Source organism: Thioclava sp. DLFJ4-1 (genome assembly GCF_002020145.1).
Taxonomy (GTDB): domain Bacteria; phylum Pseudomonadota; class Alphaproteobacteria; order Rhodobacterales; family Rhodobacteraceae; genus Thioclava; species Thioclava sediminum.
Map to the genome: position 1 here is coordinate 1 of NZ_MPZT01000003.1, position 56,653 is coordinate 56,653.

Below are 56,653 nucleotides of genomic sequence, written 5' to 3' on the forward strand. Positions count from 1 at the left end.
CGGGATGGAGCAGCCCGGTAGCTCGTCAGGCTCATAACCTGAAGGTCGTAGGTTCAAATCCTACTCCCGCAACCAAATCTTCTAAACCATATCAAACGCCTAGCCTCGCCCCCGCGAGGCTTTTTGCGTTTTAGATGGCCTAGGTAGGCTTTACCTCTTTTGTCCTGACTGCAGTTTGCGCGTAAGCGTTGCATCTGACCCTCGGTTTACGCGTCTGTCCTTTCACGGGCAGGCAGGCTATCTTGGCGCTACGCGCCAAGACGGAACATTGGCAATTATTGCCTTTTGACCTTATTGAGCTTGCACACTCATGTCGCGAAGACGAAAGGCTGCCTTTCTCGAAGCTCCGCCCTCAGACGCCAAATCGCCTGGATTCAATGAAGAAGGGTGGGAAGCAGCCCGACGCTGTGCGGCATTGTGACTGCCGCGAAAACGTCAATGCGGGCGTTCGCAAACGACAGCGTGACCTGCATGTTCCCGATAGAGCTTCTCTTTCTATGGGGTGAGCAGGTAGGTTTTCTTTTGGTAACTGAAATTCTTTGCGAAATGCGCTTTCGCCGTAACGTCAATGGCTACGCCAGGCGATTCCATGAAAGAGGGCGAGAGCTCCAATGTTCATGAATAGCTTGCGTGAAGTCAGGCCTAACGAGTTTGGCACGGGCAGAACTTAAGGCGTCGCCTTCACTCCTGATGATTATCCCTTCCATTGAGCCTGCCCTGACCTGACTCTCCTCATTGAGCAGCAGGTCCGTTAACTGACCAAGCGTGAACCGTCCCCGAGCAATTTCGGGCACCGTGCTGAGACCACCAGACCGCGCGATCGCGTTCCTTTGCGCCGTGCTCAAGAACTGTTTTTTACTGCGGCAATAAACGTCGAATAGCAAAAACCAGTCTGGCAAGCGATCGTAAAGCAGTGAATGTTTCGCCGCACACCATTCTCCGAATAATATTTTCTCTGAGGAAAGAACGCTGCTCAAGCCTTCTTCCCGCTCACCAAGCCAGGACGCGATTCGGGTAAACTGCCCTCGATAGGGCGGTGAAAGGTAGGAGCCCCGATTCTGCAGCCAAATCTCGCCGTCCTCTCCACGCGAGATTCCAAGGTTAGCCCCATCAATCTTCTCTTCGACAATCACTTCGCCCGACAGAAGTTCCCCAACCTGGTTTTGTGAGAGTACTTTATCCCCTCGAGGATTGCCCGAACCGAGCCAAACGAGGTGAGGAGTGTGTGGAAATCGAAAGAATTCGTTCATTTTGGCAAACTTGGCTGGCTATTATTCGGAAATTTTTTAGCATAAAATTGACGCGCTTCACTCGGGCACAAAAAGTCAACTGCAATACCGTGCTCCGCAAGCTTTTCCCACCAGTCCAGCCATTTGCAGTCTGCAGCCTGTAAAATAGGAGGCTTCTGAGGATGTGCATTAGAAACGGCTGCAAACTTTCGATCAGGAGGGTCAAAGTGCGCTTCGAGTTCCTCGCTTGGAAACTCAGAATATCTGTTTTCTTCAATCTCAGTAATTGTCACTTGCTCAACATGAGCGGGGTTCCTTTGATTTTGAAGAAGCCATTTCAGGAACACATCACCTATCCCTTTCGGTTGGTTCGGGCGTGTTTTTTTCTGATATTCAAGAATAATGTGAAAGCAATCGTCAATCACAGTGATGCCCCGTTTCTTTTGGTTTAAGAGGCGCTCAATGCACATTGCCTTGCAAGCGTCCGAAACATCTTGGTGGCTTCCGTTAGCCACCAAGAGCACGTTGGTATCTATGACTACTCGAACCATTCTCCGACCTATTCCATTTTTTTGGCAGATCGCCGATTAATTGCCGCTAGTGTTCGCGCAGTTATGTCCTCCATTTCATCTCCGAAGAAATTTTCTGGCCAGTTCAAGATTTCGCCATTCTCATCGAGCTCAAGCGCCTCAAGTTGAGCTGTGCCTTTTTTGTTGTTAACAAAATATACTGCAACATCCTCTTTACTAATAACTCCCTCAGCAACCCGCCTTTGCAAGCGGTTGAGAAGATGTTCGGAATGGGTTTCGATGATGAGTTGCGTCTCGCGTGGCTTACTATCTTCGTAAGATTGAATTGCACTGATAAACGCATCGGCTAATACGGATTGCGCCTTGGGGTGAAGATGGATTTCCGGTTGCTCCATCCACACAGTGGATCCCGCCGGGCAATAGAAAGCCTGCACCAACGCTGGAAGAACCTGCGAAACACCGAAGCCTACATCAGTGAGCTTGACTTCAGGCGCCTTTGCCTGCGTCTTCACTAAAACCTCATACTCCTTGCGGCCTTTCGCGACAGCCTTCACGCGAAACTTAGAAATGATCCCAAGGTCAACGAGCCAAGCTGCAATGAACTCGTCGAAACGCCGCTTGCCACGCCCGCGGCTACGATTGAGACTGCGGTCCTCGGCAGAAGCTGAAAGGAGCGCGGCAATCGCACTTTCGCCCTCTTGCCCCACATCGGGCGGACTATCGCCTGACCACTGGTAGACTCGCCGAGGTGGGCTTCTCAAAGGGCCGAGATAGTATAAATCGTCCAAGACACGTTCGGTCTCAAGCGCAAATTCAGCTAAGAAATCAGCATTCTGGTATCGCAGAAGCGTTCGATCAGCGAAACGATAGAATTTCTCAGGTGGCTCTGCTGGCCATTTTCGACCTTGAGCGTGGATAAGCCGCAACGGTGTGGCATCAAGATATCCACCGCTGCCTTTGCGCCCGTGTTCGATCTCTAGAACCTCTTTTTCTCCATCGAAGAGTGTGTATTGGATCTCATCCGTAATTGGCTGCCCCGACTTGTCGGCCCGTAGCTTCGAATGGAGAGACAACTGATCACCGGAGTATCCTTCTGACGAGGCTAGGGAATTCTCAATCTCCAATCGGCGAGGAAGCCGCCACTTCAGGGCAAACTCAAGTGCCGCCTCCAGATCGTGACCATACAGGCAGTCTGTGAAGGTCCCTAGATCGATCAGTGAGTTCTCGTCGCCGAGATGAAGTGCGCGTTTTCGGTCGGAAAGTTGCACCGTTTGCTTCAAGGCGAGAAGGAGATGGCCGAGGCTCGATTTGCCGGAGCTGTTGCCGCCGAACACGACAGTGAGCGGCGCGAGACGTATTGAACCAGTGTCTTGCCACGCCTTGAAGTTTTTCACCTGCAGTTCAACTAGCATCGCGTGTCTCCCCCAAAATCTTTTTTGTAATAACGCGGTTTGGGCCGTTCCCGTCAATCGGGTTCGATGCTCGCCTTTGCGCAAGATCTCTCCATATGTCGAGGCGGCCGGAATCCAACCAAGTATTCTTGGCCACGCCGACGGCGAATAGTCCAGGTTTCCCCGCGATCGAAATGGACAAGCTTACTTCCTTGGCAGCGGTCGTCCGGAACTGTTTGCTAGCATCAGCCTCAGAGGGGGCAATATCACCCCTAGATTTGCCGTTCAAAGACTGCTTGGGCCGAATGCCCGTGGCTGAGCAGGCGCACACCTGAAGGGCAAGCCGCGTTAAGAGCTGCTCTATTTTCCTCCTGGGGGGCCTGACGCTTCCGCGTATCTGCCAGCCGGACAGAGCCAGGGAAGAAGCTTGTGATATTCGGTCAGTGGAAGCTTTGCGGCGATTTTGTCGAATACCCATTTGAAGTAAGCATACGGCTCGACGCCGTTTAACTTGCAGGTGCCAATCAGGCTGGCCATCATCATCCAGACCTCGCCGCCAAACTCAGACCCGGCGAACAAGGCATTCTTGCGGAGCAGCGCTAGTGGTCGGATGGTATTCTCGACGGGGTTGTTGTCCATTTCGACCCGTCCATCCCCGAGGAAAACACGAAGCCCTTCACCCAGTTTCATCGTGTAGTTGATCGCTTCGCCTAGTGGCGATTTCTTTAGGATTCGGCCTTGCAGCGTCTCTATATCACGAAACAGTTCATCGATGATTGGGGCGCTTAGGCGACCACGCTCAACCTGTCGAACGCGTGGCGACTGACCCTTCAGCTGCCTTTCGATCTCGAAAAGTCGGTCAATGGTCTGAACTATTCCTTCTGCTTCGGTTGACCCAGCTCCCTTCCAGGCAGCGAAGAATTTTCGACGCACATGCGCCCAGCAATAAGCAAGGGTAACCGGTCCGCCTCCTCTGTCTGAAGCCGTCAGGCGATTGTATCCTGCATAACCGTCGACTTGCAGGATGCCTGTGAAATTCTCCAAGAATGTTTCGGCGTGATGCCCCGCCCGCGAGTCTGCGAACTTGAAGGCGATGGCGGGGGGAAGGTTGCCGCGCCATCGCCGATCATCACGGCACATGGCCCAAGCAAAACAGGTTTTTGTCTTCCCTAGCCCAGCCAGTTGCATTGGAATCGTCGTCTCATCCATGAACAGCTTCGAGCCGGATTTCAGATCGGCGATTAGCGCTTCGTAAATCGGCTGAAGCACTTGGCCAGCCCGTTCTGCCATTCGCCAGAGTGTCGAGCGGTTGATGCGCACGCCGCTCCGTCCAAAAATCTGCTCCAGCCTGAAAAGCGGCAAGAAGTCAGCATACTTGGAAACCAGAATCGCAATAGTCAAACTGTCATCGAAGCCGGTGTAGTCGAAAGCGCGCTCTGGCACCTTTGCCTGAACGAAGCCATTACACTTGCGACAAACGTGTTTGGGATAGCGCTCTTCGATCACATATGTTTCAGCGGGCTTGTAAGCGAGCTTCTGAATGATCTGCTCGCCCATTTGATAGGTGCCGCATCCGCAAGAGCAAAACTGTTCTGGAGCCGGCTCTATGACAACAATCTCTCGGCGTAAGTGGCTCGGATGCGAAATCTTCTGGCGCCCTCTCATTCCGCGAGGCTTCTTATCTGGCGGTGCGGCCCCGTTACCCCTGTTCGCATCTCTTGGATTAGAACTATGAACCTGATCGTCGTCCGCCGCCTTGTCGCTGCTTTCCGAAGAGCCCTGCTGACCACTTCCTTTCTCGGAGCTCTGACCAAATATCGTTCTCTGGAATTCCTTAATCTGCGCCTCTTTTCGTTTGACAGCAGCACGAAGGGTCTTGATCTGCGCAAGTGCGGTTGAGATCCGCGCTTCCATCACGATCATGGCGTCATCGCGCTCTCGGTCCGCGCTGCAGATTTCCTCTGCGACGTCTCGAACGAAATTGTCTTCGTGGCCGGCGAGCTGAGTGCAGGCCCTTTGTATTGCTTCCATTCACTTCATCCCGTCGGCCTGGTGCGGTCCGGCGTTTGCAGGGCAAGACGAAGCAGTCATGCCCGCCCAGATGCGAGCATGCCGCTTGACTTTTGATATCTATGCTGGGATGGAGAGGAGATCGCGCCACGCGATTTTTCGAGGCCCTTGGGATTGCCGTCCCGGGGCCTCAACCCTTCCAGAGCCAATTTTCTGCTAGCTCATAATGCGCTCCCTTTTCTCTCTTCAGGGTAGCGCTCGGGAAACAGCTCAGGTGCAGTGGTTTCGAGAGCGTCCGCCAATTTCGCCTCAATGCGAGCGGATCGACTCCTGCCAAGCGATACCGAGCTCACTGCGGAAAGACCAACGCCAGCGCGTCGAGCGATTTCTGCGAGGGAGAGGCCACGCCGATCCAACTCGTATTTGATCCGAGAGTGTCGCTCTCGATTGATCTGAAAATCGTTGCGCACCATGCACATCACTCCGCGAATCAGTGCCTAACGGCATGGCGGAACAAAGGGATCGAGTCAACCCCTGCATCTGTCACAAAGACAAACGCCTAAGAATCATCGGCGCTGTCGGGGTGATAGAAGATGTTTTTCGCACGGTCAAACGTTTTTCGCACGGCCGGTCTCACTCAATCGTCCTTGAGAAATTTACTTTTTTGCCCATGCCTCTATTTCTGGCGAGCGAGCCCCCCTGATAAGTAACAGATATTGCTACGCTTAGTTAGGAGACTGGCTTCGCGGGGCATGAGAAAAATTGGCGTTAGTAGCGGGTTCCCAAATGCGCGGAGAGGCGCGAGGTAGCTTTTTCGCACATAGTGGCAGCTGCCTTCTTGGCGCCGCTTTTCGCATTTGATCTCGTTGGAGTAGCGTTGTGATCTTGCTCCCACCCCAAGCCGTCGATGGTTGCAACTCATAAATGATAGTCGTTTTCTGAGAAAATCGGCACTGCTTTCTAAGCAGCAAGGATGCCAGGAATTACATGCTCGAAATACGACTGCCCCGCTCTCCGATCACGAATCTCGCCAAATGCAACTTGGGCCTTGGACGCAACAGAATGCGAGTTCTGCCCATAACCTTTCGCGCCCACAGCGGCAAAGAGAGAGGCGTGTAGATCAAGTTAACAATAGCTTCCACGGCACTCGCAACTCTGCTTGAGAGTCTGCAGCGCAACCTTGTTGGAAGTCTCGACAAAATGAGTGAGGAACATGCTCTTCTCCGCACCCATAGACCACGGAGATGGCGAAAGTTCGGTTTCCAGAAACATCCGCAAAGCCCTCCTAAGGCAAGCTTTGTCATGCTGGTGATGTCTATTATTTAACAGATTTCGTGCTGGCTGGGATTGCGCCCTTTTGGCGAGCTCTTGTGGCGCGAAGGTTGGGGTCCTCTGCTCAACGCTGCGAGCAATCAGAACCGTCCTGATGCACCAGAGCACGCGTTTCGCGAGTAATGCAGAGTTCAGTTCGTCCCCAAAAAAGACTAGATACCAACCGAGGTCCGACGCTCTGTTGATTTCATCCTCATAGCTTTCACGAAATTCGAATGAGCGTTTAAGGCGCGCTAAGTAATTTTCTGGGTCCACCAATGCTTTCGCTTCCTGCGCAATGTGGCAGGCGAAAAGGTTGCCAGTCTGCGCATCCCGTTCGAGTTGGCGCCACGGATAAACAAACAAGGAAAGATGCCCCGCCGACACATAGCGCGTTTCCTCATCGAGGTTAATCATCAGTAGGTCAGTGTCGGAACCTGTCTCGTGATCGCCTCGGGCGAGACTTCCGAACAGAAGGGTAGCCGCTATCGTCATGATAGACTGCGCCGTTTGGATCGAGCAGACGGCGATCGATTTTTCGTTATCAAAATCAGAGCTCCTGCATCTTCCGCGCAAGCGCTTCTATCGACATCTGTCGAGACAAGGATCGAGCTTGGGTCACTTCGTCTCGATTTTGCAGCACAATCTGCTGCTTTTCAGGCTTGAGGATACCTGGCTCCACGTCGAGGTTATACTCGCTCATAAGGTAGAAGCTGAGGCTTAAGCGACAGGGGCGCAACAAGCGACCGTCCGTCATGCCATGCTCGGCCGCCACAGCAGCTTGGCGTGCATGCGAGAGCTCTGGGTTGGGGCGGATATCAAGGTTGATCTGATGGTTCCACTCGAAATCCAAGGCCGCGTCGATAGTCGCGGGACGATGATCGCCGACGGCCACAATGCGGTTCAGATTGTAATCACGAAAGTCGTTATGATCTTTCGACCAAGAGCGAACATACCAGCGGCCAGCGCTGTGGGCGAGAGCATGGGGAGCAATCGTTCGCGACGGCTGCGTTGAGCCGGTCAGCGAAGAATAACTGATGTCGATCTCCTGTCGTTTGCCAATCGCATCCAGCACGCGCAGTAGAATCTTCGAGTTGGTCGGTCGCCGACCTAGCGTGACGAGTTCCACTGGCGGAATCGCGTCGAACCAAGTGTCCTCAGGGCGCATCCACTTGTTCTCAATAGCGACTAACTGCAACAGGTAGCGCTCGATTGTCTCGCCGATGAATGCGGGAGTGAAGTCGTGCGTTCGAATGTAGGCCTTCTCTCCACGATCATAGAAAAGATTGGCTGGCGCGATCTTTTCATACTGTCCGATGTCGGATGACGCTTGCTGAGCCGATATCGCGAAGGTTGCAGATAGATCGCTGCGATTGAGGCGCCCATCCCAGAACAGCCGAAAGTCAATAAATTCAAGGCGTCGCCGGACACCCCACCGGAGACGCTCACCAATTTCTTCCATGACGCACCTATCTATTATCTTGCCCCTAACCCGACCATAGCATCAAGTTACTTGACGCGATAGCTCTATGCCCTGATATTTATTAGATGTAGGATGCGAAAATGGCAACCGAGTCGCTATAGAGGAAATGCTACGCGGATGATTGAAGACCCGGAGAAATCGACGGCTTCTGAGCAGCCATACCGTGTGCTCAGCCTGGACGGCGGTGGGATGCGGGGCATCTATACGGCGGCGTTTCTAGCGCGTCTGACCGATCAATTTGCTCGAATTCGTGGAAAGCCAGCGCTCGATTTGGGGCGCGGTTTCGACCTTATCACAGGGACCAGCACTGGCGCGATCGTCGGTTGTGCGCTCGCCGTCGGACGTCCGATGTCGGAAGTGGTGGCACTTTATCGAGAGCATGGCCCCAAGATTTTCCCGCATCGGATAAAGGGTAAGCGCAGCGCCATCTACCGCGCCGGCAGAGGTAGTCATTTCGTGCGCGAGGGCGATAAGGCACTTCGCGATGCCCTGCACGGTGTGCTCGACGACGTGAGCATGCTTGACGTGTTTGTCGGGCGAGGCATCTCGCTCGCGATTCCAACAGTGCTCATGAGCGAGCATCGAGCCTGGGTTTTTAAGAAGACACCGAAAAGCGGGGTGCGCGACGATCAATATTCGCTGGTCGACGTTTGCATGGCTACCAGCGCGGCGCCCATCTACCGCTCTTTGGCTGCTATCGATGACCCAAACTCACCGGGCGGCCCTAAGCAGGTGTTCGCAGACGGAGGTCTTTGGGCAAATAATCCAATCATGGTGGGCCTCGTCGATGCGCTAACTGTGGCACCGCGCGACCGCCCGATCGAGATTTATTCGCTGGGGACATGTCCGCGCCCGGATGGGGATCACCTTGACGCCGATAGCGCACACCGTTCCATGCTCGACTGGTCGTTCGGCGCTGACGTGGCGCCACTCAGCATTTCGGCACAAGAGTTCGCTTTCGACCACATGGCGCGGCTTTTGTGCAATGCGATCAGTGACTGCGGTCGTTCAATTCGGCGCGTTCGCTTCCCCAACAAGCCGGTGCCGGCGAGCATGATGCCATACCTCGCCCTAGACGACACTCGGCTGGAGGCGATGGATCGACTGGTCGCTCAGGCGCACACCGACGCAGACCTTACCAAGAGCGCTTGCGACGATTCCAGCAATGACGATGGACGCATGATTTGCCGCCTTATGCACGACCTGCCGGCGATGCCCGCAACCGGCGCCGTCTGGAGCCCCCCTTCCAAAGACAACAAGCGAGGATAAGCGATGTTCGACTGTTCCAAAGATGTGCGTGCGTATCACGACCAAGACGTGACACTGCCCAAGGCCGAACAGGATGCGATGCGCGACCGACGCGATTCCAACCGGAAGCGGCTGCAGAATGGTTTGGAGAAGGCTGGCAAGCCTAAACCGACCGAGTTCTTCAAACAGGGCAGTTATGCCATGAAGACAATGTGTCGCGATCCCGACAACGATTACGACATCGACGACGGCGTGTATTTCCATAAGGAGGATTTGGTCGGCGATCGTGGCGCAGAGATGACGTCCCTGCAAGCGCGCTGGATGGTGCGCGATGCTGTCGACGATGGCAAATTTAAGAGAGCGCCCGAGGTGCGTTCGAACTGCGTCCGCATCTTTTACGAGAAGGGCTACCATGTCGACCTGCCCGTCTACCGTCGTGTCGTCACTGAAACTATTTTCGGCGAAGACGTGCATTTCGAACTGGCTGCGAGCAGCGGCTGGAAGAGGTCCGACGCTCGCGATGTGTCTGGTTGGTATGAAGATCAACGAGCAGCATCGATCGATGGCATCCAGCTACGTCGCATCAATCGCTACCTAAAGAAATATGCTCGCAGCCGCTTCTCTTGGCGGGGCTCGATCCTTAGCGGCTTCGGCATCTCAGCTCTGACAACTGAGAAGTTCAGGGCCAATGCTCGGGAGGATCAGGCGCTCTACGACACGATCGTCGCGATCCGCGATCGCCTAGACTGGGACTTAGAAATCGCCCATCCCGTAACTCCAGGTGATTACATCACCAGCGGGTCCGACGATTCTAAGTCGCGCTATTTCCGCGAGAAGCTTACGAGTGCGATAGAAACACTTGAACCGCTGTTTGACGATGATTGCACGCGCGAGAAAGCACTTAAGTGCTGGGACAAGGTTTTTGCCACGACCTTCTTCAGCGAGCGCCTTGAAGAAGAGCGGCGTGCTTCCGTAGCCCCCGGCGCAGCGATTGGCTCCGGCGCTCTGATGAGTGCGACGGCTGCAGCGGCGGATGCAGTAAGCAGCGCTGGCGGTGGTCGACATGCCTAGGAGCGGGCTCTCGCTCGGTTGGCGAAAAGCAGCGCTCCTGCTCGAGGCGACCCTCCGCGAGCGGGCGGGGCAAGCACCCGAGCGCTTGGACCGCGCAACGATCGCAAGCGATTATCCGGGTCGCGACTGGATCGTTGCGGCTTGGCGGATCAAAGTGGAGTTTTCCGACGGCGTTACCCGCCGATTCGATCTTGTTGCTGGTGCGAAGTTTCCGACGACGCCGGTAAGAACTGCGCTTGTAGACCATCCTGAGCCAATGACTTGGCCGCATGTCGAGAGCGACGGGATCTTGTGCCTGTTGCCCAATATGGCTGAGTGCGACCCAGACGATCCGTCTGAGGTCGCCATGGATCTATTAAACCGTTCTGTAAGGTTGGTAACGGAGCTTCTGGACGGCAGTATCATCGAGCGCGACTTTCGCGAGGAATTTGTTACTTATTGGGGTTACCAGGCGCACTCGCAGGGGAAAAATCTATTCAGCCTCGTAGCGCCCACCCCGCCCTCGCGGGTAGTGCGCGTTTGGCGCGGAAAAGGTATTGAAGTAGTAGCAGAAAATCAGGAAGCCATCGCGAAATGGGTATCTCGTCGCTTTGGAGGCAAGGTTGCGGTGAATGCCGACGCGGCGGCGTTCCTGTGGTTAGATGCCCCGCTTCTTCCTGCTGAATACCCCGAAACGGCCGCAGATTTGTATCTATTGTCGCAGCGACTTGGCGATGACTCAAAGGCGGCTCTGGAGCAGGCCGCAAGTGTCGAACCCGACGAAATCCTCGCGTTGCTCGGCGCAATTGGACGCGGGGGGGCCGCATCTGTGGGGGTGAGGGTGCTGAACCCCAAGCGACTAAAGGGGCGGCCACGCGCTCCCGAAGCTCCCCTCTCCGTGGGCTTCCGGCCTGGCCACACCCCACGGCCGCTATTTCTCGACCGTTTTTTTGGGAGGAATTCTGTCATCAGGACCCTTGTGCAGCGCGCCGATGCTGAATGGGTGCATGGGCGCTGTCGGGATTCGCGCACGCACCACCTACTCGGCGCGTCTGTTGCGGTCATTGGTTGTGGTTCGGTTGGCGCACCGGTCGCCTGCGCGCTGGCGCAGGCAGGGGTAGGCCGTATCATTCTAGTCGATCCAGAGACCTTAACTTGGCCCAACGTGGGGCGTCATCCACTCGGCGCGACTGCAGTAGGGCGCCAAAAGGCCGAAGCCTTGGCCGAACGGCTTCGAGCTGACTTTCCACATCTCAGCGTCGGCCACCTCGCTTGCGACGTTCACCACCTAATCGAACACAGGAGCGATCTGCTCGCTTCAGTTGAGGTGATTGTCTCAGCGACTGGAAGTTGGGCTGCCGAAAGTGCGCTCAACCGGTGGCATATCCAGCAAGGGCGTCGTCAGCCAATTGTCTACGGGTGGACTGAGGCACATGCCTGTGCCGGCCATGCGGTTGCGATCGGCGAAAAGCAGGGTTGCCTGCAATGTCACATCGGACGCACCGGTGCTCCGGAATTCACTGCTGTGACGTGGCTTAATGGTGGCGACGTCGCTCAGGAAGAACCCGCTTGCGGGGCACACTATCAACCCTATGGACCGATAGAACTCGCCTATGTGACCGCTATGGTCGCGGAAGTCGCAGTAGACTGCCTCCTTAAGCCACCTTTGAATTCTTTTAGTCGCGTATTTGTGGCGTCACGCCGCCGCATCAAGGCACTCGGTGGACGACTGTCCGAGGGCTTGTCCGCCGCATTTGGAGAAAACGAAGAGGGGGCTCGGACATTCGATCTACCGTGGCATTCCGCTAGCTGCGCCGCTTGCCGGCTGCCACATCCCGACAGAGCCCCGTAATTCGATGGAATCTACCGAGCGGTCCGCATCGCTGCCGGCTTTCCGCGATTGCACTGCTACGTCGATCCGAGGCAAATTTCTTTCATCCTAGGTCAATGCAACGGGGGACGGTTTTCGCTCGCCACTAGACCATCGATTAATTTGATCACGGCGCGCAAATCCAACCTGTGTCCCGTTCTCGCAAGTTTGTCTGCCAGCACTTCGACAGTATCAGCTGGTAATCCACGCGCAGCGCCTTCCCGTCGCGCGAAATATGCGAGATGCGCGCCCGAGAGCGGAGGGATGTCGACGACGCGACACCGGCTCAGGAGCGGCGCAGGCACAGTGCGGCGGTTGTTCGAGGTCAGGATCCAAGTGATCCAGCGCATATCAAAACGCACCCGGAAATAGGGGCAGCTCCAGGTTCGAGCGCTTAGGGGCTCAAGCAGCGGCAAGAGCGCATTACTCAGCGCAAAGCTCAATCCCTTCTCTGACCGCACATCGCCCACCTTATCCACCTCGTCGATAACGACAAACGGATTGCCCACGCGCTCGCGGAGAATGAGCTCCAGTGGCCGGCCGGGATTTGCCGTCGACCAGCCTTTTTGACTTCCAGCTACAGAAAACCCCGCGGGTTCACTCGCTGCATCGATCAATTCCGATGGAGTGCCGACAAGCGTGGCCAGCCGTCGCGCCCAGTGGCTCTTGCCTATCCCAGGGGGGCCGTCGAGCAGGATGGGCGGCAAGCTCAAGGCCGGCTTACCTTCACGGACGCTTTCACGCATGGCGTTCCAGGCGATCTCAGTCGCCCGGGACATCCAGGGCATCTCCTCGTGCAAGCGAGCCGCGATTTCGTCCGCGTGATGTTCGTTTCGGAGCTGCGTGAGCGTGACCCCATCTTGAAGGGATGAGAGCCGTTTTCGGTCTTCGTTACCGAGATGGCTCAGGCCAGACGCCAGTTCACGCAGCTGCACCAACCGCAGGGCGCGACGGACAATTTTTGCCCGATCCATACGGTTTGGGCCGGTCCGGTCCATGATATCGCGCCATTCCTCTCCCTTCTCTAGCGTAGAGAACCAAGCCTCGTCGACCCCAAGGGCCCGCCGCCGAAGCTGCGCGTGCGTCTTTGAAAGGCGGGCTTCGATGTCTTGTGCAGTCTGCTTTGGAAAGAACTTCACGTCAGCGATCTGAAACCTCGAAGGTGTTTGACCTAGGCCTAAAATCTTGCGGTCAATAATCGTGCTATTCATGCGTTTGCCTTTGTCCCCGCGGATGTGAGGCACCTGTCGGGTTGGAAGGTGGTCTTTGCGGCTTCAGATAACGGGGCGTCGTCACGTTGCGCCAATCGATCCCCTCGAACAGCGCTTCGAATTGGGCCTTCGTGAGAGTGAGTGTCCCATCCACGAGTTTCGGCCAGTAAAAACCTTTGCCTTCGATGCGCTTGTAGATGAGAACGAGGCCGGTTCCGTCCCACATGACAATCTTGATCTTGTCTCGGCCCTTCGAGCGAAAGACGAAGAAGGCACCTGAGAAGGGATCGAGATCAAAATTTTCCGAAACGTAGTTCACAAGCCCATCAATCCCCTTTCGGAAGTCGACTGGTTGCATTGCTAGGTAAATCTTGAAGCTGCTCGACGGAACGATCATTTCGTAGCACCCGCCGCCCGAAGGAGTTTCAACAGGCTGGCTTCATCAATAGAGAGCGGGAATTCAATAGAGACCCCACCCGTGATGATACGAGCTTGCTGAGTATTCGGCAAAACTGAAGCTTCTGATGCGCTCGCGGCGTTGAACTTCACCTCAGCAAAGGCAGGGCCATTGGAGAGGACCATGTCGCCACGAGTGCGCCGCGCGGCGACATGCCACTTTCGAACTAGGCATTCGTGCGCGCCGAGTTCGGCGGCAAGCTCTCCGGGCGAAGTGCCTTCTTCGTCGATGCGCCTTACGGCTTCCTTCTTGAGCTTGGCTGGCCAGATATTCTTGCCTGAAGGCGAGGTTGTGATTTCAAAACCCCAGATTTTTCGTGCGGCCATCTCTAACCTCCCGTTTCGTTCGGGAGCTGGAATACCATAGCGCTCTAAAGGGGGTCAGTGGTCGTAGGCGGGGTCAGATGCAACGCTTACGTTTGCGCAATGCGACCCAGGCCCCCAGATTATGGGAGACCGAGGCGCACTGCTCGCCTGCAACCACGATCAAATAGCGCGCATCAGCCGCAGGGCATCGTAGATTGCCGCGTGGGTGTTGCGTGCAGCCACCGCATCGCCGATGCGGAAGAGTTGATAGGCGCCGCTCGGATTTCGCGTGATCGTTTGCGGCTGGCCGGCGATCAGGGCTTCGTAATCGACTTCGCCCTGATTGCTCGCGTCTTCGCGCAGGTCGAAATAGATGTCGTCGAGCGGGCGGGTGCCGTGATTGACGACAACCTGATCGACCTGCCGCTCTCGGGTGAAGGTGCCATAATCGCTGCCGACGCTCGCGACCAAGCCGTTGCCGTCCTTCGCCACGCCCGTCAGTTTCCAGAGAACGGTGAAGGTCACGTCGCGGGCCTGCAATTCGCGCAAGGACGGGGTCAGGGACATCGCCATGACCTCGGAGGAGAAATTGCGGTCGCGCGTCATGACCTCGACCTTGGCGCCACTGGCGGCGAGGGTCTCGGCGGCCTGCAGGGCGGCGTAGTCCCCAGCGTCGTCATAGATCAGCACGTTGCTGCCGGGGCGGGCGTCGCCCGACAGGATGTCCCAGGACGAGACGACGAGATCGTCGCCTGCATCCAACACCTCGGTATGCGGCAGGCCGCCGGTCGCGATCACGACGACATCGGGTTGTTCTGCGCGGATGGTGTCCGCGTCGGCATAGCTGTTGAACCGGAAACTCACGCCGAGACGCTCGCATTCCGCGAAACGCCATTGGATCAGCTGGATCATCTCGTGGCGGCGCTTGGATTGCGCGGTCAGGCGGACCTGTCCGCCGGGATCGTTGGCGGCCTCATGCACGATGACCTCATGACCGCGTTCCGCAGCCACGCGGGCGGCCTCGAGCCCCGCCGGACCGGCCCCGACGATGACCACGCGGCGCGGCGCATCGGCCTTAGCGATCTCATGAGGAACTTCCAATTCGCGCCCGGTCGAGGGGTTGTGCAGGCACAGCGCCATGCCGCCCTGATAGATCCGGTCGAGGCAATAATTCGCGCCGACGCAGGGGCGGATACGCTCTTCCTCGCCGCGCATGATCTTGGCGACGATATGCGGGTCGGCCATATGGGCGCGGGTCATGCCGACCATGTCGAGCTTGCCCTCCGCGATCGCGTGCCGCGCGGTGGCGACATCCTGAATCTTTGCGGCGTGGAAGGTCGGGAACTTGGTGGCGGCGCGGATCTCCCCCGCGAAATCCAGATGCGGCGCGCTGCGCATGCCTTGCACCGGGATCACATCGGTCAGGCCCGCATCGGTGTCGATATGGCCCTTCACCACGTTGAGGAAATCGACCATGCCGCTGTCTTTCAGACGCTGCGAGATTTCCAGCCCCTCTTCGCGGGTGATGCCGCCGGGCAGGTCTTCGTCGCCGGTGTAGCGCACGCCCACGATGAACTCCTCGCCCACACGCGCGCGGATCGCTTTCAGCGTGTCGAAGGTGAAGCGCAGACGGTTCTCGAGGCTGCCGCCATAGGGGCCGTCCAGTTCGTTGGTCAAAGGCGACCAGAACTGATCCATCAGGTGGCCATAGGCCTGCAGCTCGATCCCGTCGAGCCCTGCCGCCTTCATGCGTTCGGCGGCGTCGGCATAGTCCTCGATGATGCGCGCAATGTCCCAATCCTCGGCCTTCTTCGGGAAGGCCTTGTGCGAGGCCTCGCGCTCATGGCTCGACGAGACGACCGGAAGCCAGTCGGCCTTGTCCCAGCGGGTGCGGCGCCCGAGATGGGTCAGCTGGATCATCACGGCGCAATCGTGCTCGTGGCAGGCATCCGTCAGCTCTTTCATCCAACCGACGACCTCGTCCTTCCACGCGAGGATGTTGTTGAAGACCGGCGGGCTGTCGCGGGCGACGGAGGCAGAGCCCGCCGTCATCGTCAGCGCCACGCCCGCGCGCGCCCGCTCGACATGATAGGCGCGGTAGCGATCCTTGGGCATCCCGTCCTCGGGGTAGGCGGGCTCGTGGCTCGTGATCATCAGTCGGTTCTTCAGCGTCAGATGCTTGAGTTGATAGGGCTGCAGAAGCGGATCACTGGACATGGGCGGACTCCTTGAGGTCGGGTCTTGAGGGTAGGGGGCGTCAGGCGTCGATCGAGACGTCGCCGATCGGGTTCGAGCAGCAGGCGAGAACGTAGCCTTCTTCGATCTCGTCATCGGTGATGCCGCCATTGTGGACCATGTGGACCTGACCGCCCTTGGTCTTGATCTTGCAGGTGCCGCAGACCCCGAAGGTGCAGCCCGACGGCAGCGGCACGCCCGCAGCTTTCGCGGCGGCGAGCAGGGTTTCAGTCTCCTTGATTTTCGCGGTCTTGCCGGATTTGGCGAAGGTGACCTCGACGGCAGCATCCTCGTCGGGGGTCACGTCGTCTTCGGGCTCGACCGGGCGATCGGAGATCGGGGCGTTGAAGCTCTCCTGATGGTAGTGGTCCATGTCGAAGCCGAGCCCGGTCAGAGCCTCGCGCACCGCGCGCATGAAAGGCTCGGGGCCGCAGCAGAACACTTCGCGCTCGAGATAGTCGGGGGCCGCAAGACCGAGGATCAGCTGGTTCAACTGCCCTTTGATCCCGGTCCAGGGCGCGTAGCGATCCTGCTCCTCGACCACCCAGGTCAGCGCGATCCCCGGCAGGCGCGAGGCCATATGCTCCAGCCGCTCGCGGAAGATGATCTCCGACGGGCGGCGTGCGCAGTTGATGAAAACGATGTCCGGATCGCTGCCCGCGTCATAGAGCTGCGTCGTCATCGACATCATCGGGGTGATGCCGGAGCCTGCCGAGATGAACAGGTATTTCGACGCGGGATGAACGACGTTCGAGAACATCCCTGCCGGTCCCAAGGCCTTGATCCGCATGCCGGGGCGCAGATTGTCGAGCATCCAGCGCGTGCCGAGCGAGTCCGGCTGCGCCTTCACCGTGACGGTGAGCGAGGTGGGGCGCGACGGCGAGGAAGAGATCGTGAAAGTCCGGTGCAGCGGGCCGCCTGCCACCGGCAATTCCAGCGTCACGAACTGCCCGGCATTGAAGTGGAACAGCGCCCCCGAGGGCGGGCGAAAGGTGAAGCTCGCCGTATTCGGGGCCTCGGGCAGGAAGTTGACGCATTCCAGCGGTTCGTCATCGGTCCAGAACTGAAGGAGCGGTTGAGCAGTTGCAGCCATGAGCCTACTCCGCCGCGACGCTGCGCGGGGCAAGCGCGCGGGTCATGGTGTCGGCATACCAGTCGACGAACTGGATCACGCCGGACTCCCAATCCGGGCTGTAGGGGCCCGGCGTGTAGGCCGGAGAATTGATGCCGCGCTGGTTGTCCTCGACGATCTCGCGGTCCTGATCGTTGGTGGCGATCCAGACTTCGGTGAGGCGATCCAGATCGTAATCCACGCCTTCGACCGCATCGCGATCCACGATCCAGCAGGTCGTCACCTCGGTTTGCGTGGGGCTGATCGGCATGACCCGGAAGGTCAGCGTGATGTCGGGCAGGAAGTGGTTCCAGGTCGACGGGTAGTGGAATTTCAGCAGCGAGCCGGCATCGGGCAGGGCGACGCGCCCGAGCGGACGCCGCACCGCCGCCTGACCGTCCATCGTGTAGCTGACGGCATTGTCTTGCAGCGGCATCCGCGCCAGACGGTATTGGCCGTCGCCACCCAGTCGGAATTGCGCCGGCGCGCCGGATGCCTCGCAGCGGTCGAAATGCCCCTGAAGCCGGGCCGAGATCGAACCATCGGCGGAGACGCCCGCGACTTCCGGATCCAGCGGGAAGGAGTTGCACAGCTCGGGGTGGTTGCTCGAGCAGTGATAGCATTCGCGGTTGTTCTCCCAGACCAGCTTCCAGTTGCCTTCCTCGATGATCGACGAGGTGAAGGCGACCTTGCCCCGGTGCAGGTCGTGGACCTCCAGATAGGGGCGCGCCATCGCGGCGAAGGCTTCGAAATCCGGGGCGTCGTCGGCCAGACAGATATAGATCAGGCCGCAGAGATCGCGGGTCTGAACGGCATGGAGGCGATGCTCTTTCGGGTCGAACTCCGGCCCCATCTCGCGCGCCCAGAGCAGGCTGCCGTCCAGATCGTAGGTCCATTGGTGATAGGGGCAGACGAGCTTGGCGACGCGCCCGCCGGACGACTTGCACAGGATCGAGCCGCGGTGGCGGCAGGTGTTGTGAAAGCCCCGGATCTCGCCGTCGCTGCCCTTGACCAGAATGACGTCATAAGCCCCGATCTTCAGGCGCGCGTAGTCGCCGGTCTTGACCAGCTGGCAGGCCGGAATCGCATAAAGCCACTCGCGGTAGTAGATATGCTCGAGATCCTCCTCGAAGATGCCCGGGTCGGTATAGAAAGCCCGGTCGAGCGAATATCCGGGTTTGCGATGTGCGAGCAGATCGGCAAGAGGAGGTGTCACGGGCGCGGCCTTTCCTATCCAAGCGTGATTTCACCTCATTTCAAGTTTGCTTTTTCGTGCCTCTCAACGTCATAAATATTCATCCCGGGTGAGTTCAGCTCACCTAAGACATATTTCGACACGGAATGGTTCGAAACCGACATCATGCAGCGCCCCTATGATCTTCCCTCGCTTAGCTCACTGAATTGTTTCGAGGCTGCTGCCCGAAAATTAAGCTTCAAGGCGGCGGCGTCAGAGCTGTACGTGACCCCGACGGCCGTCAGCCATCAGATTCGGGCGCTCGAGACGGAGCTCGGTCAGCAGCTGTTCCGCCGCCAGCATCGCGGCGTCGAATTGACCGAGGCCGGGGCCTATCTGTTCAACGCCGTGCAGCGCAGTTTTGAAGCGATATCCGACGTGGTGAGGGATATGCGCGGGTCCGTCGCGGAGGACGACGTGATGGTGCTGGCCTCGACCGCGGTCAGCTCTTTGTGGCTCACTCCCAAACTGACGGAATTCTGGCTGAACCATTCGGATATCAACGTCTCGCAAATCGTGAGCGACGCGGTGGATTTGGAAGCGACCGTCGATCTCAGCCTTCATTACGGCGAGTTTCCCGAGGGGGACGAAACCTGCACGCAGCTTTTTCAGGACCGCATCTGCGCGGTCGGATCGGAGGCATTTGCTGCGCGCTATGCCATCACCGCCGCACATGACTTGCACCGCGTCCCGCTGATCCACATCACGCGCGAGCGCCATCGTTGGACCGAATGGCCCGATTGGCTGTCCGAGCTCGGCGCTCCGCGGCCGACCGGCAAACGGATCACCGTCAACAATTACATGATCGGGCTGCAGATGGCGAAGGAGGGTGTCGGCGCTCTGCTTGGTTGGGACGGTCTGGTCGGCCACCTGATCGACGCCGGAGAGCTCGTCGCGCTCGGGTCAGAAAGCGTGGTGTCGCCACAGTGCTTCTACATCAAGGTTCACCGTCGCGCCTCCGCAAAGGCGAAGAAATTCCGCGACTGGCTGGTCGCGCAGAGCGTCACGAAGGCGGATGGCTGACTGGAGATTGTCGCGAGGGTTTGCTCGCGTCGAACGCAAAGCGAACAAAATGCGCCGGACTTGTTCCGTCGCCGTCTCTGGGAGCCCGACCCGACAGAGGAAGCTCAGAGGCCGCAACGGTCAGGTTTTGCTCTCATCCGGTTCCTCGGCGACTTCGGGATCGTTGTAGTCGTTGGGATCGAAGTCGTCAGGGTCGAACGCGTCCTCTTCTTCCGCGATGCCGGTCACGTAGGAGGTTCCCGTTTCTTCATCGAAGATCAGACCGTAATTCGCGCGTCCCTCCGATCTGAACCGGAGAAACTCGTGAATGCCCGCGTAGAGAGCGACGAACACGAAGGGCAAAAGTATCACTGCAGCAAGTATCTGAGCGCTGATGGCGGACCTCCTCCGGGCTGAACAGCAAGGGCGGATTGTCTGTGGCTGCAAGCCGGGTCAATGAAACGGCAGGCTAACATCATCTGGATGCAGGTTCGAGCAATCGGGCGTTCAGTGTGACCTGCATCTGAGCAAAAAGATGGGTCAGCGGACCGTCGAGGTCAAGGCTGGGCGCGGGCAGGGACTGTGCTTTCGCACCCCGCGTCGAGTGCCGGAGACCCCGCCGCCTCAGGCGTCGACGGGTTTCACCTTGGGCGGGATCGGGGCCCCGGACGGGTCGATCCCGTGTTTCTGCAACGCCTTGTGCATGTAGCTGCCGCGCCGGGGGCGGTTGTTCTCGGCCTCTTCCAGACGGGGCTTCATCCGACGCGCCCACATATGCACCGCATAGGTCTCGTCGGTCAGGAAATCCGTCTCCACGTCGAAGCGCGACATGATCATCTTGTTCCGGTTCTTGAACGGGATCGGATAGAAGGCCTGTTGCGAGAGCGCATGGTCCCATTCGCCGGTCTCGCGCAGGAAGTGGCTCAACGCGGCAGGGCCGGTCAGCCCCCATTCCTGCTCGGAGAAATGCACCGGTTCGCCGCGGTCGCGAGCCGCGCGCAGTTCCTCTTGCTGCTCTTCCTTCAGCCATGGCCCGATCGCGTAAGGATCGGCCACGAAATCCAGCAGCCCGCGCAGCGTCTGCGACTCCGCAGGCAGGCGCATCACCGCATTGCAGATCAGGTGCGGCTTCTCCAGCCCGAACACGTACTCATCTTTGAAATCGAAGGGCTTCACGCAAAGCACATCGGCGTCGACCCAGATGTAATCGGTCTTCTCCATCAGATGCAGGCGCCACAGATCGGCATGGATCGCGGGGCTGCCGGTGCGCTTGTGGCGGATGATCTCGTCGCCCGGGAAGATCTCGCGCGCGTCGCGCAGGGTCACGCCGGGCGGGGCGTTCGGGATCAGGTTGTAGCAATAAAGCAGCGTGTCATGGCCCGCATCGACGAAAGATTTCAGGCTCAGCTGTTCGAGCCAGGACAGGCGGTCTCCGATCCACAGGGTCGCGATCGTCGGCAGTTGGGACAAGGGTAGGCTCCTGTTTGGAAAGGTCTTTCGCGGCGGTCAGGCTGCGTGGGGGCGGTATCCGGTAAGTTCGGTGGAGACGTCGGGCGTCCAACGGGGGCGAGAATGCACGAAATCTCGTTCACAATATGACGGGTTCGATTCACTCCGCATCCTGCGGCTCAGGCCACGTTCTGCGCTCCGCTTCCCTGTTGCCATAAATGTGCCCGATCTCTTTGGTTTTTCTTATCTCGCCCTCGCCGTGACGATAGCACCAAACCATCCGTATGTAATTGATCGGCGCAAGAAAAAATGTCAGACCTCAACGGATCCCGAGCAGGAAAAAGCGATTTCGATGGCCGATGATTTCGAAGACGACGCCGCAGGTGATGAGTCCGGGCTCGAGGAGAAGCTGCCCGATTGGTATCGCGAGATTTTTCCCGCAGGTCCCCGCGACGGGTTCTATGAAAAGCTCGGGGCTCATGCGCTGATCCATGTCGCGCGCGACCCGGCCACGCTGGTCGTGACGTTCGATAACCTCTCGGATGCGGGCTATCCCGGCTACGACATCCGGCCCTGGGCCGAGAAATTCATCCGCGACAATGGCTGGAGCCATCTGGGCGTGGTGGCGCAGGGCCCGACATGGTTTCGCGACGCGCGGCTGATCGCCCGGATGGAGGCATTGCGTGATCAGGGCTTTTTCGAAGGATACGCACGGGTCGTGATGACGGGCACCTCGATGGGCGGCTTCGGCGCGCTGGCCTTCGCCGATCTGGCGCCGGGCTGCGAGGTGGTGGCCTTCAGTCCGCAGACGACGCTCGCGCGCGATCTGGTCCCGTGGGAGCGGCGCTTTGCCCGTGGGCGCGATCAGGACTGGTCGCTGCCGCGCTCGGATGCGGCTGAACATAGTGGTGCGGCGGCCAAGGTCTGGGTGATCTGCGATCCCTTCCTGCAAGAGGATATGCGTCAATTCGGGCGTCTGCCGCGCGATAACGTCACGCTGCTCAAGGCGTTCGGGCAGGGGCACAAGACGGCGCTGGTGCTGCGCCGGATGGAGCTTCTGAAGGCGGTCATTGCGCGCGCGGTTGCGGGCGAACTTAGTGAGGATTGGTATTATCGGTCGACCCGAGGCCGCAAGGATATCTACCTTTACCGCAAGGTGATGGAAGACCATCTCGCCAGCCGCGGCAAGGAACATCGCATCCCGCGTCTGGTCGCGGCCTTCAAGGCGCGCAGGCAAGCCCAAAGACAGACGCGCGCCGCGACGACCTCGCCCGGGTCATAACGCCTTTTGAGGTGTAATACGCCGGGGCAGGGCGGCTTGCCCGCGCCTCAGCCGGACGTCGCCTCGCGCAACCGGGCGGCCTCATGCATCATCGCGGTCAGTCGGGCGACTTCGGGGCGCTCGGTCATCTCGTGCTTCATCGTCAGCCCAACCGCGCCCGACATGAACTGCGCGCCCAGCGGAAGGCTCACCAGAAGGCCCGAGGCGAGTTCACGCGCCACCACGCCGCGCGAGATGAACCACAGCATATCCGACCCTTCCAGAAGCCCGAGCCCGGTCGCGAGCGACACGGTCTCGATCGGGCAGCGCGGCTCGGTGATGCCCTGCGCGCCCAGATAATCGTCGACGATGCGCCGGATGATCGCGCCGCGCGTGGGCAGGATCACGTCGCATTGGCGTAGCGCCTCGGGGGCGGGGCTGTTTGCGAAGGGATGGCCCGCGCGCGCCGCGAGGATGACCTCTTCCTCATAGAGGAAATCGAAGCGCAGCCCCGGCATGTCGCCCGCCGCCGGCATCCGCCCGATCATCAGATCCAGCGCGCCGGAGCGGATCCGGTCGAGCAGATACAGGTTCGGCCCGGTGCTGATCGAGAGCCGCGTGCCCGGATGAGCGCGGCTGAAGTCGAGCGCCACGCCCGGAAAGATCGAGCCCGCCACGGTCGGCAGCGCGCCCACATTGATCACGTCGCCGATCCCGTCGCCGCTCAGCGCAGCGGCGCCTGCCTCAAGCTCCTGCAGCGCCTGTATCGCATGGCGGCGAAACGCCTCGCCCGCAGGAGTCACCGTCAGCCGCCGCCCGCGCCGTTCCAGCAGTGCGCCGCCCAGCATCGCCTCCATCTCCGAGAGGGTTTTCGACAGGGCAGGCTGCGAAATTCCCTGTTTGCGCGCCGCAGCAGAGACGCCGCCTGCCTCGATCGTGTCGAGAAAGGCGCGGATGTGCCGCAGCTTGAGACCTTTATGCATAGCCATGGGGTTATGGATTAACGTGCATTTTATATTTGGCTCAAGCGAAAACTTCAGAAAAGATTATGGCGGGAGGAAGAGGATGCACGCACTTATTTGCGACTGGGGCCATATCCATTACCGCGAAGACGGTGTGGCACAGGGCGTTCCGGTTATATGTCTGAACTCGCTGGGCACCGATCTGCGGATGTGGGATGGGCTTGTCGCCCCGCTCGCCGGCTATCGTCTGGTGCGCATGGACAAGCGCGGCCACGGGCTGAGCGCGACCTCTGACGCCACCCCCACGATCACCGATCTGGCGCGCGACGCGCTGGCGGTGGCCGATCATCTGGGCATCGAGCGGGCGGTTTTCGTCGGCTGTTCGATCGGCGGCATGATCGCGCAGGAGATCGCGCGGATCGCCCCGGAACGCGTGCTTGCACTCATTCTCAGCAACACCGCCGCCAAGATCGGCACCGAGGAAAGCTGGGCCGAGCGGATCGCCACGGTGGAAACTCAGGGCCTGCCCGCGATGGCACAAGGCGTGATCGAGCGTTGGTTCGGCCCCACCTTCCGCGCCCATCCCGATTGCGCGCTTTGGGTGACGGAGGTCGCGCGCACCGACGCCAAGGGCTATGCGAATTGCTGCGCGGCGCTCGCCGGGGCCGATCTGCGCGACGCGCTGCCCGAGATTTCCGCCCCGACGCTGGTGATCGCGGGCAGCCATGACGGCGCGACCCCGCCCGAGCAGGTCATGGAGATGGCCGCCGCCATTCCCGGCGCGCGGGCCGAATTGATTGAAGGCGCGGGGCATATTCCCGCAATCGAGGCGCCCGAGCAGGTGGCGCGCCTCATTACTGAATTTCTGAAGGAGCATGAGCGTGTCTGAGCGATATGAAGCAGGGATGGAAACGCGCCGTCGCGTCTTGGGCGACGCCCATGTCGACCGCGCCGATGCGAGCAAGACCGAGTTCGACGCGCCGTTTCAGGAATTCATCACCGAAGGCGCCTGGGGCTCGGTCTGGTCGCGGCCCGACCTGACGCCGCGCGAACGCTCCATCGTGACGATCGCGCTTCTGGCGGCGCAGGGCAATCACGAGGAGATCGCGATGCATACCCGCGCCACCGCCAACACGGGTGCCTCGCCTGAGGACCTGCGCGAGGCGATGTTGCATGTCGCGGTCTATGCGGGCGTGCCGCGCGCCAATCACGCGATCAAGATCATCAAGGAAACGCTGAAGGAGATGGGCCAATGACCGGTCGTTTGATCCCCCGCGAGGCCGGTATCCATCCGCCTCTCTTCACGCCAGCCTACAAGACCTCGGTGCTGCGCAGCCCGCAGCGCGCGCTGATCTCTTTCGACAGCTCGCCCAGCGAAGAGACCGGGCCGACCTTCGGCCATGTGAAGCTCGGCGCGCTCGATAACGACCTGCTGCTGAACTACGCCCGCCCCGGCACCAGCGCCATCGGCGAGCGGATCATCGTTCACGGTCGGCTTCTGGACGAGAACAACCGTCCGATCCCGAACGCGCTGATCGAGATCTGGCAGGCCAATGCGGGCGGGCGTTACCGCCACAAGAAAGACGGCTATCTGGCGGCGCTCGATCCCGATTTCGGCGGCTGCGGGCGCACGATCACGGGCGAAGACGGCTCCTACGCGTTCCGCACCGTGAAGCCCGGTGCCTATCCGTGGCCCAACGGTCCGAACGAATGGCGCCCGGCGCATATCCACTTCTCGATCTTCGGCCACAGCTTCGGCCAGCGTCTGATCTCCCAGATGTATTTCGAGGGCGACCCGCTGATTGCACGATGCCCGATCGCACAGACGATCCCCGACAAGGCGGCGCTCGACCGGCTCGTGGCGGCGCTCGACATGAGCGAGACGAAACCGATGGACGCGATTGCCTACCGCTTCGACATCGTGCTGCGCGGCCACCGCCAGACCCATTTCGAAAACCGCCCGGAGGGATTGTGATGGTGCAGAAATTCGACAAGCCGATCCTGACGCCTTCGCAAACGGCAGGGCCTTACGTCCATATCGGTCTGGCTCCCGAAGCCTGCGGCATCGAGGATGTGCCCTTCGAGACGCTGGGCCGCGAGATCGCCGGGCCGGAGGCGAAAGGCGACCGGATCAAGATCACCTGTCGCGTCGTCGACGGGGGCGATCTGCCGCTGCGCGACTGTCTGGTCGAGACCTGGCAGGCTGACGCCGCCGGGATCTATCCGGGGCAGGAGGGGGCCGACCCGGCTGTCTCCGGTTTCGGCCGTATGCCCGCCGATTTCACCACCGGCGAGATCATTTTCGAGACGATCAAACCCGGTGCGATTGCGCTTTCGGGCGACCGCAAGACGCCGCCGCATATCTCGTTCTGGATTTTCGCGCGCGGGATCAATCACGGGCTGCACACCCGGATGTATTTCCCCGAGGACGATCTGTCGGGCGACCCGCTTCTCGCGCGGATCGAGCATCGCGACCGGATCGCCACGATGGTCGCCGAGGCGACCGGTCCGGGCGAATACCGCTTCGAAATCCGTCTGCAAGGTGCAGGCGAAACCGTCTTCTTCGATATCTGAGCCATGACCCAGGACCCTTGCATCATCTGTGTCGCGATCACCGGCTCCGTGCCGCAGCAATCCGACAACCCCGCTGTGCCGATCACGATCTCCGAGCAGATCGAGTCGACGCAGGCCGCGTTCGAGGCGGGCGCGACCATCGCGCATTGCCATGTGCGCAACGAGGACGGCTCGCCGAGTTCCGACCCCGACCGCTTCGCGCGGCTGATGGAGGGGCTGCACCAGCATTGCCCCGGCATGATCGTGCAGCTCTCCACCGGCGGCCGGTCCGGCGCGGGCAAGACGCGTGGCGGGATGCTGCCCTTGCGGCCCGATATGGCCTCGCTCTCGGTCGGGTCGAACAACTTTCCGACGCGGGTCTATGAGAACCCGCCGGATCTGGTCGACTGGCTGGCCTCCGAGATGAAGACCTACGATGTGCGCCCCGAGATCGAATGCTTCGACCTCAGCCACATCTTTCAGGCCGCGAAGCTGGTCGGCGACGGGCGGCTGCCCGCGAATGTCCATGTGCAATTCGTGATGGGCGTGAAGAACGCGATGCCGGTCGACCGCGCGGCCTTTGATTTCATGCGCGAGACCCGTGCGCGCGTTCTGCCCGAGGCGACATGGTGCGCGGCGGGTGTCGGGCCGGGGCAGGCGATCGTCAACCAATGGTGCATCGAGACCGGCGGCCATTGCCGCACCGGGCTGGAGGACAACATCCGGCTTGATCGGGACACGCTCGCGCCCTCGAATGCGGCGCTGGTGCAGCGCACGGTCGATCTGTGCGAAAAGGCGGGCCGTCCGGTTGCCACATGGCAGCAGGCGCGCGAGATCCTCGCATTGCCGATGAAGGGGGCCGCATGAGCCTCTCTCCCCTCGACAGCCCGCTCTGGTCCGGTCTCTACGGCGATCCGGAACTGGGTGCGATGCTTGGCGATGCCGCATTGCTGGCTGCAATGGTGCGGGTCGAGGTGGCATTGGCCGAGGCCTGCGCGGCCGAAGGCGTCGTGTCCGAGAGCGCGGCTGCCGAGATTGCGGACAAGCTGACCGGCTATCAGCCCGATCCCGCGACGCTGGCCGCAGGGGCTGCGCGCGATGGCGTGCCGGTTCCGGCGCTGCTGAGCGATTTGCGTGGCAAGCTGTCGGAAGAGGCAGGGCAGGCGCTCCATTGGGGGGCGACCTCGCAGGACATTATCGACAGCGCGACGGCGCTTGTGATGACGCAGGCGCTCGCCGTGATCGCGGCGCGGCTGCGGCGCGTGATCCGCACCACCGGCGCGCTGGCCGGGCGCGAGGCGGAGACGGTGATGGCCGGGCGCACCCGCAGCCAGATCGGCCTGCCGGTGACCTTCGGCGCGCTGGTGGCGTCCTGGGGGCAGCCGCTGATCGACGCGGCGGCGCGAATGGCCGTGATGCAAGGCGCGGGCCGGGTCTCGCTGCATGGCGCGGTCGGTACCGATGCGGCGCTGGGCGACAAGGCGCAGCCGGTGCGCAACCGCATGACCGCGGCGCTGGGCCTGCAGGCCGAGGATCAGCCGTGGCACAGCCGCCGCGACGCGATGGCCGCGACCGGCGCGCAGGCGGTGCTGCTGACCGGCTCGCTGGGCAAGATCGGCACGGATGTGGTGACGCTCGCGCAGTCGGGGATCAACGAGGTGCGGATCGCGGGGGGCGGCTCGTCCACCATGCCGCATAAATCGAACCCCGTGGCCGCCGAGGCGCTTATCGCACTGGCCCGTCACGCCGCGCATCTGCAGGTCAGCCTTTTCGAATCCGCACTGCATGGTCAGTTCCGCGACGGCGCCGCCTGGGCGCTGGAATGGATGAGCCTGCGCCCGATCCTAGTGGCCTGTGGCGCGTCGCTGCGCCTCGCCGAAGAGATGCTGCAAGGGCTCGAGGCCGACGGCCCCCGAATGCGCGCCAATCTCGAGGCGGCGGGGTTCGGCCCTTACGCCGAGCGCGCGATCTTCACGCTCGCCAAGACGCTGCCGCGCAACGCGGCGAAGACAGCGGTGCAAGAGGCGATGGCCGCACCCGATCCGGTGGCGGCGCTTCTGGCCGCCTATCCCGAACTCGACGGGGACACCCTGACCGATCCGCTTCTGGCGGCAGGGCAGGCCCCGGCGCAGGCGCGCGCTTTTGCGCAGCGCTGCAATGACCTTTGCGGAGGAGACGCATGAAGACCCAAGTCGCTATCATCGGTGGGGGCCCGGCCGGGCTGCTGCTGTCGCAATTGCTCGACCTGCATGGGATCGAGAGCGTCGTGCTCGAACGGCGCTCGCGCGACTATGTTCTGTCGCGGATCCGGGCCGGGGTGCTCGAACAGGGCACCGTTGATCTGCTGCGCGCCGCAGACGTGGGCGCGCGGATGGACCGTCAGGGCGAAATCCATGACGGGGTCGAGATCTCGTGGCATGACGAGCGGCTCAATATCGACATCAAGGACCTGACGGGCCGCGGCGTGATGGTCTATGGCCAGACCGAGGTGACGCAGGACCTGTATGCCGCCCGCGATGCGCGCGGCGGCACGGTGCTGCACGAGGCCGAGGTGACCGCGATCGAAGGCATCGAAGGCGACGGTGTCACCGTGCATTTCACCCATGAGGGCGAGGCCAAGACCCTGACCGCCGATTTCGTCGCGGGCTGCGACGGCTTCCACGGGCCCTCGCGCACTGCGATCCCGGAACGCCATCGTCAGGAATTCGAGCGCGCCTATCCGTTCGGCTGGCTCGGCCTTCTGTCGGAGACGCCGCCCGCCGCGCCCGAGCTGATTTATGCTGCCCATGATCGGGGCTTTGCGCTGTGTTCGATGCGCTCGCCCACGCTGAGCCGCTATTACGTCCAGGTCGCGCTCAGCGAGAAGCTCGAAGACTGGCCCGCCGAGCGGTTCTGGGACGAGCTGCGCACCCGCATCCCGGCCGATGTGGCCGAGACGCTGGTCACCGGCGAGCCGCTGGAGATGTCGATCGCGCCGCTGCGCAGCTTCGTCTCCGAGCCGATGCGCCACGGGCGTCTGTTCCTTGCGGGCGACAGCGCCCATATCGTGCCGCCGACCGGCGCGAAGGGCCTGAACCTCGCGGCGTCCGACGTCTACTATTTGCACCGCGCCTTCGATCGGTTCTACAACCACGGCACGTCCGAAGGGCTCGACGCCTATTCCGAGACGGCGCTGTCGCGGGTCTGGAAATGCGAGCGCTTCTCGTGGTGGATGACCTCGATGCTGCACGATTTCCCGGAAACGGGTGCGTTCGAGCGCCGGATGCAGCGCGCGGAGTTCGAGTATCTCCAAATGTCGGAGACCGCACGCAAGAGCTTTGCCGAAAACTACGTGGGCCTGCCTTACTGACAGGCCGAACCGCCCCCGCGCGCGGGGCACAAAGGGAGGAAAAATGATGAAATTTTCGAAACTGCTGGGGCTGAGCGCCGCAGCCATGCTTTGGGCGAGCGGGAGCTTCGCACAGGAGATCACCCTCAAGCTGCACCATTTCCTTGGCGCCAAGGCGCCGGTGCAGACGCAGATGCTTGAGCCCTGGGCCAAGCGCGTCGAAGAGCTGTCGAACGGCAAGGTCAAGATCGACATCTACCCGGCGATGACGCTGGGTGGTCGCCCGCCCGAGCTGGTGCAGCAGGCGCGTGACGGCGTGGTCGATCTGATCTGGACGCTCAACGGCTACACGCCCGGTCTCTTCCCGCGCACCGAGGTGTTCGAACTGCCGACCGTCTTCAACAACGACCCGGCCGCGACCAACCTCGCGATGCGCGACATGTTCGATAAGGAGCTGAAGCAGGAATACGAGGACAAGGGCCTCGAAGTGATGTTCCTGCACGCCCATGCGGGCAACGGCATCCACACCGTGGATACCCCGGTTCACAGCCCCGCCGACGTGAAGGGCATGAAGCTGCGTACGCCGTCGCGCACGGGCGCTTGGGTGATCGAGGCGCTGAACGCGCAGCCGGTCGCGATGCCGGTGCCGGAACTGCCGCAGGCGCTCTCGAAGAAGGTCGTCGACGGTGCGCTGATCCCGTGGGAGATCATCCCCGCGCTGAAGCTGCAGCAGCAGACCCAGTATCAGATCGAAGGTCAGGACCATTGGCGTCTGGGCACCTCGATCTTCCAGGTGTCGATGAACAAGGCGAAATGGGACAGCCTGCCCGACGACGTCAAGGCGGCGTTCCGCAAGGCCTCCGACGAAGAGTGGCTGAAGCAGGTCGGTGATATCTGGCGCACCAGCGACAATAACGGGATCAAGGCCGCCGAAGCGGATGGCAACGAGCTGATCACGCTCTCGGCCGATGAGACCCAAGCCTTCAAAGACGCGATGCAGCCGGTCGTCACCCGTTGGGAAGACGAGGTGAAAGGCCAAGGCATCGACGGTCCGGCGCTGGTGAAAGAAGCCCGCGAGCTGACCGCTGAAGAAGAAAAGAACCTGGCGAGCCAGTAACCAACGGAGCGGCGACGATCATGCATTCTGCAACCGAGACTTTCTTGCGCAAGGCGATCTATGCCTGGGCCCTCGCCGGAGGCGGGGTGCTTGCAGCGATCGTCGCCGTAAACGTCTGGACCGTGGTGGGCGGCTTTATCGGGCTGCCCTTCGCGGGAGACTTCGAGCTGACGGAGATGGGGGTCGCCATCGCGGCCTTCATGTTCCTGCCCTATTGCCAACTCGCCGATCAGAACGTGACGGCGGATATCTTCACCTCGAAACTGAGCGCCGCCGTGCAGCGCCGCTTCTCGGCCATCGGCTCGGTGCTGGCGCTGGGCTTCGCGGCGCTTCTGCTGTGGCGGATGTATTTCGGGATGCTCGACCAGAAATCCTATTCGCTCGCCACCACGATCCTGCAGATCCCGGTCTGGTGGGCCTACCTTCCCGCGCTTGCTTCGCTGGCGCTACTTTTCATCGCCGCAGCGCTGAGCCTGCGGGACAACTGGACGGGGCGTGCCTGATGGACCCGATTACTCTCGGCCTGCTGGGCCTCGCCATTCTCGTGGGGCTCATCGTGATGCGTGTGCCCATCGCCTATGCCATGATCGTCGTGGGCGCTGGCGGCACCGCGATCATCAACGGCCCGGCGATCCTGCTGAGCCAATTGAAGACGCTCGCTTACGGCCAATTCTCGATCTATGACCTCTCGGTCGTGCCCATGTTCGTCCTGATGGGGGCGCTGGCCACCAAGACGGGCCTATCGCGTGATATGTTCCGCGCCGCGAACGCGTGGTTCGGCTGGATGCGCGGCGGCACCGCGATGGCCTCGATCGCCGCCTGTGCGGGCTTCGGCGCGGTCTGCGGCTCTTCGCTCGCCACCGCCTCGACGATGGGCAAGGTCGCCCTGCCGGAGCTGGAGCGCTACAACTACTCGCCCGCACTCGCGACCGGTTCGGTCGCGGCGGGCGGCGTTCTGGGCATCCTGATCCCGCCCTCGGTGATCCTCGTGATCTACGCGGTGATCGTCGAGGCCAATATCGTCACCATGTTCATGGCCGCGCTGATCCCCGGTCTGATCGCCGTCGTGCTGTTCCTGATGACCATCGCGATCTATGTCCGCCTCGTGCCGAGCGCAGGCCCCGCGCAGGGCGTGTCGGACAAGGCCGAGTTCTGGGCGGCCACGCGCGGCGTGCTGCCGGTGCTGGGCATCTTCGGCGTCGTGATCGGCGGCATCTATGCGGGCTTCTACAACCCCACGCCCGCCGCTGCGATCGGTGTCTTCGCGGTCTTCGTCTACGGGCTTTTCCGCGGGCTGATGTCGCGCGAGGCGATGCGCTCGTCGATCCTCGAGACGGCGGGCACCACGGGCATGATCTACCTGATCCTGCTGGGGGCCGAGCTTCTGAAGATCTTCATGTCGCGGGCAGGGGTGCCGCAGGCGGCTGCCGATATGGCGGTGAATTCCGGTCTGCCGCCGATGATGGTGATGGCGATCCTGCTGATCGCGCTGATCGTGCTGGGCTGCCTGATGGACTCGATGTCGATGATCCTCCTGGTGCTGCCTTTCTTCTGGCCGGTGCTGGTCGAGATCAATGGCGGGCTCTACCAGATGGCGGACGGCTCTGGCTTCGGCCTCTCGACCGACGAGCTGAAGGTCTGGTTCGGTATCCTCGCGCTTGTCGTGGTGGAGCTAGGACTGATCACGCCGCCTGTGGGGATGAATGTCTTCGTGATCTCGGCGCTGGCGAAGAACGTGCCGATGGGCACCACCTTCCGGGGCGTCTTCCCGTTCTTCCTGTCCGAGCTGGTGCGCGTCGCACTGCTGCTGGGCTTCCCGGCGCTGACGCTGTGGCTGCCACGTGTGCTTGGCGGCTGAGCAATCGTATGAACGGATGAGATAGAGCGGGGGGCGCACAATCGCCCCCCGTTTCGCATTCAGACAGCGCGCATCGGGGCGAGGGCCTTGTGTTCGACCCCGATCCGCACCCAGAGCATCGCCGCGTTCAGCACGGTGAACAGCACCGCGACCCAGAAAAGCCCCAACACCATCGGGGCCACGAAAATCTCCGCCACGACCAGCATGTAATTGGGGTGCGAGACGTATTTGAACGGCCCGCGTGCGACCAGCGGCTCGTCGAGGATGATGATCCGCGTCGTCCAGCGACCGCCGAGGCTGGTGAGAATCCAGACGCGCAGGACCTGCAAGACCGCGAAGATCGCGAGCCAGCCGAGGTGGACCGGCTGGCCGAGCCCGAAGACGATCAGGCAAAGAATCCAGGCGCTGTGCATCGCGACCATCACCGGGTAATGCGACGCGCCGACCTCATAGGCCCCGCGCGCCAGAAGCCGGGCGGTGTTGCGCTTGGCGATGACCAGCTCGCTCAGCCGTTGCACGACGATGAAAGCCAGGAACAGGAGGCTCGGGAGGACCATCAGGCGGCCTCCCTCTCGCTTTGGGCCGGGCCGACATGGAAGGGCAGGAAGGAAGCGGTGAAGCCGGGGCCGAGTGCGCAGCCCATCATCTGCCCGGTCTTGCCCGCGTCCAACACCGCCCGCATCACGAACAGCATCGTGGGCGCCGACATGTTGCCCGCCTCGCGCAGCACGTTGCGCTCGGCATCCAGCACGCCCTGTTCCAGATGCAGCGCACCCTCGATCGCCTCCACGACCTTCGCGCCGCCGGGGTGGCAGACATAGCGGTCGATCTCGTCATGGTTGAGGTTCGCGGCCTTGAGCGCGCCATCGGCTGCCTCCGCGAACTCGGACGTGACGAAGCCCGGGATCGAGCGGTCGAAGATCACGCCGAAACCGATCTCGTCCACATCCCAGCCCATGATGTCGAGCGTGTCGGGCCATGTCTTCTGGTGCCCCTGACCGAGCGAGATCACCTGACCCGTGCCAGGCGCCTCGGTGCTGACGCAAGCCGCCGCCGCGCCGTCCGCAAACAGCACGGCCGCCACGATATCGGCCTTCTGCATCCGGTCCGCGCGGAAGGAAAGCGAGCAGGTTTCGACCACGACGAGCAGAACCTTTGCGCCGGGCCGCCCCGCCGCGATGGATTGTGCCGTCGACAGCCCCGAGACGCCGCCCGCGCAGCCCAGACCGAAGATCGGCACGCGCATGATGTCATTGCGAAATCCCATCTCGCCCAGCACCTGCGCCTCGAGCGAGGGCGTCGCGAGCCCAGTCGAGCAGACGGTGACCACGCAATCGACCTCCGAGCCCTGCCAGCCTGCGGTGTCGAGGGCCGCCTGCGCCGCGTCGATGAATAGCGCCTTCGCACCCTCCATGAAAGCCGCGTTGCGATCAGCCCAGCCGTGCTCTTCCGAGAACCAATCGATCGGCACGACCGAATAGCGCCGGTCGATCCCGGCCGTGTCGAAGGTCTTCGAGAGCCGCTCGAATTGCGGGTAGGTCTCGCCGAAGATGATCTCGGCGCGCTTACGCACCTCGGATTGCGCGAGACAATACGGCGGCAGGGCAGTCGACAGACCGTGGAGATAAACTGACATGGCAATTCCTTTCCGCTGAAGGCTGATGCTGGTCAGTCCTTGAGGAAACTTTTGAAAAACTCGGGGGCGCGTTTGGATTGCCCTGGAAGTCAACGGACGAGAGGGACCTTTGGTTCAGCTGCAAGGAAAGGGAGCTGGCGCCGGGCGGCGAAGCCGGGTCGCTTAACAGTCGCGCGTAACAGCATGTGAATAGGGGATTTTCTTCGATAGGCGCGCGCGGCGGTTTTGTCTTCAACACCAAGCTGTGATCGCAATGGGGCGATGTTTCCCCGGGCCGGGCGCTGGCGGACTACCGGTGCAGCGAGAGAGGACGGCAAACGCACGGTCCTCCACAGTGTCAAAGTCGTCCTTTAGTAGCCTGATTTCGCGAGATTTTCCAAAAATTCCCGGGCCTAAAGTTGGACCGTCACTAGCCACATTGCCGCAGCGCGGCACACGGCGACTTGAGGCCGAATTCGTGTTTCGAAACCGGTTTCGGCTTTACGAAATCGGTTTCGTTAACCTAGTCTCTCGCCATGGAGGAGATTCGCGACACAAATAAGAAACCGTCCGAACCGGCGCCGCGCCGGGTGCGGATTTCTGATCTGGCGCAGGCGCTGGGCCTGACCAAGAGCACCGTGTCGCGGGCGCTCAATAATTATTCCGACATCTCTCCCGAGACCCGCGAGCGCGTGGCGCGCGTCGCCGCCGAGATGGGCTATGCGCCGATGCCCTATGCGCAGGCCGTGCGCACGGGGCGGGTGCGGGCGCTGGGGCTGGTGCTCGAACTGGACGCGCCGGACCGCTACGGGCCTTTCCTCACGGATTTCCTTGGCGGGATCACGCAGGAGGCCTCGCTGGAAGGCTGGACGCTGACGATCGCCTCGTCGAATTCGCGCGAGGAGATGGAGGATACGGTCACGCGGCTCTTGCAGGAGCACAAGGTCGACGGCTTCATCCTGCCGCGGACGCAGGTCGTGGACCCGCGGGTGAAGTTCCTGCAGGCGAAACACGTGCCCTTCGTGCTGTTCGGCCGCACTGGTCACGGCCAGCCCGATCCGGGTCTGTCGTGGTACGACGTGGATGGCGAGGGCGCGATGCGTGCCGCGGTCGCGCGATTGGCGGGCTTCGGTCATCGCCGCATCGCCTTCGCCGGGTCGCATGCGAGCTACAATTTCGCGCTGCTGCGCCGGGACGGCTACCGCGAGGGGCTGGAAGAGGCCGGGCTGCCCTTCGATCCCGAGCTCGAGCTGATGGAAATCTCCGACCGTTCGGAAGGGGCGCAGGCGGCGCGCGATCTGCTCGATCTGCCACATCCCCCGACCGCGATCGTCTATTCCACGGACGCGACCGCGCTGGGGGCCTATGACGTGGCGCGCGAGCGGGGGCTGACGATCGGGCGCGACCTGTCGATCATCTCCTATGACGGTATTCCCGAGGGCCGGATGGTCGATCCGCCCCTCACGACATTCGCAGTCGACAGCCAGCACGCGGGCGCGCGTCTCGCGTCACTGCTGATCGCGCAGCTCCGCGGTGCGCCGCCCGGAGAGCTGACGGAATTGGTGGCGGCGCAACTGGAACCGGGAGGCTCCGATGGGCCGCCGGTCGACCCATAAGAGAAACGCAATCTACCGGGAGGAAAGTAAATGAAGCTAATTCGAGGACATAAAACGGCGATGCTGATGGGCTCGACCGTGCTGGCGCTGATGGCGGGCGCCGTCGCGGTGCAGGCCGAGACGATCAAGTTCTGGACCACCGAGGAACAGCCCGAGCGTCTGGCCAAGCAGCAGCAGATGGCCGACGACTTCAAGGCCAAGACCGGCATCACCGTCGACGTGATCCCGGTCACGGAGAGCGACCTGAACCAGCGCGCGACCGCCGCTTTTGCAGCGGGTGATCTGCCCGACGTGATCTACACGCCGCTGCAAAACGTGCTGCCCTGGACCGATGCGGGCATCGTCGACACGCTGGCGAGCACCGATGTGGTCGACAAGCTCGATCCGGCGACCTTCGCGCCCGGTGCGCTGAAAATGGTCGAGACGGATGGCGATTACGCCGCCGTGCCGGTCGATGGCTGGACCCAGATGATCCTTTATCGCAAGGACCTGTTCGACAAGGCGGGCCTCGCGCCGCCGACCGATTTCAAGTCGATCGAAGCCGCGCTCGACAAGCTCAACAATCCGCCGAGCATGTATGGTTTCGTTGCCGCGACCAAGGTCGACGAAAACTACATGAGCCAGATCCTCGAACAGATCTTCCTCGCCAACGGCGTCTCGCCGGTGGGACCGGACGGCTTCAAGCCTCTCGATGAGAAGAAGACGGTCGAGGTGCTGAACTTCTACAAGAAGCTGGCCGACGCCTCCCCGCCCGGCGAGAACTACTGGAAGCAGTCGCGCGAGCTGTATTTCGCGGGCAAGGCGGCGATGATCATGTGGTCGCCCTTCATCCTCGACGAGCTGGCCGGTCTGCGTGACAGCGCTCCGCCGATGATCAACGACGATCCGACCTCGACCGAGCTGTCGAAGGATACCGGCGTCGTGACCAACCTCGCGGGCCCGTCGAACCCCGACGGTGCGAGCTGGGCGGACCTGCGTTACTTCACCATCACCGCCGATGCCGACACCGAAGCGGCCGAGCAATTCGTCGATTACTCGATGAATGACGGCTACGAGCAGACGCTGTCGATCGCGCCGGAGGGCAAGTTCCCGACCCGTCGCGGCACCGATGCGGATCCGGAGAAGTTCACCAAGCTCTGGGCGACCCTGCCGGTGGGCGTGGATCGCAAGGCGCCGCTCAAGGATCTTTACGCGCCGGCCGTGGTCGACGAGATCACCAAGGGTCTCGACACCGCGCAACGCTGGGGCGTGAAGGACGGGCAGCTCGCGCTGGCCTCGAAGATGCTCAACAGCCAGGTCATCAACCGGGTTGTGCGCGACTTCATCGACGGCAACATCTCGGCCGAGGATGCGGTCGCGAAGATGAACGACGAGCTGGGCAAGATCAACTGATCCGACCTCTGGCCGGGGCAGGGCGGCTGCGCCTTGCCCCGGGACCAAAGCCCGCTCTGACTGCATGGATTGGAGACTGTCATGACTGACATATCGCCGCCCAAGGGGCGCGGCGCGCTTGCCCGTCGCGAGGCGCGCCTGGCCTGGGGCCTGCTGTTCCCGACCATCGCGATCGTGGCGCTTGTCGTGATCGTGCCGCTGCTGGCGATCTTCTGGATCTCCTTCAAGCCGGTGACGCTGGGCGATCTGCGTCCGGCCGAGATCCGCACGCGGGTCGCGCTGCGCGAACGCGGCGATCAGGCGCTTCTGGAGCTGCGCGTCATCAACCCCTCGCGCGAGCAGGAGATGACCAAGGCTGCGCTGAACGTGACCCTGCCCGAGGGCGTGACGCTGACCGGCGATCTGCCGCAGGGCTGCGCGATGGACGGGCAGGACCTGTCTTGCGATTTCGGCACGCTCGAGGCCGGCGCGAACGAGCGCTTCCGCGTCGATGCGCAGGTGACGGGGGACACCCGCGAGGCAGAGCGCGCGATGCGTGACGCCAAGGTTACGGCGACCGGTCACGTCTCGAACGTTCTGACGAATTCCACCTTCACGCTCGACAACTTCCGCCAGCTCTTTTCGGGCAGCGAGTTCTGGAGCGTTCTGGGCATCACGCTGTTCTACACGGTCTTCGGCACGCTCGGCGCGCTGGTCGTGGGGCTGTTCGCGGCGCTGCTGCTCAACAAAAGCTTCCGCGGGCAGGGTATCCTGCGCGGGCTTTACCTCTTTCCCTATGTGGCCCCGGTGATCGCCGTGGCCTTCACATGGATCACGCTGTTCGATCCCTATTCGGGCTCCGCCAACGCGCTGCTGGTGCAGATGGGCGTGAGCGAAGGCGCGATCAACTTCTTCGGTGCCAAGCCGCTCGCGCTGATCATGGTGACGGTGTTCGAGATCTGGCGCTATTTCCCGCTCTCGTTCCTCTTCATCCTCGCGCGGATGCAGAGCATCGACACGGATATGTATGAGGCGGCGGATATGGACGGGGCCTCGCCTTTCCAGAAATTCTGGTATCTCTCGATGCCGCAGCTGCTGGGGATCCTCTCGGTCCTGTTCCTGCTGCGCTTCATCTGGACCTTCAACAAGTTCGACGACATCTTCCTGCTCACCGGCGGCAATGCCGGCACGCGGGTCCTGACGGTCAATGTCTACGAACAGGCTTTCGCGGTGTCGAATATCGGTGCGGGTGCCGCGGTCGCCGTGGTGATCTTCGCCTGCCTTCTGGTCTTCTCGGGGCTGTTCTTCCGCACCATGAGTCGGGAGGAAGGGCTATGAAAATCCTGCATAAAGGCTATCTCACCGGGCCGATCATCGGCGCGCTCTGGGCGCTGGTCATGTCGGTCACGCTGGGGGTCGCGATCTCCTTTGCGACCGGCGCTGCGGCCAAGCCCGCTCTGATCGGGTCGCTGATCCTCGGGCTTGCGACCGGGTTTTCCCGCGTGCGCATCGCCAATCGCTGGGCCGCGGATGCGGTGGCGGTATTCGTGGCGCTGGCGCTGATGGCGGTGGGCCTCGGCGCGCTGCAATTCGACGACAGCTTCAACTTTGTCTGGCGCGTCGCACTCAGCGTGGTGCTGGCGGGAGCGGTCTCGATCCCGCTCAACTCGATCCTGCGCGAGCTGCGGTTCGGTGCGCTCACCCGCCACCAGTTCGAGGATGCGGTGATCCGCTTCCTCACCGGCTTTGGCTACATCTTCTTCACCGCGATCGTGGTCATCCCGTTCTACGTGATGGTCATGACCTCGATGAAGTCGCAGCAGCAGCTGATGCTCAACCCGCTCGATTTCTCGATCGACCTGAGCCGGGGCTGGCACCTGTTCGACAGCTATTACGAGTTGATGACGCGGTTCCATTTCGGGCGCTACCTCTGGACGAGTTTCTACGTCTCGGTGCTGACCGTGCTGCTGACGCTGCTGTTCTCGGTGCCCGGCGCCTATGCGGTGGCGCGGCTGCGCTTCCGCGGGCAGAAAGTGTTCTCGCGCGGCATCCTGCTGATCTACATGGTGCCGATGATCGTGCTCGCGCTGCCGATCTACATCGCCTACTCGATGGTCGGTCTGCGCAACTCGATCCTCGGGATCGTCATGATCTACCCGGTCACCACGATCCCGGTCGCGCTGTACATGCTGCAGGGCTATTTCCGCGGCCTCCCTGTGGAGGTCGAGGAGGCGGGGCTGATGGACGGGCTTTCGCGGCTCAAGGTGATCTGGAAGATCACCCTGCCGCTGGCGCTGCCCGCGATGGCTTCGGTCGGGCTCTATGTCTTCATGATCGCATGGAACGAGTTCCTGCTCGCCTTCATGCTGCTCGACGATCCCAGCAAATTCACCCTCACGCGGGGCATCGCCTCGCTCAACTCCTCCGAGATCCCGCGCCAGCACCTGATGGCGGGCGCCGTCATCGCGACGGTGCCGATCATGGCGCTGTTCCTCGGGCTCGAACGTTTCATGACCCGCGGCCTGACGGCCGGCGCGGTGAAAGGATAAGATATGATGACCGAAACTCTGGCTGCCGCAGACGACTTCTCCGACCGGGACGCCGCAGCGCGCGACATCCTCACTCAGAACGACCGGGGCGGCTATACGGTGCCGACCGACGGCCTCTATCCCTACCAGTGGAACTGGGACAGCGCCTTCGCGAGCCTCGGCTTCGCCGAGTTCGACCTGGACCGGGCCTGGCAGGAGATCGAGACTCTGTTCTCGGGGCAGTGGGACAACGGCATGGTCCCGCATATCATCTTCCACAAGCCCGATCCGGGCTATTTCCCCGGCCCCGACGTCTGGGGCTGCAACGGGCCGATCGCGTCCTCGGGAATCACCCAGCCGCCGGTCGCACTCAGCTTCGCGACGCGGCTTCTGGCGGCTGACCCGGAGGCAGGTGCGGCTCGCTTCGCGGCGCTCTATCCGAAGATGCGCAAATGGGCGGAGTGGTTCCTGAAATGGCGCCGCGACGAGAAGGGCGCGATCTTCGTGATCCATCCGTGGGAGTCGGGCCGTGACAACGCGCCGGACTGGGATGACGCGATGAGCGGGATCGACCCGCAGGACGTGGGTTATTACGAGCGCCGCGACACCCAGCATGTCGACGCCTCGATGCGCCCGACGAAATACGATTACGACCGCTATATCTGGCTGGTGCAGCGCGCCAAGGCGCTCGATTGGGACGATGCGAAAGTCGCCGAGGGCAACCCGTTCAAGGTGGCCGATCCGACGATGCATTTCATCCTGATGCGCGGTCTGCGTGACCTGCTGGCGGCTGGCGAGGCGCAGGATCTCGACACCGGCGACATGGCCGCGCAGCTGGCCGAACTTGAAGCCGGTGCGGACGCGCTGTGGAACCCCGGCATGGGCTATTACGACAGCTACAACTGCAACAACGGCATCTGGTCGAACGCGCTGAGCAACGCTTCCTTCCTGTGCTGGTTCGGCGGGCTCGACGCACCGCATATGGAACAGCATCTGGCCCGCGTGCTCGATGCGGCCCCCTATGGCGTGCCGTCGCTCGCGCCCTTCGATCCGCGGTTCGACGCCAAGCGCTACTGGCGCGGCCCGACCTGGGGGATGATGAACATGATGATCGGCGAGGGCGCCTCGGAACGGGGCGTCGCGCTTGGCGAAGAGGTCCGCAAGCGCACCCGCGAGGTGATCGGGCGCTACGGCTTCGTCGAGTATTTCGACCCGATGACGGGCGCGGCCGCGGGCGGCAAGGCATTTACCTGGACGGCGGCCGTCTGGCTCGCCTGGGCCGGCAAGGAGGGGTGAAATGGGTTCGATCACGCTAAATGGTGTCGAGAAGTGGTTCGGCGACGTCCAGGTCATCAAGGGCATCGACCTCGAGATCAAGGATGGCGAATTCGTCGTCTTCGTGGGGCCCTCGGGCTGCGGCAAGTCCACGCTTCTGCGGATGATCGGCGGGCTTGAGGATACCTCGCGCGGGGCGATCGAGATCGACGGTGCGAATGTGACCGATCAGCCGCCCTCGAAACGCGGCCTCGCGATGGTGTTCCAGTCCTATGCGCTCTACCCGCATATGTCGGTGGCCGAGAATATGGGCTTCTCGCTCAAGATGGCGGGGGCTCCACAAGAGGACTGGCGCGCCAAGGTCGACGAGGCGGCCGATATCCTGAAACTGCAGAGCTTCCTCGACCGGCGACCCAAGGACCTGTCGGGCGGCCAGCGTCAGCGCGTGGCGATCGGGCGCTCGATCGTGCGCGACCCGACGGCGTTCCTCTTCGATGAGCCGCTGTCGAACCTCGATGCGGCGCTGCGCGTGGAGATGCGGCTGGAAATCGCGCGGCTGCACCGCAATCTCCAGCGCACGATGATCTACGTCACCCACGATCAGGTCGAGGCGATGACACTCGCCGACCGGATCGTGGTGCTGGAATACGGTCGTATCGCGCAGGTCGGCACGCCGCGCGAGCTTTACGAGAAGCCCGCGAACCTTTTCGTGGCGCAATTCATCGGCAGCCCGAAGATGAACGTGATGCCCTGCGCGGTCTCGGGCGGCAGCTATAGTCTCGACGGCGGGCGCGGCGGGGCCTGTCCCGCACCGCAAGCCACGCAGCTTGGCACCCGGCCCGAACACATCTTGCTGGTGGCCGAAGGCGAGGGGCAATGCGACGGGCGCGTCGATGTGGTGGAATTCCTCGGCGCCGACACGTTCATCCTGTTCGATTGCGGGCCCTTGGGCGCGGTGAACGTGCGCGTCGCGGGCGATACCGATCTGCGTCCGGGCGATGTCTCGGGGCTGAGCTTCGAGCCGGATCGCACGGTATTCTTCGACGCGGACGGCATGGCGGTCTGATCCCGAGCGCCCGGGCGAGCGGCCCGGGCAACGCGGAAAATTGCGCGGGCAGGGGGCGAGGCGACGTCGTCTCGTGCAGGGGCGTCAGTGCGTCAATTCACGCAACGGAGGCGCGCCCAGCGGCTTCGCGCGGACATGCTCAAAAATTGTCGGTTCGGTATCCCTGGGGTGCCGGATCTATTTACGGTTCTGTCGCCGCTCAAGTGTCTCCTTTTACAAAATTTCCTTCAGTTATCATTGGGTTCCATGGTGCTTTTCTCAAATTAATGTGACCGGCGAGCGATTGCCGACCGCAACTGTGGACGCTACCGTCCGCGGCAATCGTCGAGAGGGCGCATTCGCGTGCACTGCGCAACCTGAAGATCGACGATGGGCCTAGACGCTCCCCCGGGTGGAATCACGCCCGCGCGGGGAGGTCGGACGGTCTCATCACGCGCAAGGCGAATGCGGTCCCGACACGATCGCAGACAATCCAACGGATGAGAGGAAAACACATGCGGAAGACGACACTTCTCGCGGTCGCCGGTGCGACCGCTATGGTCACCGGCTTTGCGGCACAGACGGGCACCGCCCGTGCCGCCGAGCAATGCGGTGACATCTCGATCGCCCAGATGAACTGGGCCGCTGCCGAAGTCACCACGAACATCGCGAAGTTCATGCTGGACCAAGGCTACGGCTGTAACACCAGCCTGGTCAAATCCGACACGATTCCCGCGATCACCTCGATCGCCGAAAACGGCCGCCCCGACGTCGTCACCAACCTGTGGCTGAACTCGGCTGGCGACGCGTACAAGAAGCTCGAGAGCGAAGGCAAGATCAAGCGCGTCGCCAAGACGCTCCAGCCGGGTGGCGTCGAAGGCTGGTGGATCCCCACCTACCTCGCCAAGGAGCACCCCGAGCTGAAGACCATCGAGGGCGTGATGGCGCATCCCGACTGGGTCGGCGGTACGTTCAACAACTGCCCCGACGGCTGGGGCTGCCGCGTCGTGAGCGACAACCTGATCAAGGCGCTCGACCTCAAGAGCTCGGGCATCGAGGTGTTCAACCACGGCTCCGGCCAGACGCTCGCCTCGTCGATCGGTTCGGCCTTCGCCGACAAGAAGCCGTGGTTCGGCTATTACTGGGGCCCGACCGTGGTCATGGGCAACTACGACATGACCCGCGTGAAGCTTGGCGACTACGACAAGGCCAAGTTCGACAACCTCCAGAACAAGGACGCGTCGAACCCGCAGGTTTCGGACTTCCCGGCAGCGCCGGTGCTGACCTCGGTGACGAGCGACTTCGCGAAGACCCACCCGGCCGAGACCGAGTTCTTCTCGAAGATGAGCTTCAAGACCGACACCATGTCGAAGCTGCTCGCCTGGCAGGACGAGAACAAAGCCTCGGGTGAAGAGACGGCTGTCTACTTCATCAAGAACTACCAGGACACCTGGAAGAACTGGCTCGATGCCGATGCCCAGAAGAAGCTTTCGAAGCTGATCGGCGGATGATCGTGACGCGCGCCTGACGCGCAACACATGGACGGGGCCGGGACAGGCCCCGTCCTTTTTCGATCAATCACGCAACAATATGGGACGGGTCTCGCTGAGCGACCCGGAAAACCAATGGCAGCTTACGAGAATTTCTTCAACGCGGTGGGGCTGAAGGACTGGTGTTCGGCTGGTGGCGACGGTGGCGGCGGCATGACGTCGATGGCCGACCTGATCGCGCAGACCGACGGCACCACGACGCAGGGCCCCAGCCTCTGGAACTGGCCCTTCCCCTCGCTCGACGCACTCAACAAGGCCTGCGGGGCGATCCCGCCCTCGCGCGATGTGACGCAAGGCCTCGAGGACGGGTTCCTCGCGATCCGTGGCGGGCTGCGCGCCGTCGTGGACCCGCTGACCCAGCCGCTGAGCTGGGCCCTGCGCGACATGCTCTGGATCATGACCAACACGCCGTGGTGGCTGATGGTGCCGATCCTGATGCTGATCACCTGGCTCGTGACGCGCTCCTGGAGACTGGTGGTCTTCGTGCTGGTCTCGATCGCCTTCCTCGCCTTCATCAATCACTATGAGGCGGCCATGCAGACGCTGGCGATCATCTTCGTCTGTGCCTTCATATGCGTCCTCTTCGGGGTGCCCATAGGCATTGCGATGTCGCGGAGCGACCGGCTCCAGCGCACCGTTATCCCGATCCTCGACATGCTGCAGACGCTGCCGCCCTTCGTCTACCTGATCCCGCTGATCTTCCTGTTCTCGGTCACCGAGCCGAAGCTCTACGGCATCGCGATCATCCTCTATGCGATCGTGCCCGTGGTGCGCCTGACCGATCTCGGCATCCGTCTGGTCGATCCCGACGTGATCGAGGCGGCCGACGCCTTCGGCATGACCAAGCGCCAGAAGCTGTTCGGGGTGCAGATCCCGCTCGCGCTGCCCAACATCATGGCCGGCGTGAACCAGACGATCATGATGAGCCTCGCCATGGTGGTGATCGCTTCGCTCGTCTCGGCCCCGGGTCTCGGCGTGCTCGTGCTGCGCGGCATCCGGTCGCTCGAACTGGGCACGGGTCTCGTGGCTGGTTTCGGGATCGTGATCATCGCGATCCTGCTCGACCGCGTGACGAAAGCTTCGCTCGCCCGGATCGACACCAGCAAGAGCCGGAAGTGAGGAGACAGACATGACGAAAGAAATCAAAGTCTCGATCCGACACCTCTACAAGATCTTCGGGTCGGATCCGCAAGCGGCGCTCGAAGACGTCAAAGCGGGCATGGGTAAGCCGGAACTGCTCGAGAAGCGCAACCACGTGCTCGGGCTCAACGACATCAACGTGGACATGAAAGAGGGTGAGATCACCGTCATCATGGGGCTTTCGGGCTCGGGTAAATCCACGCTGATCCGGCACCTCAACCGGCTTATCGAGCCCACCGCCGGCGAAGTGATCGTCAATGGCGAGAACATCCTCGACTATAACGAGGCGCAGCTGCGCAAGCTTCGGCGCGAGCGGATGTCGATGGTGTTCCAGAAATTCGCCCTTCTGCCGCACCGCACGGTGGCGGAGAACACGGCGATGGCGCTGGCCACCCGCGGCTTCCCGGCTTCCGACTATGTCTCCGAGGCCGAGAAATGGCTCGACCGCGTCGGGCTCGGCGGCTACGGCGATCACCACCCGCACCAGCTCTCGGGCGGGATGCAGCAGCGTGTGGGCATCGCCCGGGCGCTGGCGTCGAACTCGGACATCATGCTGATGGACGAAGCCTTCTCGGCGCTCGATCCGCTGATCCGGACCGACATGCAGGATCTGCTGCTCGAGCTTCAGGCCGAGCTGCACAAGACCATCATCTTCATCACTCACGATCTGGACGAAGCGCTCAAGCTCGCCGATCACCTGGTGATCCTGAATGACGGTCGGGTGGTCCAGCAGGGCGAGCCGCAGGAGATCCTGCTCAACCCGGCGGATCCCTACATCGAGGACTTCGTGGCCGACATCAACCGCGCCCGCGTGCTGCGCGTGCGCTCGGTGATGGAGCGCGGCGCGCCGGAAGGCGAAATGTCGGGCGATATCGACGGCAACGACAACCTCGAGAGCGTCATCGCCAAGGCCGAAGGGGCGCTCGACCGCCGCTACCGCGTGATGATGAGGGGCGAGCCGGTGGGCAGCCTCACGATGCCCTCGATCATGCGCGCGCTGGTGCCCGCGCAGTCCTCGGGCGAGACCGCCAAGAGGTAAGAAGAAAGGGATCCGCCCCTGATTGGGGCGGGTCCGACCCGCCGCGCGACAGGCGCGGGCTTTTCCCGAATATCAGCTTGTGCTGCCGTGGAAGCGGGGCGCGCGCCGGCCCGTGGGGTGGCGCATCGAGAGGGCAGCGCCCGACCTCGGGTGGGCGCATGTCCCCGACCTTGGTGGTCTACGCTTTATCCCGCCGCACCCTTCCGACATTCATCCGCGCGCAGGTGGCGCAAAAGCGCCCTCCCGGGGGGAGGGCGGGCGCTGCCCGGGGTGCTGGTCGCACCCCGGGCCAGCCCTTAGCTGCGCACGACGTAGACCGAGCACTCCGCATGGGTCACGACATGAGACGCCGTGGTGCCCAGAAGGTAGTCCTGCACCTTCGGGTTGGCCGCTTCCATCACGATCAGGTCCACCTTGCGCTCATCCGCCAGCTTGACGATCTGGCGATGCACCGCGCCCTTGCGCACGACCATCTCGACCTCGGTCACCCCGCTGGCGGGATTGTCGTTGAGGAACTTGCGCAGCTGCTGACCCCAGTAGGTATCCGAGTTGTAGATGTTGAGGTTACGCTCGATCTCGGGCGCGATCGTCGCCACGATCAGCTTCGCACGGCGCCGCCGCGCCATCTCGACGGCTTCCATATAGGCATGATGCTCGACCTGTGCGTGGCGCAGGTTGATCGGGCAGAGGATGAGCTTTGTCTGGCGTGCCATGATGGCCTCCGGGGAAAATTCGAGGCGGAGAATGAACCGCGTGGCAACCGGGCGCAAACCCGGATTGAAGGTGCCCCGCGCCTACGACGATTTTTCGCCCTCCAATCGAGCACATACGTCGCTCCAATGCCCCGATGCGACATCGATGAGCGCGTATTCCCGCAGCGCATAGCACGGCTCAGGCGCGGCTCGCTCGGGGGCAGATCGGTTTTGCAGACCCGCGCGCCGTCCACCGCATCCCGCGCCGGATGATCCCGGTCATCTGATCGACCCGAAGGTCGTCGAGCTTGTGGCCGATCGAGCAATAGAAGATGCGGCGGGCTGATCGTTCAAGACGGTGTGGCCGAGGATGATGTGGGGTGTTCACGCGTGGCGAAGGGCTTTTGCTCTGTTCCGATAACCGATTGGTAGGAACAGATTAGATTTTCCGCACTGGGTGATGGCGGAGACGAAGGGATTCGAACCCTCGAGACCCTTCCGGGCCTACTCCCTTAGCAGGGGAGCGCCTTCGACCACTCGGCCACGTCTCCGCGGACCCGTATAGGGATCGTCTCGGGGGGAGACAAGCGGTTTTTCGGCGGAATTTCGGGTGGTTTGCGATTTCCCTCCCGTGGGGCGGAGATGGCGCAGGCGAGGGCGCGGGTCGGCGTGGGGCAGGGGCGCCGGGTGCAATGAAAAACGCGCGCGAGATGTCTCGCGCGCGTTTCGTTTTCAAGGGGTTTCGCTTGGCTTAGCGGGTGGTCTCGCCGCGCCGGCGCACCACCACGTCGACCGTGATCGAAGCAAGCAGCACCGCCGCCGTCGCCATCAGCTGCACCGCCGCCGGCAGACCCAGAAGCGCCATGCCGTTGACGATGGCTGCGATCACGACACCACCAAGGATCGCGTGGATCGGATGGCCGCGCCCGCCGAAGAGGGACGTGCCGCCGATCACCGCGGTCGCGACGACATAGAGCACGATCGTGCCGCCGTCGAAGCTGGTGGAGATCGAGCGCAGGCGCGAGGCGTAGATGATGCCGCCCAGACCCGCCGTCGTCGCGGCCAGCGTGAAAGCTGCGGTCCGGATCAGGCGCAGGTTGATACCTGCCCGGCGCGCGGCTTCTGCATTGCCGCCGATCGCGAGGACGTAGCGGCCGAATTTCAGCCGTCCCAGCAGGAAGGACCATGCCAGCAGTACCGCGAAGACGATCGGGATCACCCACGGCATCCCCGAGAGCGGAAAGCGCGCGACGCCGCGGTTCATGTTGGAGATCGTCACCAGCACGATGCCCGCGATTACGGCCGCGGCGATCTTCGCGATGGTGAGACCCATCGGCGGAGCGACGAGGCCGCTTTGGCGGCGTTTCGCATCCTTGCTGAAGGTCATGATCGCGAAGACCAGAACCACCGCTCCGGTCATCAGCCAGCCCATCAGCGGGCTCAGCGTGCCATTGGCGAAATTGTTGATCGTGTCACTCGCGACTGGAATTGTTCCCCCGGCGCCCAGCAGTTGGATCATCAGACCGTTGAAGCCCAGAAGGCCCGCCAGCGTCACCACGAAAGAGGGCAGTTTGAGCCGCGTGATCAGCGAGCCCTGGAAGATGCCCAGTACCGCCGGAACGGCCAGGCCTGCCACGACCGCCGCCCACCAGGGCCAGTCGGTACCCGGCGCGACCAGCAACGTCGCAACCGTGGCCCCGATCCCGGCCACGAAGCCGAGCGACAGATCGATCTCGCCCAGCAAGAGGACAAAGACCTGTCCCATCCCGATCATCATGAAGACCGAGCCCTGAACGAGCAGGTTCACGACGTTTCCCGGCGAGAGGAATTTCGGGTTCTGCAACTGGAAGATCAGCGAGATCAGCACGAAGCCCAGAAGCACCGGCAGCACGCCGCTTTCGCCCGCCTTGATCTTCGCCCATGTGCGCGAGAGGTAGCTCGAGAAGCTCTGATCCTCGGTCGTGGCGCCCACCACGGCGGAGGGGCCGCTTTCGCCCGACGCCTCGCGTTGCGCCGCGACATCCTTGGCGTTCTCTGCCGCGATCGAGGCGGCGGCGCGCATCGCACCGGCTTCGACCACGTGGTCGGATTTGCCCGTGGTCATCAGCTCGACCACGCGCTGCGTGTCGTATTCCTCGATCGGGCCCTGGCTGACCATCTCGCCCAGACGCAGGATCGCGAGCCGGTCGGAGACCGCGAAGACGTCGTTGAGATTGTGCGAGATCATCACCACCGCAAGGCCCTGATCGGCGAGGCGGCGCACGAGTTGCAGCACCTGACCGGTCTGGGCCACGCCAAGCGCCGCCGTGGGCTCGTCGAGGATCACCAGTTTGGAATTCCACATCACGGCCTTGGCGACCGCGATCGATTGCCGCTGACCGCCCGAGAGCGCCGAGACCGGCGCGCGGATCGAGCGCAGCGTGGTCACGCGCAGCCCTTGCAGCGTCTCTGCCGCAGCGCGCTCCATCGCGTCCTCGTCGAGCATCCCGTTGGTCAGGATCTCGCGGCCGAGGAACATGTTCTGCACGACGTCGAGATTGTCGCACAGCGCAAGATCCTGATAGACGACCTCGATGCCCAGCTCCGCACTGTCACGCGGCGAGCGGACGCGGACCTCGTTGCCTTCCCATTCGATCACGCCGCCATCGGCTTCATGGATGCCAGCGATGGTTTTCGTCAGCACGGATTTCCCCGCGCCATTGTCACCGACCAGTGCCGTTACCTCGCCGGGGCGGACGTCGAAATCGACCCCGCTGAGCGCCTGCACTGCACCGAAGCTCTTTTCGAGACCCCGAATACGGAGGATCGCGTCGCGATCCTCCGTCAGGGACCCGGTACCGTTACCCGTGTCCATCATTGGCTATCAGTTCCCGATGCCAGCGGCCTTGCACGCATCGGCTGCGTCGCCCGCACAAAGCTTGGAGGTGTCGACGAAGCCATCTTTCACGACGGTGTCGGCCATGTTCTCCGGGGTGACCCAGATCGGCTTGAGCAGGATCGAGGGCACGTCCATGCCGCCCTGGCTGTCATTGACCTTGCCGTTGACGAGACCGTCGGGCGGGGTGTCGCCAGCACGCATGTAGAGCGCGAGCGCCGCTGCCGCCTGAGCTTCCAGATAGATCGGCTTGTAGACGGTGCCGCACTGGTAGCCGGTGAGCACGTTCTGCAGGCCGGTGACCGTCGCGTCCTGACCGGTGGTCGGGAAGGCTTTCGGCGGCACTTTCAGCGTCTTGAGATAGGAGATGACCGCGTTGGCGTTGTCGTCATTCGGGGTGACGACGGCGTTCATGTCCTGATGCGCGGTGAACTGCTGCTCGAAGGTGGTCCGTGCGACCGACGGGTCCCAGGTGCCAGCGGGCTCGCCCGCATTGGTGTAGCTGCCATCGTCGAATTTCGGCTTCAGCACGCTCATGTAGCCCTGCTTGAACAGGGTGGCGTTGTTGTCATCGGGCGAGCCCGCCATCACGAGGATGTTCGGCTTCTCGATGTTCCAGTCGCTGAGGCACTGTTCCATGCCCTTGCCGATCAGTTCGCCGACATATTCGTTGTCGAAGCTGATATAGTAGTCGCGCGAGCCGCCAAGCGTGATCCGGTCATAGTCGATGACCGCGACGCCGTGCTCTTTCGCGTATTTCTCGACAGCCGCACCGCCGCCCGAGGAGATCGGATCGATCAGCAGAACCGTCGCGCCTTGGCTGATGTCGGTTTGCGCCTGCGTGAGCTGATCAGCTTCTGAACCTTGCGCGTTGGTGATGATCAGATCGTCCGAGGACAGGCCTGCTGCCTTGAAGGCTTTCTTCAGGTAGGGCTCGTCGAACGAGGTGTAGCGGGCCGAGCTTGCTGTGTCGGGCAGCAGCACGCCCACTTTGCCTTTGCCTTTGGCGGCGATGTCCTTGAGCTGACCCATGGCCGAGAAATCAGCGCCGAAGCTGTCGGCGGTGACGCCTTGAGCCTGCGCGGCACCTGCAATCAGGCCAAGCGCGAGAACGCTGGTTCCAGCGAGACGCGCGGCGGTTCCGCACGTCGAGCGACGAATGTCTTTCATTATAATCCTCCTAAGGCCGGATGGGTTCCTCCCGTGGGGTGGCATCGCCTTGCCCCAGCGCGCCGCCTGTGCCGGTTACGGACAGGACAGCGCCGGGACGCGCATCCGGTACGCGTCCCGTTAGCGCAATCATGGCTTGAAATGTTGCTCTGAACAGGGGGGTGGCGAACACAAAACACTCACGAAACTGCGAGGGCGTGGCGTTCCGGGGCAACTCAGAAGAGTAGGGGGAACCGGCGGCTGACTTCGCGCACCGATGTGGCACCCGGAGTGGTTGACACCTGCGCGCGCCGCTGTATAAGCCCGCCATTCCGGTGACGCGAGTTGCCGGGATTATTCATTGGTGTTGGTGGACCTCGCAAGAGGAAACCTGTCGCCGGTCGCCGCGAGGCCCGGAGGAGGACAACGCCCTTCGAAACTATAGAGAAGGAGACCAGCCGTGACCAAACGCACGTCTGCCAAGTACAAAATCGACCGCCGCATGGGCGAGAACATCTGGGGCCGCGCCAAGTCGCCCGTCAACCGTCGTGAATACGGCCCCGGCCAGCACGGTCAGCGCCGCAAGGGCAAACTGTCCGACTTCGGTATCCAGCTCCGCGCCAAGCAGAAGCTGAAGGGCCATTACGGCGACCTGACCGAGAAGCAGTTCCGCCGCATCTACGCCGAAGCCGAGCGTGTGAAGGGCGACACCGGTGAAAACCTGATCGGTCTGCTCGAGCGCCGCCTCGACGCGCTGGTCTACCGCGCCAAGTTCGTCCCGACCGTCTTCGCAGCGCGCCAGTTCGTGAACCACGGCCACGTGCTCGTGAACGGCAAGAAAGTGAACATCCCCTCCTACCGCCTGAAAGAAGGCGACGTGGTGGAAGTCCGCGAGAAGTCCAAGCAGATGGCTCTGGTTCTCGAAGCCGTTCAGTCGCCCGAGCGTGACGTTCCGGATTACCTCGAAGTCGACCACAACAAACTGACCGCGAAATTCGTGCGCACCCCGGCTCTGTCCGACGTGCCCTTCGCGGTTCAGATGGAACCGAACCTCGTGGTCGAATTCTACGCGAAGAACTGATCTCTCAGTCTTCGCCGATCATTCGGAAAGGCCGTGCCCTCGGGGCGCGGCCTTTTTCTTTTGGGCTGCGCCTTTGCCCGGAACAGCCGCGCAGCGGCCCGGGCAGCGCCCGACCGCCCCCTCGGGCGGGCGCTTTTTGGCCTCATCGCGCGCGGCGAGGTTGTGCGGATGTGGAGAGATAAAGGGGCGACCTCTGAATGAAGCGCGCCCACCCGGCGGTCGGGCGCTGCCCTGCGGCACCCTTGGGCAATGCATCTCTCATAGACGTGCTATGACATCCGTTGCATCCCTGCCGCGTCTGCTATGCGGGTGATCTTCTCACTAGCCCTGTCGCGCCATGGCGGATAGAACTCGGGCCACGATTCAGGAGTGCACAATGACCACGCATATTCGCCCCCAGCCCGGTATTATGGACATCGAGCTCTATCAGGGCGGCGCCTCCCATGTGGCGGGGCGCACCGATGCCGTCAAGCTCAGCTCGAACGAGAACCCGTTCGGCCCCTCTGACAAGGCCAAGGACGCGTTCGCGAAATGCGCCCATTCGATGCATCGCTACCCCCCGACCGACCATGCCAAGCTGCGCACGGCGATCGGCGAGGTGCATAAGCTCGACCCCGACCGGATCATCTGCGGCGTGGGCTCGGACGAGATCATCCACTTCCTGTGCCAGGCCTATGTCGGCGCGCGCGACGAGGTGGTGTTCACCGAGCACGGCTTCCTGATGTATCGCATCTCGACCATGGCCGCGGGCGGCACCCCGATCGAGGTCAAGGAGCGCGACCGCACGACCGATGTCGATGCGATCCTGAGCGCCTGCACCAAGAAGACCAAGCTCGTCTTCCTCGCCAATCCGAACAACCCGACCGGCACGATGATCCAGCTGGCGGAACTGGAGCGGCTGGCGGCGGGGCTGCCGAAAGGCGCGCTGCTGGTGATCGATGCAGCCTATGCGGAATATGTCGAAGGCTATGACGGCGGGGCGGAGCTGGCGACGCGCCTGCCCAATGTCTTCATGACGCGGACCTTCTCGAAGATCTACGGACTCGGCGGGTTGCGCGTCGGCTGGGGCTACGGCTCGCGCGAAGTGATCGACGTGCTCAACCGCATCCGTGGGCCGTTCAACCTCTCGACCGCGCAGCAGGAGACCGCAGAGGCCGCCGTGCGCGATCAGGACTGGGTCAACAAATGCCGCGATGACAACACCCGTCTGCGCGCGTGGCTGGCAGAGGCTCTGGCGGAAAAAGGCGTTCCGTCAGATACTTCCACGGCGAACTTCATCCTCGCGCGGCTGGCCTCCGAGCAGGAGGCCGCCGATTGCGATACCTATCTGAAATCCGAAGGGATCATCGTGCGCCGGGTCGCGGGCTATAACCTGCCCAACTGCCTGCGCATCACCGTGGGCGACGAGCCTTCGTGCCGCCGCGTGGCGCATCTGATCGGCGTCTTCAAGGCTGGCGGAATCGAGGTGCCCAGATGAGCCAACTCTACCAGCGGGTCGCGCTGATCGGGCTCGGCCTGATCGCCTCGTCGATGGCTCATGCTATGCGCGAGAAGGGCCTGGCGGGCGAGATCGTCGGTCACGCGCGCTCTGCCGAGACGCGCGACACTGCGCTGGAGATCGGGCTGGTCGATGCCGTCTATGAGACCGCTGCCGAGGCTGTCGCGGGCGCGGATCTGGTTGTGCTCTGTGTGCCGGTCGGCGCGATGGCGAAGATCGCCGAAGAGATTGCTCCGCATCTGGCCCCGGGGGCTACGATCACCGATGTCGGCTCGGTCAAGCGCGCGGTGATCGACGCGGTCGGCCCGCATGTGCCCGAGGGCGTGCATTTCATTCCCGGCCACCCGCTGGCAGGGACGGAGCAGTCTGGCCCGCGCTCGGGCTTTGCGACGCTGTTTGCCAATCGCTGGTGGCTGTTCACGCCGATCGAGGGCACGGACCCCGAGGCGCTGACCCGGCTGAAATCGCTGGTCGAGGCGATGGGCGCGAATACCGACGAGATGGCGCCCGATCACCACGATCTCGTGCTCTCGGTCGTGTCGCACACGCCGCACCTGATCGCCTATACGATGGTTGGCGTGGCGGATCATCTTCGTCGTGTAACCCACGAAGAAGTCATCAAATACTCCGCTACGGGTTTCCGCGATTTTACCCGGATCGCGGCCTCGGACCCGACGATGTGGCGCGACGTCTTCCTGACCAACAAGGAAGCCACGCTCGATATTCTCGGCCGCTTCACCGAGGAGCTGTTCATGCTGCAACGCGCGATCCGCATGGGCGATGGCGACATGCTGCACGACTATTTCACGCGCACCCGCGCGATCCGCCGCGGCATCATCGAGGCCGGGCAGGATACGGATGCGCCCGATTTCGGTCGCGGTGCGCCGAAGAAAGACGCATGAGAGTAGCGGCGCTGATCGCACTTGCGGCAGTGGTGGCGCTTGGCTCTTGCGGGCGCGGTGAAGATCGGCGCTCGGCGCGCTATTCCTCGTCGGGCGAGCTTTGCGGCATTGCGGGGCTGGAAGGCGCGCATATCGCGCCGATCGACGGGCCGGGGCGCTGCGGCATCGCCGATCCGGTTCAGATCACCTCCGTCTCCGGTATCCGTCTGACCTCGCCGGTGCGTGTGAATTGCTCGGCGGCGAAATCCTTCAAGCGCTGGGTGGATCGCGGGATCAAACCGGCGGTGGGGCGGCGCGGCGGCGGGATCGAGGCGATCCGCATCGCAGCCTCCTATTCCTGCCGGAGCCGCAATTCGCAACCCGGCGCGAAGCTTTCCGAACATGCCAAGGGCAACGCGATCGACGTCTCGGGCGTGGTCCTGCGCAACGGCAAGACGCTGACCGTGCTGAAGGATTGGCGCAAGGGCCGGGTGATTAAGCGGATGCACAAATCGGCCTGCGGTCCGTTCGGCACCGTGTTGGGGCCGAAATCGGATCGCTTCCATCAGGACCACATCCACGTGGACGTGGCCAGCTACCGCGGCGGGGCTTACTGCCGTTAACCTTTATTGACGCTGGGCGATCAGTTGCGGTGCGGGGCCGAGCGGCACCGGGCCGAGGTTCATCTGCCCGTCCTTGAAGACAAGCGGCACTTCCAGCGCGCCGTCGGGGTTCTTCGCGGCCAGCATCGCGCCGATCCCGGTTACGAGCTTCATCTGGTCCTTGCCGATCAGCCCCATGCTTTGCGCGATGCCGACCCAGTTGCGCCACGAGGCGGAGCGGATCGTCAGCGTGCCGTCGGGATAGCCAGAGGGATCGACGGTCAGGTTCCCCTCGACCGAGACGTCGTTGCCGCCCCAGCTCAGCGACAAATCTGTAACCGAGAACGTCATCAGCCCCGGCATGCCTGCCTCCAGCGCGGTCTGGTCGATCGGTTCGCGCGTGCCGATCAGCGCGTCGAAATGAACGCGCGCGATGGTGTCGGACAGCTTGCCCTTCGGATCGATCCGCTCCAGCAGATCGGCGGGGAGTTTCAGCGACTTCGCCTCCGCGCCCAGACGATAGGCGGCGGCGGGCATCACCAGATCGGCGGCTTGCGCCGAGCCGCCGAGCGCGCCCTGCGCCTTGTCCTTGCGCTCGATCGCGAGGCGCAGTTGATCGGCTGAAAGCGCGGGGGGCGTCTCGCCGGCGGGCGTCAGCACCGGCGCGGAGATCACGGCAATCGCCCGCTCCAGCGGCAGAGCGGTCGAATAGCCCACCGTCAGCGAGGCGCGCATGTCCTCCTGCGTCAGCTTGTAGCTTTGATCGCCCAGTTGCAGCGACTGGCCCGAGGGCAGATAGGCGATCACTTTATTGGGTTCGTATCCCAGAGCGAAGAGCTGCGCGAAGGGCGCGCTCCAGTGCCACAGGCCGCCCTGATCCTTCAGCTCGGGCTTGTCGAAGGTCAGATCGAAGCGCGAGGGGAAGCCCGCCAGCGAGACCGATTGCGCGTCGCCCCAGCCTTCCTGCCGGGCCTGCGCGAGCATGTCGCGCGCGCCGTTTTCGATCTTATGCGCGCCGTAAAACCAGTAGCCGCAATAGGCCAGCGTCGCGACCAGCACCAGAATGATCAGTTTGCGCATCTTCGCCTCTTTGCAAATCGGTTGAACCCCATGTAAGCCGTGTTCTCATGCAGGACCAGTGCGACGACAACAGGATCTGGGTCTTCGGCTACGGCTCGCTGATCTGGAACCCCGGCTTCGATTTCGACGAGCGGATGCTCGCCCGTGCGCCGGGTTGGGAGCGCAGCTTCTGCCTCCGTTCGCTGGTGCATCGGGGCACGCCCGAAGCGCCGGGGCTGGTGCTGGCGCTCGACGAGGGGGAGGGTGGCTGCGCGGGGCTCGCCTTCGCGATCCGGCCCGGACAGGAAGACGAGGTCATGGCCTATCTGCGCGAGCGCGAGCTGGTCACCTCGGCCTATCTGGAACGCGAGATCGACGTCGATCTGGATGACGGGCGGCGCGTGCGCGCGGTCACCTATGTGATCGACCGCCATCACGATCAGTATTGCGGCGGGCTTTCCGATGACGAGCAGGCGCGGATCATCGCCAGCGCCACCGGCGGGCGCGGTCCGAACCGCGATTATCTGTTCAATACTGCCCAGCATCTGCACGAATTGGGCATCCCCGATCCCCATCTTGATGCATTGGTGGCACGGCTGCACGACTTGTCGTGATAGCCCTTGGCGAAGGGCTGCACCCTCGCTAGGCTCTGCGCAAACAGGCAAGAGGGGCAATAATGGAAGAGCCGATCCGGCTGGAGCCGCAATTCTCACAACCCGTGCGTCAGGTGATCCTGATGCTTCTGGTGCTCGGCTTGGTCGCTACGGGTGGCTATTTCGCCTATTCGCGCATCTTCCCGATTTTCCTCGCCAATCCCTGGCTGAACGGGGTGATCCTCGCGGTCTTCGTCTTCGGCATCCTCGCCTGTTTCTGGCAGGTGGTGCAGCTGGTGAAGGCGGTGAACTGGATCGAAAGCTTCGCCGCCGACCGTCCCGGTCGTCCGCAAGTGCGCCCGCCGTCGATGCTCGCGCCGCTTGCGTCCCTGCTGGGCTCGCGCGAGGCGCGCCGCGCGGTGTCGTCGTCCTCGGGGCGCTCGATCCTCGAATCCGTCGCGACCCGGATCGACGAGGCGCGCGACATCACCCGCTATATCGCGGGGCTGCTGATCTTCCTCGGCCTTTTGGGGACGTTCTACGGCCTCGCTACCACCGTGCCTGCGGTGGTCGAGACGATCCGCGCACTGGCGCCCAAGGAAGGCGAGAGCGCGATCGGCGTGTTCGACAACCTGATGACAGGTCTGGAGGCGCAGCTGGGCGGCATGGGCACGGCGTTTTCCTCGTCGCTCTTGGGGCTTGCGGGCTCGCTGGTGGTGGGCTTGCTGGAACTGTTCGCGAGCCACGGTCAGAACCGGTTCTACCGCGAGCTGGAGGAATGGATTTCCTCGATCACGCGGCTTTCCTTCACCGCGCTCGAAGGGGGCGATGGCGAAGGC

At 62.4% G+C, this 56,653-nt stretch carries 52 protein-coding genes and 1 tRNA gene (1 of these 53 cut by a window edge); 30 read left to right on the forward strand and 23 right to left on the reverse strand.

Annotated elements, in window-relative coordinates:
• Positions 1-572 precede the first annotated feature (572 nt).
• The 7 genes from BMI85_RS09895 to BMI85_RS09925 all read right to left on the reverse strand — a co-directional run bounded on the left by BMI85_RS09895 (position 573) and on the right by BMI85_RS09925 (position 7,933).
• Positions 573-1,250, reverse strand: a complete 678-nt coding sequence (locus BMI85_RS09895) for an RNA ligase family protein (protein ID WP_078601157.1) — start codon at positions 1,248-1,250, stop codon at positions 573-575.
• On the reverse strand, positions 1,247-1,780 hold the full coding sequence (locus BMI85_RS09900) for a hypothetical protein (RefSeq protein WP_078601160.1): 534 nt from the start codon (positions 1,778-1,780) through the stop codon (positions 1,247-1,249). The genes BMI85_RS09895 and BMI85_RS09900 overlap by 4 nt, the downstream gene beginning before the upstream one ends.
• Before the next feature lie 8 nt (positions 1,781-1,788).
• Positions 1,789-3,171 carry a DUF3696 domain-containing protein gene (locus BMI85_RS09905; protein WP_078601162.1) on the reverse strand — a complete coding sequence of 461 codons (1,383 nt, stop codon included), beginning with the start codon at positions 3,169-3,171 and terminating at the stop codon, positions 1,789-1,791.
• A gap of 339 nt (positions 3,172-3,510) precedes the next feature.
• Positions 3,511-5,181, reverse strand: coding sequence for an IS66 family transposase (locus BMI85_RS09910; protein WP_078601164.1), 1,671 nt, complete (start codon positions 5,179-5,181; stop codon positions 3,511-3,513).
• Positions 5,182-5,381: 200 nt separating this feature from the next.
• Positions 5,382-5,639, reverse strand: a complete 258-nt coding sequence (locus BMI85_RS09915; RefSeq protein WP_348638973.1) for a helix-turn-helix domain-containing protein — start codon at positions 5,637-5,639, stop codon at positions 5,382-5,384.
• 646 nt (positions 5,640-6,285) lie between these two features.
• A complete protein-coding gene (locus BMI85_RS09920) occupies positions 6,286-6,888 on the reverse strand; it encodes a hypothetical protein (protein ID WP_143595047.1) in 603 nt (200 codons plus the stop codon).
• Between the two features lie 133 nt (positions 6,889-7,021).
• Positions 7,022-7,933: a WYL domain-containing protein gene (locus tag BMI85_RS09925; protein ID WP_078601170.1), complete on the reverse strand. Its 912-nt coding sequence runs from the start codon at positions 7,931-7,933 to the stop codon at positions 7,022-7,024.
• A gap of 138 nt (positions 7,934-8,071) precedes the next feature.
• Between BMI85_RS09925 and BMI85_RS09930 the strand changes: the two genes are divergently transcribed.
• The 3 genes from BMI85_RS09930 to BMI85_RS09940 all read left to right on the forward strand — a co-directional run bounded on the left by BMI85_RS09930 (position 8,072) and on the right by BMI85_RS09940 (position 12,104).
• Complete coding sequence (locus BMI85_RS09930) at positions 8,072-9,223, forward strand: patatin-like phospholipase family protein (RefSeq protein ID WP_078601173.1); 1,152 nt, start codon at positions 8,072-8,074, stop codon at positions 9,221-9,223.
• A gap of 3 nt (positions 9,224-9,226) precedes the next feature.
• Positions 9,227-10,273: a cyclic GMP-AMP synthase DncV-like nucleotidyltransferase gene (locus BMI85_RS09935; RefSeq protein ID WP_078601176.1), complete on the forward strand. Its 1,047-nt coding sequence runs from the start codon at positions 9,227-9,229 to the stop codon at positions 10,271-10,273.
• A gap of 85 nt (positions 10,274-10,358) precedes the next feature.
• On the forward strand, positions 10,359-12,104 hold the full coding sequence (locus BMI85_RS09940; RefSeq protein WP_210402338.1) for a ThiF family adenylyltransferase: 1,746 nt from the start codon (positions 10,359-10,361) through the stop codon (positions 12,102-12,104).
• A 92-nt stretch (positions 12,105-12,196) separates the two neighbouring features.
• On the opposite strand, the gene BMI85_RS09945 is transcribed toward BMI85_RS09940, so the two are convergent.
• From BMI85_RS09945 to BMI85_RS09970, 6 genes are all read right to left on the reverse strand, one after another.
• Positions 12,197-13,333, reverse strand: coding sequence for an AAA family ATPase (locus BMI85_RS09945; RefSeq protein WP_078601182.1), 1,137 nt, complete (start codon positions 13,331-13,333; stop codon positions 12,197-12,199).
• A complete protein-coding gene (gene tnpB, locus BMI85_RS09950; protein WP_143595048.1) occupies positions 13,326-13,730 on the reverse strand; it encodes an IS66 family insertion sequence element accessory protein TnpB in 405 nt (134 codons plus the stop codon). Before tnpB ends, BMI85_RS09945 begins: the two co-directional genes overlap by 8 nt.
• Complete coding sequence (locus BMI85_RS09955; RefSeq protein WP_078601185.1) at positions 13,727-14,116, reverse strand: hypothetical protein; 390 nt, start codon at positions 14,114-14,116, stop codon at positions 13,727-13,729. Before BMI85_RS09955 ends, tnpB begins: the two co-directional genes overlap by 4 nt.
• A 159-nt stretch (positions 14,117-14,275) precedes the next feature.
• Positions 14,276-16,312 carry an NADH:flavin oxidoreductase gene (locus BMI85_RS09960; RefSeq protein ID WP_078601187.1) on the reverse strand — a complete coding sequence of 679 codons (2,037 nt, stop codon included), beginning with the start codon at positions 16,310-16,312 and terminating at the stop codon, positions 14,276-14,278.
• 40 nt (positions 16,313-16,352) lie between these two features.
• Positions 16,353-17,423, reverse strand: coding sequence for a hybrid-cluster NAD(P)-dependent oxidoreductase (locus BMI85_RS09965; RefSeq protein WP_078549845.1), 1,071 nt, complete (start codon positions 17,421-17,423; stop codon positions 16,353-16,355).
• Positions 17,424-17,427: 4 nt separating this feature from the next.
• On the reverse strand, positions 17,428-18,657 hold the full coding sequence (locus BMI85_RS09970) for an aromatic ring-hydroxylating dioxygenase subunit alpha (protein ID WP_078601189.1): 1,230 nt from the start codon (positions 18,655-18,657) through the stop codon (positions 17,428-17,430).
• A gap of 144 nt (positions 18,658-18,801) precedes the next feature.
• Here BMI85_RS09970 and BMI85_RS09975 point away from each other — a divergent pair, with 144 nt between their 5' ends.
• The gene (locus tag BMI85_RS09975; protein WP_078601191.1) at positions 18,802-19,698 is read left to right on the forward strand and encodes a LysR family transcriptional regulator; all 897 of its coding nucleotides are present in this window, start codon (positions 18,802-18,804) and stop codon (positions 19,696-19,698) included.
• 120 nt (positions 19,699-19,818) lie between these two features.
• Here BMI85_RS09975 and BMI85_RS09980 read toward each other — a convergent pair whose 3' ends face one another.
• Both BMI85_RS09980 and BMI85_RS09985 read right to left on the reverse strand, forming a co-directional pair.
• A complete protein-coding gene (locus BMI85_RS09980; RefSeq protein WP_348638974.1) occupies positions 19,819-20,049 on the reverse strand; it encodes a hypothetical protein in 231 nt (76 codons plus the stop codon).
• Between the two features lie 252 nt (positions 20,050-20,301).
• Positions 20,302-21,147, reverse strand: coding sequence for a hypothetical protein (locus BMI85_RS09985; RefSeq protein ID WP_078601193.1), 846 nt, complete (start codon positions 21,145-21,147; stop codon positions 20,302-20,304).
• A 331-nt stretch (positions 21,148-21,478) separates the two neighbouring features.
• Here BMI85_RS09985 and BMI85_RS09990 point away from each other — a divergent pair, with 331 nt between their 5' ends.
• Positions 21,479-22,408, forward strand: coding sequence for a hypothetical protein (locus BMI85_RS09990; protein ID WP_078601195.1), 930 nt, complete (start codon positions 21,479-21,481; stop codon positions 22,406-22,408).
• A gap of 47 nt (positions 22,409-22,455) precedes the next feature.
• Here BMI85_RS09990 and BMI85_RS09995 read toward each other — a convergent pair whose 3' ends face one another.
• A complete protein-coding gene (locus tag BMI85_RS09995) occupies positions 22,456-23,376 on the reverse strand; it encodes a LysR substrate-binding domain-containing protein (protein WP_078601196.1) in 921 nt (306 codons plus the stop codon).
• A gap of 76 nt (positions 23,377-23,452) precedes the next feature.
• Between BMI85_RS09995 and pcaD the strand changes: the two genes are divergently transcribed.
• Genes pcaD through BMI85_RS10045 form a run of 10 tightly spaced genes read left to right on the forward strand, consistent with a single transcriptional unit; the run spans position 23,453 to position 32,205 of the window.
• On the forward strand, positions 23,453-24,238 hold the full coding sequence (gene pcaD, locus BMI85_RS10000) for a 3-oxoadipate enol-lactonase (RefSeq protein WP_078601198.1): 786 nt from the start codon (positions 23,453-23,455) through the stop codon (positions 24,236-24,238).
• 16 nt (positions 24,239-24,254) lie between these two features.
• A complete protein-coding gene (gene pcaC / locus BMI85_RS10005) occupies positions 24,255-24,605 on the forward strand; it encodes a 4-carboxymuconolactone decarboxylase (protein WP_246832537.1) in 351 nt (116 codons plus the stop codon).
• A complete protein-coding gene (pcaH, locus tag BMI85_RS10010; RefSeq protein WP_078601202.1) occupies positions 24,602-25,324 on the forward strand; it encodes a protocatechuate 3,4-dioxygenase subunit beta in 723 nt (240 codons plus the stop codon). The genes pcaC and pcaH overlap by 4 nt, the downstream gene beginning before the upstream one ends.
• Positions 25,324-25,923 (forward strand): protocatechuate 3,4-dioxygenase subunit alpha, encoded by a 600-nt coding sequence (gene pcaG / locus BMI85_RS10015; RefSeq protein WP_143595049.1) that lies wholly within the window; start codon positions 25,324-25,326, stop codon positions 25,921-25,923. Before pcaH ends, pcaG begins: the two co-directional genes overlap by 1 nt.
• A 3-nt stretch (positions 25,924-25,926) precedes the next feature.
• Positions 25,927-26,769, forward strand: a complete 843-nt coding sequence (locus BMI85_RS10020; protein WP_078601559.1) for a 3-keto-5-aminohexanoate cleavage protein — start codon at positions 25,927-25,929, stop codon at positions 26,767-26,769.
• Positions 26,766-28,085, forward strand: coding sequence for a lyase family protein (locus tag BMI85_RS10025; RefSeq protein WP_168174772.1), 1,320 nt, complete (start codon positions 26,766-26,768; stop codon positions 28,083-28,085). Before BMI85_RS10020 ends, BMI85_RS10025 begins: the two co-directional genes overlap by 4 nt.
• Positions 28,082-29,251: a 4-hydroxybenzoate 3-monooxygenase gene (gene pobA / locus BMI85_RS10030; protein ID WP_078601206.1), complete on the forward strand. Its 1,170-nt coding sequence runs from the start codon at positions 28,082-28,084 to the stop codon at positions 29,249-29,251. Before BMI85_RS10025 ends, pobA begins: the two co-directional genes overlap by 4 nt.
• Positions 29,252-29,297: 46 nt before the next feature.
• Positions 29,298-30,347 (forward strand): TRAP transporter substrate-binding protein, encoded by a 1,050-nt coding sequence (locus BMI85_RS10035; RefSeq protein WP_078601208.1) that lies wholly within the window; start codon positions 29,298-29,300, stop codon positions 30,345-30,347.
• A 20-nt stretch (positions 30,348-30,367) separates the two neighbouring features.
• Positions 30,368-30,850 (forward strand): TRAP transporter small permease subunit, encoded by a 483-nt coding sequence (locus BMI85_RS10040; RefSeq protein ID WP_078521002.1) that lies wholly within the window; start codon positions 30,368-30,370, stop codon positions 30,848-30,850.
• Complete coding sequence (locus BMI85_RS10045; RefSeq protein ID WP_078521001.1) at positions 30,850-32,205, forward strand: TRAP transporter large permease subunit; 1,356 nt, start codon at positions 30,850-30,852, stop codon at positions 32,203-32,205. Before BMI85_RS10040 ends, BMI85_RS10045 begins: the two co-directional genes overlap by 1 nt.
• Positions 32,206-32,264: 59 nt before the next feature.
• On the opposite strand, the gene BMI85_RS10050 is transcribed toward BMI85_RS10045, so the two are convergent.
• Both BMI85_RS10050 and BMI85_RS10055 read right to left on the reverse strand, forming a co-directional pair.
• The gene (locus BMI85_RS10050) at positions 32,265-32,762 is read right to left on the reverse strand and encodes an isoprenylcysteine carboxylmethyltransferase family protein (RefSeq protein ID WP_078601210.1); all 498 of its coding nucleotides are present in this window, start codon (positions 32,760-32,762) and stop codon (positions 32,265-32,267) included.
• Positions 32,762-33,841 carry a type III polyketide synthase gene (locus BMI85_RS10055; protein ID WP_078601212.1) on the reverse strand — a complete coding sequence of 360 codons (1,080 nt, stop codon included), beginning with the start codon at positions 33,839-33,841 and terminating at the stop codon, positions 32,762-32,764. Before BMI85_RS10055 ends, BMI85_RS10050 begins: the two co-directional genes overlap by 1 nt.
• Positions 33,842-34,356: 515 nt before the next feature.
• Between BMI85_RS10055 and BMI85_RS10060 the strand changes: the two genes are divergently transcribed.
• From BMI85_RS10060 to BMI85_RS10100, 9 genes are all read left to right on the forward strand, one after another.
• Positions 34,357-35,436, forward strand: a complete 1,080-nt coding sequence (locus tag BMI85_RS10060) for a LacI family DNA-binding transcriptional regulator (RefSeq protein ID WP_078601214.1) — start codon at positions 34,357-34,359, stop codon at positions 35,434-35,436.
• A 30-nt stretch (positions 35,437-35,466) separates the two neighbouring features.
• Positions 35,467-36,828, forward strand: coding sequence for an extracellular solute-binding protein (locus BMI85_RS10065; protein WP_078520997.1), 1,362 nt, complete (start codon positions 35,467-35,469; stop codon positions 36,826-36,828).
• A gap of 81 nt (positions 36,829-36,909) precedes the next feature.
• Complete coding sequence (locus tag BMI85_RS10070; RefSeq protein WP_078601216.1) at positions 36,910-38,145, forward strand: sugar ABC transporter permease; 1,236 nt, start codon at positions 36,910-36,912, stop codon at positions 38,143-38,145.
• Entirely contained in the window at positions 38,142-39,356 is a 1,215-nt protein-coding gene (locus BMI85_RS10075; RefSeq protein ID WP_078601217.1) for a carbohydrate ABC transporter permease, read from the forward strand. The genes BMI85_RS10070 and BMI85_RS10075 overlap by 4 nt, the downstream gene beginning before the upstream one ends.
• A gap of 6 nt (positions 39,357-39,362) precedes the next feature.
• Positions 39,363-40,631 (forward strand): hypothetical protein, encoded by a 1,269-nt coding sequence (locus BMI85_RS10080; RefSeq protein ID WP_078601560.1) that lies wholly within the window; start codon positions 39,363-39,365, stop codon positions 40,629-40,631.
• A 1-nt stretch (position 40,632) separates the two neighbouring features.
• Entirely contained in the window at positions 40,633-41,676 is a 1,044-nt protein-coding gene (locus BMI85_RS10085) for an ABC transporter ATP-binding protein (RefSeq protein ID WP_078601218.1), read from the forward strand.
• Between the two features lie 494 nt (positions 41,677-42,170).
• Positions 42,171-43,166 (forward strand): ABC transporter substrate-binding protein, encoded by a 996-nt coding sequence (locus tag BMI85_RS10090; RefSeq protein ID WP_078540494.1) that lies wholly within the window; start codon positions 42,171-42,173, stop codon positions 43,164-43,166.
• Positions 43,167-43,280: 114 nt separating this feature from the next.
• Entirely contained in the window at positions 43,281-44,324 is a 1,044-nt protein-coding gene (locus BMI85_RS10095; protein WP_078540496.1) for an ABC transporter permease subunit, read from the forward strand.
• Positions 44,325-44,334: 10 nt separating this feature from the next.
• A complete protein-coding gene (locus BMI85_RS10100; protein WP_078540498.1) occupies positions 44,335-45,384 on the forward strand; it encodes a betaine/proline/choline family ABC transporter ATP-binding protein in 1,050 nt (349 codons plus the stop codon).
• Between the two features lie 296 nt (positions 45,385-45,680).
• On the opposite strand, the gene BMI85_RS10105 is transcribed toward BMI85_RS10100, so the two are convergent.
• The 4 genes from BMI85_RS10105 to BMI85_RS10125 form a co-directional block, all read right to left on the reverse strand.
• Positions 45,681-46,097 carry a universal stress protein gene (locus BMI85_RS10105; RefSeq protein ID WP_078520990.1) on the reverse strand — a complete coding sequence of 139 codons (417 nt, stop codon included), beginning with the start codon at positions 46,095-46,097 and terminating at the stop codon, positions 45,681-45,683.
• 440 nt (positions 46,098-46,537) lie between these two features.
• A tRNA-Ser gene (locus BMI85_RS10115) sits at positions 46,538-46,627 on the reverse strand.
• 200 nt (positions 46,628-46,827) lie between these two features.
• Entirely contained in the window at positions 46,828-48,933 is a 2,106-nt protein-coding gene (locus BMI85_RS10120) for an ATP-binding cassette domain-containing protein (RefSeq protein ID WP_078601220.1), read from the reverse strand.
• A gap of 6 nt (positions 48,934-48,939) precedes the next feature.
• Complete coding sequence (locus BMI85_RS10125) at positions 48,940-50,121, reverse strand: substrate-binding domain-containing protein (protein ID WP_078601221.1); 1,182 nt, start codon at positions 50,119-50,121, stop codon at positions 48,940-48,942.
• A gap of 439 nt (positions 50,122-50,560) precedes the next feature.
• Between BMI85_RS10125 and rpsD the strand changes: the two genes are divergently transcribed.
• The 4 genes from rpsD (at position 50,561) to BMI85_RS10145 (ending at position 54,183) form a co-directional block, all read left to right on the forward strand.
• Positions 50,561-51,181: a 30S ribosomal protein S4 gene (rpsD, locus tag BMI85_RS10130; RefSeq protein ID WP_078540514.1), complete on the forward strand. Its 621-nt coding sequence runs from the start codon at positions 50,561-50,563 to the stop codon at positions 51,179-51,181.
• A 376-nt stretch (positions 51,182-51,557) separates the two neighbouring features.
• A complete protein-coding gene (hisC, locus tag BMI85_RS10135; RefSeq protein ID WP_078520975.1) occupies positions 51,558-52,658 on the forward strand; it encodes a histidinol-phosphate transaminase in 1,101 nt (366 codons plus the stop codon).
• Positions 52,655-53,581: a prephenate/arogenate dehydrogenase family protein gene (locus tag BMI85_RS10140; protein ID WP_078520974.1), complete on the forward strand. Its 927-nt coding sequence runs from the start codon at positions 52,655-52,657 to the stop codon at positions 53,579-53,581. Before hisC ends, BMI85_RS10140 begins: the two co-directional genes overlap by 4 nt.
• Positions 53,578-54,183: an extensin family protein gene (locus BMI85_RS10145; protein WP_143595051.1), complete on the forward strand. Its 606-nt coding sequence runs from the start codon at positions 53,578-53,580 to the stop codon at positions 54,181-54,183. Before BMI85_RS10140 ends, BMI85_RS10145 begins: the two co-directional genes overlap by 4 nt.
• 3 nt (positions 54,184-54,186) lie before the next feature.
• Here the strand turns inward: BMI85_RS10145 and BMI85_RS10150 are convergent, their stop codons facing one another.
• A complete protein-coding gene (locus BMI85_RS10150) occupies positions 54,187-55,242 on the reverse strand; it encodes a DUF2125 domain-containing protein (RefSeq protein WP_078601222.1) in 1,056 nt (351 codons plus the stop codon).
• A gap of 47 nt (positions 55,243-55,289) precedes the next feature.
• Here BMI85_RS10150 and BMI85_RS10155 point away from each other — a divergent pair, with 47 nt between their 5' ends.
• Positions 55,290-55,835 (forward strand): gamma-glutamylcyclotransferase, encoded by a 546-nt coding sequence (locus BMI85_RS10155; protein ID WP_210402340.1) that lies wholly within the window; start codon positions 55,290-55,292, stop codon positions 55,833-55,835.
• Between the two features lie 62 nt (positions 55,836-55,897).
• A protein-coding gene (locus tag BMI85_RS10160; RefSeq protein WP_078520972.1) for a biopolymer transporter ExbB crosses the window boundary here: on the forward strand, positions 55,898-56,653 show its 5' portion. The gene runs 441 nt beyond the window's last position; 756 of the gene's 1,197 nt are visible here — the first part of the coding sequence; its start codon is at positions 55,898-55,900; its stop codon lies beyond the right edge, outside the window.

Coding starts and splice junctions, on each gene's coding strand:
- BMI85_RS09960 (WP_078601187.1), bottom strand. CDS start 16,312: ATGTCCAGTGATCCGCTTCTGCAGCCCTATCAACTCAAGCATCTGACG.
- BMI85_RS09975 (WP_078601191.1), top strand. CDS start 18,802: ATGCAGCGCCCCTATGATCTTCCCTCGCTTAGCTCACTGAATTGTTTC.
- pcaH (WP_078601202.1), top strand. CDS start 24,602: ATGACCGGTCGTTTGATCCCCCGCGAGGCCGGTATCCATCCGCCTCTC.
- BMI85_RS10140 (WP_078520974.1), top strand. CDS start 52,655: ATGAGCCAACTCTACCAGCGGGTCGCGCTGATCGGGCTCGGCCTGATC.
- BMI85_RS10125 (WP_078601221.1), bottom strand. CDS start 50,121: ATGAAAGACATTCGTCGCTCGACGTGCGGAACCGCCGCGCGTCTCGCT.
- BMI85_RS10100 (WP_078540498.1), top strand. CDS start 44,335: ATGACGAAAGAAATCAAAGTCTCGATCCGACACCTCTACAAGATCTTC.
- BMI85_RS09895 (WP_078601157.1), bottom strand. CDS start 1,250: ATGAACGAATTCTTTCGATTTCCACACACTCCTCACCTCGTTTGGCTC.
- pobA (WP_078601206.1), top strand. CDS start 28,082: ATGAAGACCCAAGTCGCTATCATCGGTGGGGGCCCGGCCGGGCTGCTG.
- tnpB (WP_143595048.1), bottom strand. CDS start 13,730: ATGATCGTTCCGTCGAGCAGCTTCAAGATTTACCTAGCAATGCAACCA.
- BMI85_RS10025 (WP_168174772.1), top strand. CDS start 26,766: ATGAGCCTCTCTCCCCTCGACAGCCCGCTCTGGTCCGGTCTCTACGGC.
- BMI85_RS10075 (WP_078601217.1), top strand. CDS start 38,142: ATGAAAATCCTGCATAAAGGCTATCTCACCGGGCCGATCATCGGCGCG.
- BMI85_RS10120 (WP_078601220.1), bottom strand. CDS start 48,933: ATGATGGACACGGGTAACGGTACCGGGTCCCTGACGGAGGATCGCGAC.
- BMI85_RS10040 (WP_078521002.1), top strand. CDS start 30,368: ATGCATTCTGCAACCGAGACTTTCTTGCGCAAGGCGATCTATGCCTGG.
- BMI85_RS09990 (WP_078601195.1), top strand. CDS start 21,479: ATGGCCGATGATTTCGAAGACGACGCCGCAGGTGATGAGTCCGGGCTC.
- pcaC (WP_246832537.1), top strand. CDS start 24,255: ATGGAAACGCGCCGTCGCGTCTTGGGCGACGCCCATGTCGACCGCGCC.
- BMI85_RS09965 (WP_078549845.1), bottom strand. CDS start 17,423: ATGGCTGCAACTGCTCAACCGCTCCTTCAGTTCTGGACCGATGACGAA.
- BMI85_RS09995 (WP_078601196.1), bottom strand. CDS start 23,376: ATGGCTATGCATAAAGGTCTCAAGCTGCGGCACATCCGCGCCTTTCTC.
- BMI85_RS10155 (WP_210402340.1), top strand. CDS start 55,290: ATGCAGGACCAGTGCGACGACAACAGGATCTGGGTCTTCGGCTACGGC.
- BMI85_RS09930 (WP_078601173.1), top strand. CDS start 8,072: ATGATTGAAGACCCGGAGAAATCGACGGCTTCTGAGCAGCCATACCGT.
- BMI85_RS09925 (WP_078601170.1), bottom strand. CDS start 7,933: ATGGAAGAAATTGGTGAGCGTCTCCGGTGGGGTGTCCGGCGACGCCTT.
- BMI85_RS09935 (WP_078601176.1), top strand. CDS start 9,227: ATGTTCGACTGTTCCAAAGATGTGCGTGCGTATCACGACCAAGACGTG.
- BMI85_RS10060 (WP_078601214.1), top strand. CDS start 34,357: ATGGAGGAGATTCGCGACACAAATAAGAAACCGTCCGAACCGGCGCCG.
- pcaD (WP_078601198.1), top strand. CDS start 23,453: ATGCACGCACTTATTTGCGACTGGGGCCATATCCATTACCGCGAAGAC.
- BMI85_RS10045 (WP_078521001.1), top strand. CDS start 30,850: ATGGACCCGATTACTCTCGGCCTGCTGGGCCTCGCCATTCTCGTGGGG.
- pcaG (WP_143595049.1), top strand. CDS start 25,324: ATGGTGCAGAAATTCGACAAGCCGATCCTGACGCCTTCGCAAACGGCA.
- BMI85_RS09945 (WP_078601182.1), bottom strand. CDS start 13,333: ATGAATAGCACGATTATTGACCGCAAGATTTTAGGCCTAGGTCAAACA.
- BMI85_RS10070 (WP_078601216.1), top strand. CDS start 36,910: ATGACTGACATATCGCCGCCCAAGGGGCGCGGCGCGCTTGCCCGTCGC.
- BMI85_RS10105 (WP_078520990.1), bottom strand. CDS start 46,097: ATGGCACGCCAGACAAAGCTCATCCTCTGCCCGATCAACCTGCGCCAC.
- hisC (WP_078520975.1), top strand. CDS start 51,558: ATGACCACGCATATTCGCCCCCAGCCCGGTATTATGGACATCGAGCTC.
- BMI85_RS09900 (WP_078601160.1), bottom strand. CDS start 1,780: ATGGTTCGAGTAGTCATAGATACCAACGTGCTCTTGGTGGCTAACGGA.
- BMI85_RS10055 (WP_078601212.1), bottom strand. CDS start 33,841: ATGTCAGTTTATCTCCACGGTCTGTCGACTGCCCTGCCGCCGTATTGT.
- BMI85_RS10095 (WP_078540496.1), top strand. CDS start 43,281: ATGGCAGCTTACGAGAATTTCTTCAACGCGGTGGGGCTGAAGGACTGG.
- BMI85_RS09905 (WP_078601162.1), bottom strand. CDS start 3,171: ATGCTAGTTGAACTGCAGGTGAAAAACTTCAAGGCGTGGCAAGACACT.
- BMI85_RS10085 (WP_078601218.1), top strand. CDS start 40,633: ATGGGTTCGATCACGCTAAATGGTGTCGAGAAGTGGTTCGGCGACGTC.
- BMI85_RS10035 (WP_078601208.1), top strand. CDS start 29,298: ATGAAATTTTCGAAACTGCTGGGGCTGAGCGCCGCAGCCATGCTTTGG.
- BMI85_RS09910 (WP_078601164.1), bottom strand. CDS start 5,181: ATGGAAGCAATACAAAGGGCCTGCACTCAGCTCGCCGGCCACGAAGAC.
- BMI85_RS10080 (WP_078601560.1), top strand. CDS start 39,363: ATGACCGAAACTCTGGCTGCCGCAGACGACTTCTCCGACCGGGACGCC.
- BMI85_RS09920 (WP_143595047.1), bottom strand. CDS start 6,888: ATGATTAACCTCGATGAGGAAACGCGCTATGTGTCGGCGGGGCATCTT.
- BMI85_RS10065 (WP_078520997.1), top strand. CDS start 35,467: ATGAAGCTAATTCGAGGACATAAAACGGCGATGCTGATGGGCTCGACC.
- BMI85_RS10020 (WP_078601559.1), top strand. CDS start 25,927: ATGACCCAGGACCCTTGCATCATCTGTGTCGCGATCACCGGCTCCGTG.
- BMI85_RS09915 (WP_348638973.1), bottom strand. CDS start 5,639: ATGTGCATGGTGCGCAACGATTTTCAGATCAATCGAGAGCGACACTCT.
- BMI85_RS10050 (WP_078601210.1), bottom strand. CDS start 32,762: ATGGTCCTCCCGAGCCTCCTGTTCCTGGCTTTCATCGTCGTGCAACGG.
- BMI85_RS10145 (WP_143595051.1), top strand. CDS start 53,578: ATGAGAGTAGCGGCGCTGATCGCACTTGCGGCAGTGGTGGCGCTTGGC.
- BMI85_RS10090 (WP_078540494.1), top strand. CDS start 42,171: ATGCGGAAGACGACACTTCTCGCGGTCGCCGGTGCGACCGCTATGGTC.
- BMI85_RS10150 (WP_078601222.1), bottom strand. CDS start 55,242: ATGCGCAAACTGATCATTCTGGTGCTGGTCGCGACGCTGGCCTATTGC.
- BMI85_RS09955 (WP_078601185.1), bottom strand. CDS start 14,116: ATGGCCGCACGAAAAATCTGGGGTTTTGAAATCACAACCTCGCCTTCA.